The organism is Nitratireductor lacus, from assembly GCF_056431025.1.
The window spans coordinates 169,584-225,409 of the sequence record NZ_JBWKMB010000001.1; the positions used below are offsets into that span (position 1 = coordinate 169,584).

A 55,826-nucleotide genomic window follows, 5' to 3' on the forward strand; every position below is an offset into this window, starting at 1 on the left:
ATCGCATCGAAGAATTCGATTTCGAATCTCAGGATAAGAAACAGCTTCGCGGAAACATCTATCTGGCGCGCGTAACACGCGTTGAACCTTCACTTCAGGCCGCTTTCGTCGAATATGGTGGAAACAGGCATGGCTTTCTCGCATTCAGCGAGATTCATCCCGACTACTACCAGATTCCGGTAGCCGACCGTCAGGCACTCATCGAGGCCGAGGCGGCGGAAGCCAAAGCGGACGAAGACGAGGAAGAAAGCGAGCAGCGCCAGGCGCAGAAGGGTGGGCGCAAGCGCCGCCGTGCCAGCACCCGGAAGAAGTCGGCGAAACAGGACGATGTCGCTGCCGACGAGGAGAATGGCGAAGCCCTCTCCGAAGAGCCCTCCGATGACGAAGACGCTTCCGAAACCGAGGGCGGGGAAAAGTCCGCTGCGATGGCTGCGGATGCAGCCGGCGATGTGGTTTCAGAAGAGCCCCGCGGAAGGCGCTCCCGCCGCAACCGCTCCAGAGACGACAGCAATGGAGATGACGGCAATGGCGACGACGAGGACGACAATGTCGATACCGTTGGAGCCGACGACGCGCTTGAGGAGGCTCAGCCCCCGCGCCGTGCCGCCCGCAAGAACTACAAGATCCAGGAAGTCATCAAGCGCCGCCAGATACTTCTGGTTCAGGTCGTAAAGGAAGAGCGCGGCAACAAGGGCGCAGCACTTACCACCTATCTGTCGCTCGCCGGACGCTATTCGGTCCTGATGCCGAACACGGCACGCGGCGGCGGCATTTCGCGCAAGATCACGAACGTCCAGGACCGCAAGCGCCTCAAGGACGTCGTGAAGCAGCTTGATGTGCCACAGGGCATGGGGGTCATCCTGCGCACCGCGGGTGCAAATCGCACCAAGGCGGAGGTCAAGCGCGATTACGATTATCTGATGCGTCTGTGGGAGAAAGTGCGCTCCCTCACGCTTGAATCGACCGCGCCTGCCCTCGTTTACGAGGAAGGCAGCCTGATCAAGCGATCCGTGCGCGACCTCTACAACAAGGATATCGGCGAAGTCCTTGTGGCAGGCGAGGAAGGCTATCGCGAAGCCAAGGACTTCATGCGCATGCTCATGCCGAGCCACGCAAAGGTCGTGCAGCCCTATCGCGAGGTGACTCCAATCTTTGCCGGCAACGGTATCGAAGCGCAGCTCGACCGGATGCTGCAGCCACAGGTAACGCTGAAATCCGGCGGCTACATCATTATCAACCAGACCGAGGCGCTGGTTGCAATCGACGTCAACTCCGGCCGCTCCACGAAAGAACATTCCATCGAAGACACCGCGCTCCAGACCAATCTGGAAGCGGCAGAAGAGGTTGCGCGCCAGTTGCGCCTGCGCGACCTTGCAGGTCTGATCGTCATCGATTTCATCGACATGGAGGAAAACCGCAACAACCGTGCGGTGGAAAAGCGCCTCAAGGAATGCCTGAAGAACGACCGTGCGCGCATCCAGGTGGGCCGCATTTCGCATTTCGGCCTTCTGGAAATGTCCCGCCAGCGCATTCGCGCAAGCGTTCTTGAAAGCACGATGCAGCCCTGCCCCCATTGCGGCGGCACCGGGCATATCCGCTCGGATTCCTCCGTGGCTCTCTTCGTGGTTCGATCCATCGAGGAATACCTCCTCAAGGATTCCCGCAACAACATCGCCGTGCGGACCCCAACACCCACGGCTCTCTATCTCCTCAACCACAAGCGCGCCAATCTCGTCGAGATGGAGAACCGCTTTGGTGTGAACATCACCGTGGAAGCAGACGACGAGGTCGGTGCGCAGCACTTTGCGATCACCAGGCAGCAGCCTGCCGACAAGTCGGGCATGGAACAGCCCGCCCCCACGGCTCCAGTCGACGTTGCAGAACCGGAAGAAACCGCCGCCCCGTCACACGAAGCCACCAACGGTGAGGATGGCGAGACGCGCAAGCGGCGGCGCAAGCGCAAGCGGCGCGGCGGCCGCAACCGCAACGGTGGCGGCGAGGCAGCAACGGACCAGAATCAGAATGAGAGCACCGAACAGGGCTCCATCGACGCAGATGCCATTGCTGCGAGCGCCGGTGAAGAAACTGTTTCTTCCGAAGAGCCTGCAGAGGCAGCGGCTGCGGAGGGTGGTGAAGGCGAGCGCAGGAAGCGTCACCGCGGCAAACGGGGTGGTCGCAAGAACCGCCGGGAGAACCAGGCGCAGGACGCACAGGCTCCAGAGACCGAAAGCGGGAGTGAAGAATCTCAGGCAGTGAATGCCGACACTTCGGACGAGGTCGAAGCTGCGGCAGAAGACGCTCCGCAACAGGACGCTTCAAGCGATGCTGCACAGGAAACGCCGGCAGACGAGAAGCCGGCAAAGAAGCCGCGCCGCCGCACGCGCAAAACTGCCGCTGCCGCAGCCGACGACAGCCAGAAGACCGAAGCGACCAATGGCGCGACGCCACCCGCAGACGAAGCGCCTGCCGGACAAGATGCCACTGAGGCAGTCGCATCGGAAGAGGCCGCCGCTCCTGCGCCGAAAAAGCGCCGGACCGCCACACGTCGCAGCACGGCGAAAGCCAAGGCTGAGGAAAAGGACGCTCCGGTCGAAGAGAGCGCTGTTGCGGAAGCCGAACCGGTTGTTTCCTCGTCAGAGCCTGCAGAAAGCGACCGGCCGCGCAAAACCGGCTGGTGGCAGCGCAAGAGCTTCTTCTAGCAGCGCTCCTGACGACTTGATCTCGAGAAGCCGGCGTTCTGCGCCGGCTTCTTCTTTGCAGCATGGCGACGCTGGAGATCAAAACTCCATGATCGCACGCGGTTCTGCCTTTCCATCGCCCTCATGCTCGTCTACCACTTTCGCGATGCTTGAGAGAAACACCATGGTTTACACGACTGTCACGCGAACCATTTCGCTTTTCCTCGTTGCGGCCTATCTCACTGTCGCCTCGGCGTCCTCTGCCTTTGCCCAGTCCAGAGTGACCGTCGTGCGCGATGCGGAGATCGAAGCCCTGATCTCGGAATATGCCCAACCGATCCTGAAAGCGGCGGGCCTCTCCCGGTCTGGCATAGACATCGTCCTCGTCAACAATCGCAGCTTCAACGCCTTTGTCGACGGACGCCGGATTTTCATTCACACCGGCGCACTGACGGATGCGGAGACGCCCAACGAGGTCATTGGCGTCCTCGCTCACGAGGCCGGTCATATCGCCGGCGGTCATCAGGAACGTCTGCGCCAGCAGTTGCAGCGCGCACAGACAATGGCAATTGTCTCCGCACTGATCGGCATCGGTGCAGGTGTGGCCGGCGCCGCTTCGGACTCGCGCGGCCTGGCAACGGCTGGCATGGGCATGGCAGCCGGTGGCGCTGAAATGGCCCGGCGCAGCCTGCTCGGCTACCAGCGCTCCGAAGAAGCAACAGCAGACCGCACGGCGATCGACTATCTCAATCGAACGGGCCAGTCGGCCAACGGCATGCTCAAGACCTTCGAGCGCCTTGCCGGCGGCATGGCGCTGGCCGGCGTCAATGTGGATCCCTACCAGATCAGCCATCCGATGCCGCGCGAGCGCATCGCCAATCTGGAAGAGCTCGCCCGCAAGAGCCGCTACTTCGATCGTAAGGATCCCCCGCAGCTACAGCTTCGTCACGACATGATGCGGGCCAAGATCGCCGCCTATATGGAAGGTGGGCAGGCGGTTCAGCGCCTCTTCCGCAGCAACCCGCGCGGCATTCCGGCGCGCTACGGCGATGCCATCGCCACCTATCTCAATGGCAACCCGCGCACCGCACTTCAAAAGGTCGATGCCCTGATCGCGGAAATGCCGCGCAATGCCTATTTGCAGGAGCTGCGCGGTGACATTCTGATCAAGGCCAGCCGTGCCGAAGAAGCTGCCAATGCCTATGCGAGAGCACTCTCTCTTGCACCGGGAACGCCTGGCCTCCTGCAGGTGGGCTATGGGCAGGCCCTTCTTGCGACCGGCAAGCCGGATCTGGTGAAAAAAGCCGCCTCCGAATTGCAGACAGGTCTTTCGCGCGAGCCGGAATTTGCCAATGGCTATCGCTATCTCGCGCAGGCCTATGGCCAGCTCGGAGACATCGCTGCGGCCGAGCTGGCAACGGCGGAAGGCCATTTTCATCTCGGTCGCTATCAGGATGCAAAAATCTTCGCCACCAGAGCACAAAAGCGCTTGAAGCGCGGAACGCCTGGCTGGCTGCGTGCCCAGGACATCATTCAGTACAGGAAACCGGGTTAGCGTGAACCATTGGCGCATCATCGACACCCATGAGCGCACCCGTCCACCAATCAGATGAATCGGAACATGACATGACCTTCACCAGAAATATCCGACTGCTTGCGGCGACGACCGCCCTGCTCACGCCAGTCACATTGTTCGGCACCGCGGCGCAGGCCGAGACTACAGCACCGCTTGGCAAGCCCCAGGTGGAACAGATTGTCCGCGAGTACCTGCTCAACAATCCCGAAATCCTGCTCGAGGTCCAGGACGCGCTGGAGAAGAAGCAGCGTGAAGAGCAGAAACTGGCCCAGCAGGCGGTCATGAAGGACAGACAAGAGCAGCTTTTCAACAGTCCTTACGACGGCGTGGTGGGCAATCCCGACGCAGCCATCACGGTCGTGGAGTTCTTCGATTACAATTGCGGATACTGTAAACGCGCCATGGCGGACATGCAGGCGCTGGTCGAGGAAAACGACGATGTCCGCTTCGTGCTCAAGGAGTTTCCCATCCTCTCCGCCCAGTCGCGTGAAGCGCATGTGGTTTCAATGGCGGTTCATGCGATTGCCCCGGAAAAATACGCCGATTTCCACCAGAATCTTCTGGGCGCGGAAACGCGCGCCGACGGCGAACTGGCCATGAAGATCGCAACCGAAACAGGCATCGACGAAGCCGCACTGCGCAAGGAGATGGAGAATCCGGAGATCCAGAAGGTCTTTGCCGAGACCTACGATCTGGCGAATCAGCTTGCCGTCACGGGAACACCCGCTTATGTGATCGGCGATGAAGTGGTGTTCGGCGCGCTGGGCAAGGACGTTCTTGCCGAGAAGATCGACCAGGCACGCACGCAAAGCAACTGATCGGCGCCTTGAGCGCGCTGTGGACAGACAAAGAAGCCCCTTGCCATCTTTGCGGCACGGTCTAAGCCCTCTATAGAGGAGCGTATTGAGCGTGCCGCGAGGGGTCAGGGGACAATTTCATGGCGAAAACAGTCTTCATATTGAACGGGCCCAACCTGAATGCGCTCGGCAGGCGTGAGCCCGGCATCTATGGCGGCGATACCCTGGAAGGGATCGAAGCATCCTGCCGGGAAAGGGCTGCATCGCTTGGCATGGACATCGAGTTTCGGCAATCCAATCACGAAGGTGACCTCGTTGACTGGATTCATGAGGCCGGTGAAGGTGCCGCAGGGATCGTCATCAATCCAGGCGCCTACGGGCACACGTCGATCGCGCTGCATGATGCAATCCGCGCCGTCAGCCCGCTGCCCGTGATTGAGGTGCATATCTCCAACATTCACGCACGCGAGGCCTTTCGCCACGTTTCGATGATTGCCCCGGCTGCAAAAGGCATGATTTGCGGATTGGGCACAATCGGTTATGTACTCGCGCTGGACGCGCTGGCCGCAAGCCGGCCCGATTGAGAACAAGGCAGGACAAAGAATATGTCGACAAAGAAGACGGGGGTCGATCAGCAACTCATTCGCGAGCTTGCGACGATCTTGAACGACACCAATCTGACGGAGATCGAGGTCGAGCAGGACGACCTGCGAATTCGCGTGGCCAAGCAGGCGGCAGCGGCGGTGCAGACTTACGCCGCGCCCGCACCTGCCCCGGCGCCTGCGCCGGCTGCTCCTGCAGCCTCAGCCAAAGAGGAAGCGCCGGCAACGAGCCCTGCCGATTCCAAGAACGCCGTTCCCTCCCCCATGGTGGGAACCGCCTACGCATCCCCCGCCCCCGGGGCCAGCCCCTTCATCCAGGTCGGTCAGTCCGTGAAGGAAGGCCAAACGCTTCTGATCATCGAAGCAATGAAGACCATGAACCAGATCCCCGCGCCCCGTTCCGGCACCGTGACGGCGATCCTCTTCGAGGATGCGCAGCCGGTTGAGTTCGGCGAGCCGCTGGTTGTGATCGAGTAGTCCGGGGCAGGCGCGCATGTTTCACAAAATCCTCATCGCCAATCGCGGCGAAATCGCCCTGCGCGTGCTGCGCGCCGCCAAGGAGCTCGGCATCCAGACCGTGGCCGTGCATTCAACAGCCGACGCGGACGCGATGCATGTGCGCCTTGCCGACGAAAGCGTGTGCATCGGGCCGCCGCCCTCGCGCGACAGCTATCTGAACATTCATCAGATTCTGGCCGCCTGCGAGATCACCGGCGCCGACGCGGTTCATCCAGGCTATGGCTTCCTTTCCGAGAACGCGAAGTTCTCGGAGATTCTGGCAGCGCACAACCTGACCTTCATCGGTCCTTCAGCCGACCACATCCGCATCATGGGCGACAAGATCACCGCCAAGAAGACGGTGAAGGAACTGGGCATTCCGGTGGTTCCCGGCTCCGATGGCGCCGTCACCGACGATGTGGAAGCCAAGCGGATCGCCGCGGATATCGGTTACCCCGTTCTCATCAAGGCATCGGCCGGCGGCGGCGGGCGTGGCATGAAGGTCGCGAAGACGGAAGCCGACCTTGCCGAAGCGCTCTCCACCGCCCGCGCCGAAGCGGGCGCCGCCTTTGGCGACGATGCGGTCTATATCGAGAAATATCTCGAAAAGCCGCGTCACATCGAAGTGCAGGTCATGGGCGATGGCGCCGGCAAGGCCATTCATCTGGGTGAACGCGACTGCTCGCTCCAGCGCCGTCACCAGAAGGTCTGGGAAGAGGCGAACTCCCCCGCCCTCAACGTCGAACAGCGCAACCGCATCGGCGAGATCGTGTCGAAGGCGATTGCCGATCTTGGCTATTCCGGCGCTGGGACGATCGAGTTCCTCTATGAGAACGGCGAGTTCTACTTCATCGAGATGAACACCCGCCTTCAGGTGGAGCATCCGGTGACGGAAGCGATTACCGGTATCGATCTGGTGCATGAGCAGATCCGCGTTGCCTCGGGCGGCGGTCTTTCCTGCACACAGGATGAAGTGCGCTTCGAAGGCCACGCCATCGAATGCCGCATCAACGCGGAAGACCCGCGCACCTTCACCCCCTCGCCGGGCACGATCACGCATTTCCACACGCCCGGCGGCCTCGGGATCCGCGTCGATTCGGGCGTCTATTCCGGCTATCGCATACCGCCCTATTACGACAGCCTGATCGGCAAGCTGATCGTGCATGGCCGCAACCGGGTGGAATGCATGATGCGCCTGCGCCGTGCCCTGGATGAATTTGTGGTCGACGGCATCAAGACCACGCTGCCGCTGTTCCAGGACCTGGTCGGCAATCCCGACATCGCCAACGGCGATTACGACATTCACTGGCTGGAGAATTACCTGGCGAAGACGAGCTAAGGCTCGCTGCTCCATGTGATTTTCCGGCGATCTCGCCGGTTGGGCACGATGGCACGACCTTTCGCACCAGGATTTCGGATTCCTCCGGATCTTCTCTTGCGCGCTTACGCCACCGGGGTCTTCCCGATGGCCGAAAGCGCCGACGATCCGGAGGTGTTCTGGGTGCGGCCGGAGATGCGCGGCGTCATCCCGCTCGACACGTTTCATGTCCCCAAAAGCCTGGCCAAGACGCTGCGCCGCAATCCTTTCCGGATCGCTTTCGACACGGACTTTGACGGCGTCATCGAAGGCTGTGCAGAGGCACGGCGCGACAGCACCGAAACCTGGATCAATGCACCAATCCGCGAAGCCTACGGGTTTCTGTTCGAGAACGGCCATTGCCACACGGTGGAAGCCTGGACGGATGAGGGATTGGTCGGCGGGCTGTACGGCGTGACGCTGGGCCGCGCCTTCTTCGGCGAGAGCATGTTCTCACGCCGCACCGATGCCTCGAAAATCTGCCTCGTTCATCTCGTGAAACGTCTGCGTGAGCGTGGCTTCACGCTTCTCGACACGCAGTTTACGACACCGCATCTCAAGCAATTCGGCGCAATCGACGTGCCACGGAACCGCTATGAGCAGCTCCTGCAGGAAGCACTGCAAAGCGGCGAGGCACGCTTCAATCCGTAAGAACGGAGAACGAGATCAATTGGTCTCCGGTGGCGGGACGTCGGTGTCTTCCTTGCAGCCTTTCAGCCACACATCGTAGACCGCGTGTTCGACGGCATTCAGACCGGGGCTCTCGGCCAGCATCCAGCCGGTAAAAATACGGCGGATTTCCCGCTCCAGGGTAATCTCGTCCACTTCCACGAAAGCATCCGTGCGTGGCTCTTCGGTCTCTTCCGAGGTGTAGCAGACCCGCGGCGTGACCTGCAGCGCACCGAACTGAACCGTCTCGTCCATATAAACGTCAAAAGAGATGATGCGACCGGTGATCTTGTCGATGCCGGTAAATTCGGCCACCGGGTGCTTGATCCGGGCGGCCTGGACCGGCGCAGTCGCCAGCACGGCCAGCCCCAATGCCACGATCAGCCCGAAACCGGCGTTTTTCTTCTGGCCTGACTTCATATGGCTCGACACCCGTTCTGTTTGCTTGTCACGCTGAGAGAGTCCAACGGAATCGCCCGACCCACGGTAAAGCTTACGACTAATGCGCAATTGTGGCGAGATCAGCAAACAGGTTCAGCCGCCAGGCGTCCACGCATCGTAATCGCCCGTGACACGCGGGCGATCGGCAGCGTTCGCAATCGAGCCCTGCGGACGGTAGGCAGCCGGCGAGCCTGTCAGGTTCGGCTGATGGGGCTTCTGCCATTCGCGCGGCGTGTAATTCTCGTTGACGGGCGCAACGTCAACGCGGTGGTGCAACCAGCCATGCCAGCCGGGCGGCACCAGAGAGGCGTCGGAAATACCGTTATAGATCACCCAGCGGCGCGTGCGCCCCTCGGAATCCTTGCCGCCTTCATAATAGGTATTGCCGAATTCATCTTCACCGACGCGTGTGCCCTTGCGCCATGTGTGGAAGCGCGTGCCCAGCGTCTGGCCGTTCCACCAGGTGAAAAACTGAAGCAAAAACTTCTTCATGGCGTCCTCAAGTCGCTCGCTGTCATCGTCACAGATGGCTCGTGATTGGCGTTATGGCGTCCACCGCGCCGGAAGGCAAGGCCTCCGGACAATGCTCCATAGTCATTTCAGCTTCATCTTGAAACCGACATGGCTTTTTGCGAAGCCAAGCCGCTCATAAAACCCGTGCGCGCGCTCGCGCACAGCGTTTGACATGAGCTGAACCAGACGCGCGTCCGCCGCCTTCGCCTCATCGACGGCGTGCGAGATCATCAGCGCGCCAATCCCCCGGCTGCGCATGTCTTTGCGGGTCTGCACGGCCTCGATCTGGAAGCTCGTCCCGCCACGCCCCGGCATTCCCGGAATAAGCGTCGTCTGAAAGGTGCCCACAACCTCGCCGTCGAGTTCGGCAACGTAAAGCGTGTCGTTCGGGCTCCGGCTGATGCGCTCGAATGCCGCAAGATAGGCACCTGCGGCGTTCGGATCGGTCGTGTCCCCGTGGCCACCCTCCCCGTCCGCAGCGAAGAGCGAGACAATCGCCTCAACATCGCGTCGTTCGGCGATTCGAATCATCGGCCCTTCGGCGCCCGTTTCCATCAAAGCCCCCGGCGATAGATGAGCGCCGGCAGCTCGAAACCCGCACCACCGCAATCGCCGCTTCGCCCAACCAGCTCAAATCCCAGATGGGCGTAAAAGGCTCTCGCCCTGCTGTTCGCCTCTTCAACCTCGAGCGTGATTTCACGCGCTTCAGGAAAACACTGAGCGATCTCGGCGAAAAGCGCCATTCCGATGCCTTTTCCCTGGCATTCAGGATGCACATAGAGTTGATGAAGATGGATTTCCTTGCCGTCTTTCCCGGCCACTGCAAACGCCATACCGCCAATCAACCGCCCATTGTCTGCCAGTACGAATTCTGAATGCGGACGTTTCAGACGCGCCCTTAGCGCATCCAGAGAATGCCAGGTGTCGGTAATTTCCACCACGCGCTCGCGGCCATAGATCGGGTCATAGGTGTCGTGCCACGTCTCCACGAGGAGCGCACGCACGGCGGGCAGGTCGCGCTCGCCGACCGTACGGACGAAAAATTCCTCACCGTCAGGCATCGATCCCGAGCTTTTCCTTCACAAGCGCATTGACGGCCTGCGGATTGGCCTTGCCACCGGTGGCCTTCATCACCTGCCCGACGAACCAGCCGGCAAGCGTCGGCTTGGCCCTGGCCTGTTCGACCTTGTCCGGATTGGCGGCGATGACCTCATCCACGGCCTTTTCGATGGCACCGGTATCGGTGACCTGTTTCATGCCGCGTTCTTCGACGATGACACGCGGATCACCACCTTCTGCAAACACGATCTCGAACAGATCCTTGGCAATCTTGCCGGATATCGTTCCGTCCTTGATCAGGTCGATGATCGCACCAAGCTGATCAGGCGTTACTGTGGTGTCTTCGATCCCCTGCCCGGCCCTGTTCAAGGCGCCGAGAAGATCATTGATCACCCAGTTGGCGGCAGCCTTGCCGTCGCGGCCTTCGGCAACCTTTTCGAAAAAGTCAGCCGTGGCCTTTTCCGCAATCAGCACGGATGCGTCGTATTCCGAGAGGCCAAACGTTTCGATGAAGCGCGCCTTCTTCTCATCGGGAAGTTCCGTCAGATCGGCAGCGAGCGCATCCACATAAGCCTGATCGAACTCCAGCGGCACCAGATCCGGATCGGGGAAATAGCGGTAGTCATGCGCCTCTTCCTTGGAACGCATGGAACGCGTTTCGCCCTTCGCGGGATCGAACAGACGGGTTTCCTGATCGATCGACCCGCCATCCTCCAGAATGGCGATCTGACGACGCGCTTCCGATTCGATGGCCTGACCGACGAAACGCACCGAGTTCACATTCTTGATCTCGCAGCGCGTGCCGAATTCGCCACCGGGCCGACGTACGGAAACATTCACGTCGGCGCGCATGGAGCCTTCGTCCATATTGCCGTCACAGGTGCCCAGATAGCGCAGGATCGTGCGCAGCTTGGTCAGAAACGCCTTGGCCTCATCAGCCGAACGGATATCAGGTTTGGAGACAATCTCCATGAGCGCGACACCGGAGCGGTTGAGGTCCACGTAGGACATGGTGGGATGCTGGTCATGCATCGACTTGCCGGCATCCTGCTCCAGATGGAGACGCTCGATGCCGACTTCGATCTCCTCGAAGGAACCGTCCTTGGCGGGGCCGACGGACACTGTCACCTTACCCTCGCCCACGATCGGCTGCTTGAATTGTGAAATCTGATAGCCCTGCGGCAGATCCGGGTAAAAGTAGTTCTTGCGGTCAAAAACCGAGCGCAGGTTGATCTGCGCCTTGAGACCCAGACCTGTGCGGATTGCCTGCTTTACGCACACTTCGTTGATCACCGGAAGCATGCCGGGCATGGCAGCGTCCACGAGCGAGACATTGGCATTGGGCTCGGCACCGAAGGCCGTCGAAGCGCCGGAGAAGAGCTTTGCTTCAGAGGTAACCTGAGCATGGATCTCCATGCCGACGATGATTTCCCAGTCGCCGGTCGCCCCGGAGATGAAACGCTTGGGATCGGGCGTGCGCGTATCGATGATTGTCATGGGTTCACGGTGCCGTGCAGTCGGATGGTTCTATGATGGATGCGCATTCGCTAGACCAAACACTCCCGCGTGGCAAGCCGAGCGCTTTATTCCGGCCAAAGTTTGCATTATGAAAACCGCGAACCAACGGAGTTTTTATGTCCATCAGCCTTGAGGCCCGGTGAGGCCCCGAACCTGAATTAGCACAGGATCGGGGCGAGAAAACCTTGAAACCCCGTGCCATCGCAAGATGGCGCGGCGATGTTTTGTGGCCATTCGGCCACCGGTTTTTTCCAGGACTTCAAAACATGGACATTTCCCGCGCAGAACAGCGCATCCTGCACATATTGGCGCAGGGCGGTCGCATAGACATTGAGAAAGATGACCGCGGCCAGATCATCGAACTGAACTGCGTCACGCGCGATGGCTGGTATTTCCCCGGCCTCGACGTGATCGTCTTCAGAAAAATCAAACGCAAACGCGCAATCCAGTCGCGCAATGGCGGGCCCTACCGCATCACGCGGCGGGGGTTGCAACTGGTTCGCTCACAGGGCGACAACCGCTAAACCAGAAGAGGCTGCCGAAAGGCAGCCTCGCATCTTTCAGGCGGTGGCTATGTAGCTGCGGATGTCCTCCGCCTCTCGCTCGACATCCTCAATCCGCTTTTTCACGACGTCGCCGATGGAGATAATGCCGGCAATCTTGCCGTTTTCCTCGACTGGCAGGTGGCGGAAACGCCCCGTGGTCATGATCTGCATGACCTCGTTGATGGTGTTCTGTTCATGACAGCGCTGCACCTTCGACGTCATCACCCTGGAGATCGGCTGTTCGAGAGCGCTGGCACCATCCCTGCCGATCACGCGCACAATATCGCGCTCCGACAGTATGCCCGCGATCCGGCCATCGGCCTTTGTCACGACGACCGCACCGATACCGCGTTCCGACAAAAGCTGCGCCGCATCCGCAAGCTTCATATCCGGGGCGATGGTGACGACATTGCGCCCTTTGGCGTCCAGAATGGCCTTTACCGTCATCGCAATCTCCTTCTCCTCGCAACAAGCCAATGTTGCGCCGAGCCCGAATGCTTTGCAAGTGGTGGAATGCCGTCTCGCCTGCTCGTCAATTGTCCTGAGGTCATTGCGGCACAGTACGGCCGCGATCAAACGCGCTGATACCGAAAAAGCCCAGAAGAAAACCGCCGATATGCGCTTCCCAGGCGATCTGCGGTTCATTGGCTGTCGTGCCGCTGAATACGCCCGTCACGAGGTTCGCAACCATCCAGACCCCGAGAAAAACCAGGACCGTACGTGACCTCAATACCACCGCTACAGGCAGGACCGCCCCCGTGAACGCCGGTTTCGGTGCGCGGCGATCCACACGGAAGGTAAACCGTGCCGCAGCGCCCATCATTGCCGAAATGGAGCCGGACGCCCCGACCAGGGGAACCACGGACGACGGATAGAGTGCAAAATGAAGCGCGACCGCTGCAAGGGCCCCTGCGATCCAGAAAAGCAGGAAGCGCATGGTGCCGATCCGATTGGCAAGCGGTGAGCCGAAAGCGGCAAGCCAGATCAGGTTGACCAGCAGATGCCCCCAGCTTCCATGCAGGAGGGAGTAGGTGACCGGGCTGATCAGGGCTGAAAAATCAAGCGCAAACGGCCCCGTGTAGCGAATTGGCAGGAAAGCGAAATGCAGCATCAGCCAGAGCTGCTGATCCAGGTTCAGCCAGAAAGCCTCCAGCGCGTAGATGGCAATGCATACAAGGCCGATACCCGCGACCGCCGGCGCCAGATTGAAGACGGGCTCGCGCCCATCATCGCCGCCATGCTCCACCCTGTCGGCTGTCGCCGCCGGAATCGTGTGATCTTCATCTCTGTCCATGATTTTGCTTAGAGCATCGGACCGAAAAGTGGAATCCGGTTTTCGGGCTATTCCGATGCTCCATCAACAGTCTGGATCGTCCTTTGTGCGTCCGGTTGGACGCAGAGCGATCCAGCAGACCCACCGGACAGAAAAAGCCGTCCAGGCAAAACAACCTGAACGGCTTTGTCGAGCCCCCCTGCCGGTTCTTGTTCCGAACTTCGGCCCTGCCCGTCTGTGAATGATTCGGTCTTGCTGACAGCCAGACACTGCCAGCGCCCCGCCGGCCACGCAATTGAAACCCTTTTTTAACCTTAACAAAACGGGCAGGTGAACAACCCCGGCCGCTCTGGCACGCAACCTGCAGCCATCCACATGTCGCTATTGAAAATGCCCACACCTGTCCGCCTATGGGACAGGCCCGGGCCGAAAGTAAGGAGCCAAGAGGCATGAGACACGATGGTTCAGTGACGTTGTTCCAATATTGGAACAGGTTGCGCGGCAACCGTCCGGCCCCCAGGCGCACGGAAGTTGAACCTGCAGAGATCAAGTCCCTGCTGGCCGATACGTTCATCCTTGAAAAAGACGCACGGAGCGAAGCCGTCTTCCGCCTCGCCGGCACCCGGCTGTGTGCCACTTTTGGAAAAGAGCTGAAGGGCCTTTCCTTCGCATCGCTTTGGGCGGGCCGCGATCAGACAGTGGTCGGAAAGCTCGCACGCAGCGTTTTCGACATGAAGTCCGTCGTCGTTCTTACCTTCGACGGAAAAAACAAAGCCGACGACAGGGCGTCGTTCGAGCTCTTGCTCCTGCCTCTGGAAGGTGGGATGGAGAGCCCCCGCGCAATGGGTTCGCTTCTGGCCTGCGAAAAGCCCTTTTGGCTGGGTGCAGAGGCCCTCGTCGACTGCGAAGTGACGTCTCTGCGCCTCATCGATGCGGATCGCGAGCCGGTTCTCCTGAAAAACCGTCCTGCCGTTGAAGTCCCGCCACTGGTGCCCGAACGACGGTCCATTACCGACAGTCTGATCGAGCCCGGTCAGGGCCGTCGCTTCCGGCATCTGGTGGTCTTCGATGGCGGCCGCAACGTATAGTTGCTCTTACCGGTTGTTAACCGATTGGGCGTAGTGTAGCGCTGCCCGACTGGGCATCAGAACCGCCACAGCGAAGAGCGCATACCACCATGTCAGCGGCGATAAACCGGTCCACACTGGATGATGAGCGACGCAGTTTTCAGCGCGTGAAAGTGTCGATCTACGGCCGTTTCATGCTGGAAGACCGCAGCGAACACGCGTGCCGCGTGACCGACATGTCGCCGGGCGATGTCTGCCTGATCGCCCAGCGGTCAGGCCGCCAGGGTGAACGTGTTATCGCCTATCTCGATCATGTTGGCCGCATCGAGGGTGAAATCATCCGGGTCAACCGCGACGGTTTCGCCATGACGGTGGTGGCATCGGAGCGCAAACGCGACAAGCTCGCAGCACAGCTCACCTGGCTCGCCAACAAGCACGAACTGGACCTGCCCGAGGATCGTCGCCACGAGCGCATCGCACCGCGCAATCCGATCAGCGTCCTGCGTCTGCCGGACGGCCGCGAATACCGCTGCCGCATTATCGATCTTTCACTCTCCGGTGCAGCCATTGAGAGCGAAGTCAGGCCTGAACGGGGCACCCAGGTTCATATTGGCACAATGCGTGGCCAGGTGGTCCGCCACTTCGACGACGGAGTGGCCATCGAATTTGCCAGCATTCAGGACCGTCAGGCTCTGGAAGCGGAATTCTCGCTCGCTGCCGAAGTCTGACAACGCCCGAGGTCAGAACCTCGAAGTCCGCTGCAATCACATCCCTGGCCTCGCCGGCCGGCAGGTCGCTTCTGGCACCTTTCACCATGCTCCCATAACCAGGGAACAAAGGTAGTCCTGAGCCCGCACCACGCGCACGGCTCCGGGGTCGCCATTGTGCGCAGCCGCCATGCAGACATCCGTCGGCTTCATACCCGGTGCGTCGAACACCAATGCGCGCAGATTCTTCATTCCGCCTCCGGATCGCTTCTTCAATTTCGCTACAATTTTAAGCAAACTTTATTCAAATAAAAATCAAAACAAGATCGCTTTTTATTCTTATTAATTCAAAATACAGATAGAATTTATCGAGACTTATACTGTGCAATTTTGCCTGGAATAAATTCCCCTCTGCCATTGTCGCGTCAAACGGGGAGACAAGACAATGGGGCTTTCAACAAGCGCACGGCTCATAGCCGCAGCCGCAATCGCAATGGGGGCGTTCACCACGGGGGCGTTCGCCACACCCAATTTCATGAAGATCGGCGGCCTTACCAGTCAGCCTATCGGGCACTATGAGCTGTGTCAGCGTGAACCGGTGGAGTGCCGCCAGACCACGGCGCGTCCGCGCCCGGTGCAGCTCACGCGGAAGCTCTGGCAGGCCATGATCGACGTCAACAACGCTGTGAATTCGACGGTTCTGCCGCGCACCGACATGGAAATGTGGGGTGTTGAGGAATACTGGTCCTACCCGCAGGCCTATGGCGACTGCGAGGACTACGTCCTTGAGAAGCGTCGGCGCCTCATCCGCGCGGGCGTACCGGCCGGCAATCTGCTGATCACGGTCGTGCGCCAGCCCAACGGAGATGGACATGCGGTGCTGACGGTTGTCACCAGCATGGGTGACTATATTCTGGACAATCTGGAAGCACGTGTTTCAGTTTGGACCGATACGGACTACACCTATCTGAAACGCCAGTCGGCGTCTCATTCCGGCAAATGGGTCACCATCAACGATGGGCGGGCCATCGCTGTCGGCAGCGTTGCCTCGAGCCGCTGATACATTCCATACTCATGGGCGCAATGGACGGGACGCGCCCATGACAGGCTGACATCCGACGGACGACACTGCGCTTCTGACCTCCGCGCAGCCGGGTCCGCTCCGGGACACCCGGTCGAGTCCCCACCTCCCCGTCCCCAACGACCGGGTACAGGAGCCGGCCCACCCCATGGGCCGGCTCCGCCTTTTCCGGGCTCCTAGGGTCAGGACCCACTAATATGGCCGCAATGGCGATCGATAGACCAAGAGATGCAAGGAGAAGCCCGCAGAGCGGGGTCCTCCCCCCGGTCAAGGGGTTTGACGCAGCAGGTCGCCGGTCTATCGAACGTCCTTCGGATCGGCCTGATTTGCACGGCCTACTTTGTCGCAAGACCTTGAAAGACATGAAGTCTTCCTGCGGCCTTGCTTCGCGTATCCGCACAAATCAGGCCGACCATTGCGGCCATATTAATGGGTCCTGACCCTAGAGCGTCTTCAGTTCATTCAGAAAGCGGTTGCCGTTTTCCACGTAGTGAGCTGACGACCACTGAAGAGCGCGCACGGCCTCGTCGTCCAGTTCCCGCACAACCTTTGCCGGTGAGCCGACGACGAGCGAATTGTCGGGGATTTTCTTGTTCTCTGTTACGAGTGCACCCGCGCCTATGACGCAGTTCCTGCCGATCTCGGCTCCATTGAGAACAATCGCGCCCATGCCGATCAGGCTGTTTTCGCCGATTGTGCAGCCATGCAGGATCGCCCGGTGGCCAATCGTGCATCCGCGCCCGATGCGCAGCGGGAAGCCCATATCCGTATGCAGCACCGAGTGCTCCTGGATATTGGTGTTTTCTCCGATCTCGATGGGCTCATTGTCACCACGCAAGACGGCACCGAACCAGATACCGGCGTTGCGACCTAGCCGCACCCGTCCGATAATCGAGGCATCCGGTGCGATCCAGTTGGTTTCCCTGTCTTCGAAAACGGGGCTTTCGCCCGCCAGTGCGTAAATCGGCATAGTCCACTCCAGTTCGAACAAGTCGTACTCTGCAGCATCCCGCTCCAAAGCAGAATAGCGGCTTCAGGAAAACGCTCCCGGTCTCCATTTTTCAGGAAGCTCCTGCGGCAGGGATTTACTGTCCCTTTACCATGTAGAGCCAAGGTTTCATTGATATTCAGAAACTTGATGATGATTCTCCCACCCGCGGGAGGCGTGCACGAGGGGATGACACTGGTAACCGGCGAAACCACGGGTGATTCCGGCGCGGAGCCGGCTTCGCGGAGACATCGCCTTGCGACCCGCGTGCTCCAGTTCTGCCTCGCTCTCCTTGTCCTGTCTCTCGGCATCTTCTTTTTCGGGCGCTGGTATGGGGCCACCCTGTCGAATGCCGGCCACACCGAATCGGTCAGGCTTCGGGAAATCGTGATCCGGAACAATGTTCTGACGGTTCCTGAAAATGCGATCCGCTTCAAGAGTGCGCGCATGGATGGCGTCACGCTGCGTCTGGATCTCTATCTGTCATGGCCCGAGCTTGAGGGATACACGCCCGAGCGGCGCAACGACTTCAATCATGTCGACGGAGCGCGGAACATCATATTCCTCACGTTCGAGGAACAGGTGATGTCGCGCGATATGAGCAACAGGCTGGAGCCGGTTTACCGACAGATCATCGAGACGCGCTCAGTGGCCGGCCCCGGGAACATTCGGTTCCATCGTTTCAAGAGGGATTCGGGATATGCGGGGGAGGTTTTGGCCATCGCAGAGAATACGGGCACAGCTCAGCCATTTGTTGCCCGTTGCCTGACAGGCACAGCAGCCCGCGAAGCGCTAGCACCTTGCGAGCGGGACATTAACGTCGGAAACCGCCTGAGCATGACATACCGCTTCCCTGCTTCGCTTCTGGGGCACTGGCAGGCTCTGGACAGCGCGATAAAGCAGAAGGTTGCGCGCCTTCTCAATGCACCTGGCTAACAGGACACGCGCCTACGCCCGGAGAACTCAATTATAAAGCCCGCAGGCAACCGTGTTGCATGCGGGCTTGCCAAAAAGATGATCTGGCAGAACCTCTCAGAGATCAATGTCTAGAATGGCCATCGAGAAATTATAGGAAAGCTCTCCTTCATCTTCATCCTTGAAGATGATTCCGAGAAACTCATCTCCCAGATAGAGCTCGCAGGAATCGTCCTTGCGCGGGCGCGCCTTCACACTCAAGGCAGGATTGTTGAAGGTGCGTTTGAAATACGCTTCCAGCTTTCTGATTTCCTCGGGATTCAAGAAACATCTCCAGTGCATCGCGCGTCGCCAGGGTCAAACATTTTCGGCAACCCTTATGCGCAGCTTCAGATTTCGTACAGAACCGACAAATCACGCGGACGGCTGATTGGCGGCACTGCTGTGGTGGCGCGCTTCTGGCATGAGCCCAGCGCTACTGTAAACCCTGAAACCGGGATTTCAGCCGTAAAGCTTCCGTAGGTCAACAGGCGTTTCCGATCCGCCGGGAACGCTCCAGCCGCCATCGCAACGCAAAATGACAATGTTGAGGCTGCCGAAGCTCTCTCAGGTTTCGCTGTGAAGTGTCTGGTCCATCGAACGCGATGGTTCGCTGCATCCGGACTCTCCGACAACCCGCGCCGGCACGCCCGCAACTGTCTTGGCGGACGGCACATCATTCAGTACGACCGATCCCGCAGCGACCCGGGCGCAGTGACCGACCTCGATATTGCCGAGGATCTTCGCGCCGGCGCCAATCAGAACGCCATGGCGAATCTTTGGATGTCGATCGCCGGTTTCCTTGCCTGTACCGCCGAGGGTCACGGCATGAAGGAGTGAAACGTCGTCTTCCACGACTGCAGTTTCACCGATCACGACCCCGGTCGCATGGTCAATGAAGATTCCCTTGCCCATCCGTGCTGCCGGATTGATGTCCGTCTGGAAAACAGCGGAGGAGCGGCTCTGCAGATACAGGGCGAAGTCCCGTCGTCCCTCATTCCAGAGCCAGTGGGCCAGCCGGTGGGTCTGGATCGCGTGGAATCCCTTGAAATAAAGCACCGGCATCAGAAAACGGTCGCAGGCCGGATCACGGTCGTAATAGGCCTGAATGTCGACACGCACCGTTGTGCGCCATTCCGGGTCGGCATTCAGCATCGCGTGAAATGTCTGTCGGATGAGATCCGCGCCCATGTCCGGATGGTCGAGCCGCTCGGCCACCCGGTGAATTACCGCGCTTTCCAGATCGTCATGATTGAGGATCGTGGCATAGAGAAACGCTGCCAGAAGCGGATCGTTAGCAACCGCGGCCTCTGCCTCTTCGCGCACGGCATACCAGATCGGATCCACCGGTTGCGGCGTGCTTTTGCCGGAACTGCGCTGGCGAATTGCGTTGCGTGCGTTCATTGGATTTCTCCACCCGGGCTCAGGGCCTATGAATATGGCCGCAATGATCGGCCTGGTTTGTGCGGGTGGGCAAAGCGCCACCGCAGAAAGACTTCATGGTTTTCAGGGTTTTGCGACACATTACCCCGTGCAAGTCACGCCGGTCCGAAGGACGCTCCATACCTCAGTTATCCACGCCCATGCAAACGTCAGGTGATTCCACCTGCCCGCATAATGCTCTAGATCGCCGTGCGTCCATCCGGACGCACAAAGGACGATCTAAACTATAAATGGAGCATCGGAACAATCCGAAAACCGGATCCCACTTTTCGGTCCGATGCTCCAAGGCGTAAACTTGCCTTGCATGGCAACATACGTCAGAAGCCTTGGTAGTTGAACCGCAAAAAACCGTGACCATAGTTACAGGAAAATTGATGCATGACAGTGCCAGCCCATCACAGTGAGCCAGCCCTCCGCGTTTCCTGCATCGATGGTGTTGCCACAATTCTCCTCTCGCGTCCGGGGAAGATGAACGCTGTCTCGCAGTCAATGTGGCGCGAGCTCATTGCCGCAATTGAAAAACTTGACGCCGACGACACGGCGCGCGTGATGATCCTGCGCGGAGCGGGCGACAATTTCTGCGCGGGGGCCGACATCTCCGAATTCGAGACCGTACGCCGGGATGCGGAAACGGCGCGGGTCTATGAAGCGCTGAATGCAGAGGCATTCGCCGCCATCCGCAAGACGCGCCTGCCCACGGTCGCCGCCATTTCCGGCGTCTGCTTCGGCGGTGGTTTCGGTCTGGCGGCGGCATGCGATCTGCGGATTTCAACACCGGATGCGCTCTTTGCAGTTCCCGCCGCCCGGCTCGGCCTTGCCTATCCGGTCGAGGCTATGGGCGACATTGTCGCCACGGCGGGTGCGCAGATGGCGCGCTATCTCACATTCACCGGCGCCCGGATCGACGCAGCACGCGCCAGGGAGTGCGGGTTCCTTCTTGAAATCGTGCCCACCGACGTTCTGGCCAGCCGGGCACAGGAGATAGCGACAATGCTCGCCGCTAACGCGCCCCTGTCAATCCGTGCTTCGAAGGCGTCCATCGCAGCCGCTCTGTCTTGCCGCGCGGGCGACGTCTCGCACGCGCAGAATCTGGGCGACATCACCTTCGAGAGCGCAGACTACGCGGAGGGGCGCCTGGCTTTTCGTGAACGCCGGCCAGCCCGCTTCCAGGGGCGCTGAGCGATCAGGCCGCCTGATCGCGGCCCAGAAACTTCAGGATTTCCGAAGCGAAAACGTCATTTCGGTCGCCGACAACCATGTGCCCCGCGCCGCCAACATCGACGTAGGATGCAGCCGGGGCGAGCGAGACGAACTCCCGCGCGTGAGACTCCTGCACCAGTTCCGACCGCATTCCGCGGACAAGAAGAACGGGAAGGTGCAGTTCCGGCAGACCTGCGATCAGTTCCTGCATTAGCGCTTCCGCGCCGGAATTGATGTTCACCGCGCCCTTGATGAAGGCCGGGTCCCAGTGCCAGCGATAGCGGCCGTCTTCGTCCTGCCGCAGGTTCTTGCGAAGACCTTCGAGGGAGCGGCGCGGTGCGCGGTGCGGGAGATACGCAGCAATGGCATCGGCCGCCTCTTCGAGAGAGGCAAACCCTTCCTCCATCCGCGCGCCCATGAACCCCTGAATCCGGTCCACCCCGGCAGGGTCGAGACGCGGCGTGATGTCGACAAGAACCAGCGCGTTCAGAATCGGGCCAGCCCGCATTTCCGCCGTCAAAGAGGCAAGGCCGCCAAGCGATGCGCCCACAGCCGCGGGCCGCGTGTGAAAGCGCTCGTGCACCTGGCGAAAGATTGCCGCTGCATCCTCGCCATAGTGATGAAAGCCGTAATGCCCGCTTTCCATCCAGGCGCTCTCGCCATGGCCGCGCTGATCGACCGCGATTGCCCGCATGCCGCGCCTGGCCACATCCCGGGCCGTTGCATCCCATGCGCGGCGGGTCTGTCCGCCGCCATGCAGAAAAACGACCGGCTGACCGCCACCATCCCATATGTCACCGATCAGTCGATTGCCTTCGGCCCCGACGAATGAAATCGCCTTACGTTCGATCAAGAGGGTGCTCCTCCAGAAATGCCAGCGCGCGCGCCTTGAATGTCCGGTCGCCCACCGCCAGCATGTGATCCCGTCTCTCAATGGCAAACGCGACGCCATTAGGCAACAGATCGGCAAGGCCTTCGGGCGAACCGGCAATATCGTCGCGCGTTCCCACCGCCACCAGCGTCGGCACGGCTATCCTCGCCGCATCCTGTTCGGTCAAAAGTTCACGCGAGGTCGCGATGCAGGCTGCGAGTGCCCTGCGATCGCTCTTCGTCTGGTCTGCGAACTTGCGAAACATCTGACCACGCTCCGAGGCGATGGTATCGGGGTCGTCGGTCAGCAGGGCCTCGGCGATCTCATCCCATTCGCCAACACCCTCGATCATGCCCAGTCCCAGCCCTCCCAGGATCAGCGTCGCGACTTTCGCGGGATGTTCAAGGGCGAGAAAAGCGGAAATGCGCGCGCCCATGGAATAACCCATCACATGCGCCTTCGGAATGCCCAGATGATCAAACAGCGCTGCCGCATCGCCAGCCATTTTGCGGGGTGTGTAAACCGCCTCGTCATGGCTCTTGGTGGAGCGGCCATGGCCGCGATTGTCGAGTGCGATCACGCGAAAACCCGCATCCCGCAGCGTTTTCACCCAGCCCGGCGCCACCCAATTCACATAGTGGGTGGAAGCGAAGCCGTGGATCAGGAGAATTGGATCGCCCTGCCCTTCATCGATAAAGGAAAGTTCGAACCCGTCATGTTTGAAAGACTGCATGTCTGGATATGCGCCGCTGCTGACTATTGTGCGCCGGCAGTCCCGATGCGCGGATGGCGCAGACGATCACCGACCTCGATACCCATCTTCTGCGCGGTTCCCGCCAGCAGTTCAAGCACGAATTGAGATTCCACATCCGGTGATATGGACGCGGTGGAGAAAGGTGTTCCAGGTGCAATCGCCCGTACCGTGCCGTCGGCACCGACAAACATCAGGTCAAGTGCGAGTGGCGTGTTCTGCATCCAGAAGCCCTGCCGGCTCTCCGCCGGAAAGACGAAGAGCATGCCACGATCTGCGGGCATGGACTGGCGGAACATCAGGCCGCGCTGACGTTCATGCGGCTCGTCGGCGATCTCGATGTCAAACCGGACCTCGCCCGACGATGTGATCGCGACAAGCGGTTCAGGGTCGATCGGCAGCCGCATCGCCGAGCCCTGCGCAAGCGCCCCGGCTGTCGCAACCATCAGGGCGACGACAGCAGACAGGAAACAGCGAGACAGGGAAAACACAAAGCGCGGCATCGCTGGCACTCTCTCAGGTACAGGAGCCGCGCAAGATCAGTGCGCGGCGTTCAACGTGCCAAGATCGGGATAGACTTCGGCGGCCATAAGGCCCTTTTCGCCTCGCCCGAAACGGACCAGAACCACCTGGCCGGGGCGCAGTTCCGTCACACCGTAACGGCGCAGGGTTTCCATATGAACGAAAATGTCCTCGGTCCCCTCACCCCTGGTCAGGAACCCAAACCCCTTGGTGCGGTTGAACCATTTGACAATCGCCCGCTCCAGCCCGCTCTCCGCGACAACGGTAACATGGGTGCGCGGTGCCTGATCCTCACTCGGGTGAACCGCCGTCGAAAGGTCGATCGACACCACCTTGAAGGCCTGCAGCCCCTTTTCGCCCTGCTGGGCGAGGCAAACGACCCGTGCGCCCTCAAGTGCCGTCGGGAACCCATCCTTGCGCAGGCAGGTTACGTGAAGTAGCACATCGCCATGCTCTTCATTGTCCGGGAGGATAAAGCCATAGCCTTTCGCCACGTCGAACCATTTAATGGCGCCGGAAATCTCTACCAGTTCCCCGGTTTCCGCGACGTCATCCGTCTTCGGCGCCTTATCGCCAGCCTCGTACCTCTTGGTTGTCGAGGACTTGTCGTCCATCCCATCAAGCCTTTTCTCAAGTCCGCCCGACTCACTGTGTGTTTCAAAGATAGCATTGGCGCTTTGTGGCATAGCAAGACCCAGTTTCTGATTTTCAACAGCAGGTGAAATCAGCCGGATTTGAGGGATTTCGGCAAAACGGCACAACCGGTTAACGTGCAACATTGCCGAATAGAACGTGTAGAGACCCCGTACCGTATACGTAAACCAGCAAGCGAGAGAGAACATGCGCTACCTGCACACCATGGTCCGTGTAAAAGACATTGATGAATCGCTCGATTTCTACTGCAACAAGCTCGGACTGACCGAGGTTCGCCGCTCTGAGAACGAGAAGGGACGTTTCACCCTGATCTTCCTTTCGGCCCCCGCAGATCAAGCGCGCGCGAGCCAGGAACAGGCACCGCTGATCGAGCTCACATACAACTGGGACCCGGAGAACTATGACGGGGGCCGCAATTTTGGACACCTCGCCTACGAGGTTGACGATATCTACGCTCTTTGCGACCGGCTGATGAAGGCAGGCGTCACCATAAACCGCCCGCCCCGCGACGGCCGCATGGCCTTTGTTCGTTCGCCTGACGGGATCTCGATCGAACTCCTCCAGAAAGGCGGCGCAAGGGAGCCGGCCGAGCCCTGGGCCTCCATGGAAAACACCGGCAGCTGGTAAATTCTGCAAACGCGCCGTGCGTTATCTGGAACGCACGGCGTATTTTCCTGCCGCTGCCGCCATGCTAACAGCAGAAGGCCGTTGATTGCCTTTGGGGGAGACAAGCATGAAAGAGGTTCTTCTCGAGCTGGAACGTCGCCGCGCTGCCGCGCGCGAGGGTGGAGGCCAGCGGCGGATCGACGCCCAGCACGCCAAGGGCAAGTTGACCGCGCGTGAACGCATCGAGACGTTCCTCGATGAAGGCACGTTCGAAGAGTTCGACATGTTCGTCGAGCATCGATCCACCGATTTCGGCATGGAGAAAACCCGCATTTCCGGCGACGGCGTTGTGACGGGATGGGGCACGGTCAACGGGCGCACCGTCTTCGTTTTTGCCAAGGATTTCACCGTGTTCGGCGGCTCTCTTTCCGAGGCGCATGCGGAAAAGGTGGTCAAGGTCCAGGAGATGGCGCTGAAGAACCGCGCGCCCATCATCGGCTTCTACGATGCGGGCGGCGCGCGCATTCAGGAGGGCGTGGCGGCACTCGGTGGCTACGCCGAGATATTCCAGCGCAACGTCCTCGCCTCCGGAGTCATCCCGCAGATTTCCGTCATCATGGGCCCCTGCGCGGGCGGTGACGTCTACTCCCCGGCCATGACCGATTTTATCTTCATGGTGCGCGACACCTCCTACATGTTCGTCACCGGGCCGGATGTGGTCAAAACCGTAACCAACGAAACGGTAACGGCCGAAGAACTCGGCGGCGCCTCCGTTCACACCGTCAAATCCTCCATCGCCGATGGCGCCTACGACAACGATGTGGAAGCGCTCCTGCAGATGCGCCGCCTTATCGATTTCTTGCCAACGTCCAACACGGGCGACCTGCCGGAAGTGGAGTGTTTCCAGCCCGTCTCCGACCCCGATTACTCTCTTGACCGGCTGGTGCCTGACAATGCCAACAAACCCTACGACATCCGTGAGCTGATCCTGAAAACCTGCGACGAAGCGGATTTTTTCGAAATTCAGGCGTCCTTCGCCAAAAACATCGTGACCGGATTTGGTCGCGTGGAGGGCCGCACGGTGGGTTTCGTCGCCAATCAGCCGATGGTGCTGGCGGGCGTTCTGGATTCGGATGCTTCCCGAAAGGCCGCCCGCTTCGTACGCTTCTGCGATTGCTTCAACATTCCGCTTGTCACCTATGTGGATGTTCCCGGATTCCTGCCGGGCACCGCGCAGGAGTATGGCGGGCTGATCAAGCATGGCGCCAAACTGCTCTTTGCCTACGCGGAGGCAACGGTTCCCAAGATCACCCTCATCACACGCAAGGCATTTGGCGGTGCCTACGACGTCATGGCCTCCAAACATCTGCGTGGTGACATAAATTATGCCTGGCCTTCGGCCCAGATCGCGGTGATGGGTGCCAAGGGCGCGGTGGAAATCATCTTCCGCAAGGACATTGACGATCCGGACAAGATAGCCGCCCACACAAAAATGTATGAGGACCGCTTCCTCTCGCCCTTCGTGGCGGCCGAGCGAGGATATGTGGACGAGGTTATCATGCCGCATTCGACACGGACGCGCATTGCCCGTGCCCTGCGGATGCTGCGCAACAAGGACCTCCAGAATCCCTGGAAAAAGCACGACAACATTCCGCTCTGACACAGCACCTTGCACTGCGCCTCACGGCCTGTCTTCCACCGCGTCAGAAGCTGCGTGGCGGCACAAACAGGCAGATGGTGCGGCCATCCATCTTTCCGGCCACGGAGCACCAGTGGAACACGCCATCGGGCGAGTTGCGCACACGTTTGTCCGTATACGGCAACACTTCACCGGTTACCCTGATGACATATCCCTCGGGTCCCTCCGTGACGGCGGCATTCGAGACCTCCCGGCAGTCACGGTCGGAGCAGCAGGCATAGGGATAGCGCCAGCCGCTCTTTGCCTCATGCGCAACAGCCATTGTCCATGAAGGCGCAAATGCGCCCAAAAGAAGAGCCCCACTTAAAGCCAGACGCCGCTTGGAAAAGCCAGAGTAGATCATACTCATCTCCTCGAGACTCCTCCCGGCAGTCAGTGTCCGCCTCATCTGTTAACGAAGCTTTAACCATCCGCCGCGCAATTGTCTCAAAGCTGGCGAAAGTCAGGTTCAGAGCCTGTTGAAGATGGCAATTTCAATGTGCGTTCCCCCTTGCATCGCAAGGTTTGACGCCGGCGGTCGTTGACAATCGTGGCCTGCCGGTGTGGTCTGCCGGACGAACGCCGCGAACCGGTGGACTACACTCGCAGGAAACGCACATCATGCCAAAAACCGATATCGCGCGCCGCGTCTACAATCACGCCTGGAAGCTCGACCCCATCTGCCGCAGCCTGCTGGACACGGACTTCTACAAGCTTCTGATGCTGCAGATGATCTGGGGGCTGTATCCGAATGTCGATGCGACCTTCTCTCTCATAAACCGCAACAAGTCAGTCCTCCTTGCCGACGAGATCGATGAAGGAGAGCTGCGTGAGCAACTGGATCACGCCCGTGCGATCCGCTTCACCAAAAAGGAAATGATCTGGCTCGCCGGTAATACGTTTTATGGACGCAAGCAGATTTTCCAGCCGGAGTTCCTCAACTGGCTCGCGGATTTCCGGTTACCCGAATACGAGCTCACCCGCCGTGGCGGCCAGTACGAACTCAACTTCCATGGCAAGTGGATGGAAACCACGATGTGGGAGATTCCCGCCCTTGCGATCATCAACGAGCTGCGATCGCGGGCTGCCATGCGTTCGCTCGGCCCCTTCGCGCTCGATGTTCTCTATGCTCGCGCCAAGGCCAAGGTCTGGACCAAGGTCGAACGCCTGAAAAAACTGCCGGACATCAAGATTTCCGATTTTGGCACCAGGCGGCGACATTCTTTCCTCTGGCAGCGCTGGTGCGTGGAAGCGCTTAAAGAAGGCATCGGCGACTCCTTTACCGGCACCTCCAACGTGCTTCTCGCCATGGACACGGACCTGGAAGCGCTTGGCACAAACGCTCACGAGCTGCCGATGGTGCTGGCAGCGCTGGCCAGAACTGATGAGGAGCTTCTCGAAGCCCCATATCGCGTTCTCGAAGACTGGCAGAGCTACTACGGCGGCAACCTGCTGATCGTGCTTCCCGATGCATTCGGAACGGAATCCTTTCTGCGTGACGCCCCGCCATGGGTCGCGGACTGGACGGGCTTCCGCCCCGACAGTGCGCCTCCCATCGAAGGCGGGGAACGCATCATGGAGTTCTGGCGCAAGCATGGCAAAGATCCGCGTGACAAGCTGCTGATTTTCTCCGACGGCCTCGATGTAGACACGATCGAAGCGGCCTACCGCCATTTCGAGGGAAAGGTGCGCATGGCCTTTGGCTGGGGCACCAACCTCACCAATGATTTCGAGAACTGCGCGCCGACGGAAGTGAATGGTCTGAAGGCGATCTCCGTCGTCTGCAAGGTGAGCAGCGCAAATGGCCAACCGGCAGTCAAGCTCTCCGACAACCCGGAAAAGGCAACAGGCGACCCAGCCGAAATCGAGCGCTACATAAAGCTGTTTGGAACGCAGAACCGCGTTCGCCGCACAGTTTCAGTCTGACAGTCCAGCTTTATGGGCACCGCATCGGCGCGTTTTTTTCTGCAAATGGCGAGAAGTCTGAAACGATCAGGCTTCTTCCAGCATTTCCTTAACAACCGTTGCAAGCTGCTTTAGAGAGAAAGGCTTCGGCAGGAAGCCGAACTGCGCATCCTCCGGCAGGTTCTTTGCAAAGGCATCCTCCGCATAACCGGACACAAAGATGAACTTGATGTCGGGCTGCGCCTTGCGCAGCTCGCCAAGCAGTGTCGGGCCGTCCATTTCCGGCATCACAACGTCGGAAACGACGATGTCGACCTTGCCATCCAACTCGTTGAATATCTCGAGCGCCTCGACGCCGGAACTGGCCTCATGCACTTCATACCCCCGTGAGGAGAGTGCGCGCACACTGCCCATCCGGACCGCATCCTCATCTTCTACGAGGAGCACGCGTGCGGAGCCTGAAAGGTCGCGATTCTCTTCTTTCGCCTTCGCAGCGTCGTTCCCCCGCGCAGCGGCCTCGTCAGCAGTTTTCTCCGCTTCGGTCGGAACGTGACGCGGCAGGAAAATGCGGAACGTGGTGCCCTCACCCAACTCGGAATCGCAGAAGATGAAGCCGCCCGTCTGCTTGACGATGCCGTAAACCATGGAAAGGCCAAGACCAGTTCCCTTGCCCACCTCCTTGGTGGTGAAGAATGGCTCGAATATCTTCTTTATGGTCTCAGGATCGATGCCGGTACCCGTATCGCTCACTTCCACTGCGACATAGTCGGCCGCTGTCATTTCGCGATATGGAAACTGGGCGCACTCTTCAGCCGAAACGTTACGGGTCCGTACAGCGAGCTTGCCGCCTTCCGGCATCGCATCGCGTGCGTTGACGGTCAGGTTCACGACAACCTGCTCAAACTGACCGATATCGGCCTTGACCGGCCAAAGATCGCGGCCATGCTCGATGGAAAGCGTGATCTCGCTGCCGACGAGGCGCGCAAGCAGCATCCTCAGATCCGCCAGAACATCCGTAAGATTGAGCACTTCCGGACGCAGGGTCTGCCTGCGCGAGAACGCCAGGAGCTGACGCACCAGTGACGCGGCGCGATTGGCATTCTGCTTGATGTTCATGATGTCCGGGAAAGACGGATCGGACGGACGGTGGTTCGTCAAAAGCAGGTCGGAGGCCATGATAATGGCCGTCAGGACGTTATTGAAATCGTGCGCGATGCCACCGGCAAGCTGTCCCACGGCCTGCATCTTCTGGCTCTGCGCCATCTGCGCTTCTAGCGCTTTCTGCTCCGTCGTTTCCACGGCATAAACGATAGCGGCTTCCTCGGCACCCTCTCCGCCATCGTGGTCGACCACGGGATTTACATAAAAGCGCACGTGCCGCTCTGCATCGTCCGGCAGCATTGTGTCGATGGGCGCGATCTCCGCCTGGCGTTGCTTTGCCCTTTCGAGCGCCGCGGCAAACGCCTCGCGGTCATTCTCGTGAATGACCGCATCCAGCCGGATATTCCGCTCCACTGCACCGCTGTCGACGACACGCGAGAACAACGAAAGGAACGGCGCATTTGTGCGCAGGATCCGCCCTTCATGATCCACCGAAGCAATCGCCATCGGCGTGGAATTGAAAAAACGGGTAAATCGCACTTCGGACGCACGCAGGTCAGCCGATGCGTCCTCGCCCAGTTGGCGGTTCAGGACGATGGTTCGGGTTGCCCCGGGGGTTCCCTCGCGGCTTGCAGCCACGCGATGCATGAACCGCACCGGAAGCACTTCGCCACCCATTGTAGAGAGGTCGAGATCAATCACCGCATTGCGTGCTGTGCCCGGATCAGCCTTCACCGCGTTGATCAGCGCCATCCCGTCACCGGCAACGATCTGTGGCAGGCGCACGGCTCCGGGCACGAAATTGGCAAGATCGATGCCCAGCCATTCCGCCAGCGTTGCGTTGATATAGGTCACACGTCCGTCGGGATCGGCCGCGAAAAAGCCCGCCGGTGCATGATCCAGATGATCAATCGCCTTTTGAAGATCGAGGAAGAAGCGTTCCTGCTCGGCGCGCTCTTCCGAAATATCGGCAATCTGCCAGGCGGACACCGGCTGACGATAACCCGGCAGCTTGAAGATGCGCGCCCAGGTTCTGTACCAGCGGGCGCCAAGCGCACCGCCGGGGCGGATGGAGCGCGACAGCCGGAACTCTCCGTCACCTGCACGTCCGTCGCGCAGACCGGCCGAAAGCTTCTCCACCACCGGTGCGGCTTCCGGATTGTCTGCCAGAAGTCCGTCGACGGTCTTCACATCGGCCACCGATGTTGCACCCGTCATTTGTGCATAAGCATTGTTTGCATAAAGGATGCGGCCCTTGGTGTCCGCAACCACAAGGCCCTCCTCCATGGAATCGACAAAGGCCCTGGAGAGTTCACTTCCCGCCGAACGCGGTGCGACCTGCACGAATCCGATGGCTGTTGCGAACAGAAACCCCACACCGATCATCGCCAGAATACCAAGGAGTCCGAGCAGGAACGGATCGCCGAGCCGTTCGCGGAACACGGAAAATGCAACCGCAGAAAGGGTCAGTATGACGATGAATATGATCAGGCGCGTGATGGCACCGGGTCGAGAACTCTGGTCGACAATCGGTGCTGCGTGGATTTCTCCCCCGGTCTGCTTGGCCATGCGTTTCCCGTCTGTCGCGCCCAATTCCTGCCAGGCTCCACGCGAACCCGGCCTCTCCGGGATATATCAGGGCTCCCGGCATCTGCAAGCGTACACATGTAATCGAAACGCAAATCGCCTTTCTTTGCGCGAATTTTGCTGCTGAAAACCATGGGGGCAGGCTCTGTCGGCGCAGCCGCGGGTTGCCGCGTCCCTGCGAGACGCATAGTTTGGCTGATCAGATTGAGAGTGGAGTAGACGAATGCGCGACTGGCTCGTGGGAATTTTTGGAGAGGCTTACGCGACCGCGGCCTTCTGGACGATCATTCTCATTGCCGTCGCCGTTGTCCTTCTGGTGTTTCTCCGGGTGAACCGCCGGTTCACCGCCGGGACTTTCATCTCCGGCGCACGCGGCAGGCAGCCGCGCCTGGCTGTGACGGACGCCACCCCTGTGGACAACCACAGACGTCTCGTACTGGTACGCCGTGATGACGTGGAACACCTCATTCTGATCGGCGGACCAGGCGATCTCGTGATCGAAACCAATATCGGGGGGCCCCGTGCCACGGCTGCCGAGCCTGTGACGCAGCCGGTCGAAGAACCGGGCGCACCAGTCGAACCACGCGCCTCCGGCATGCAGGAAGCGGATATCGAGAGAGAAGAGCGCCGCACCGCCCCCTCTTCCCCGGAACCGGAAATGCCCGAGCCAGAACGTCGCGCATCACCACCAGAACCGGCGATCCAGATAGCCAGTCGGCCGGCACCGGCCCCCGCGCCGGCACCCCGCCGTTATCCGGCAGAAACAGTGACAGAAGCTCCACAGCCAATGCGAGAACCCGTGTCGTCGCCCGCTCCGCGGCGCGCCGTTACAGCGGCATCGATCGGTTCGCTTGCAACCGTGGCGCCGGCTGCCCCAAAACGTGTGTCGAGGATCGAAGACACCGGGGAACACCGATCGCCAGAACCCGGCACCGAGTTGCGACACACAGACGAGGCTCCTGACGTTGATTTTGAAGTCTCACGCGCAGAGCAATCCGGCACACAGACTCAGGCCGGCGAACACACGCTCGAAGATGAGATGAGCCGACTGCTTGAAGAGCTTTCAGAACAGAAACACTGACGGCCCGGTTTCAAAGCTCCACCAGACGGTGGACAAGAAAAAAGCGCCAACCCTGAGGGGTGGCGCGCACAAAACAAAACAAGCACGGATCAAAAGCGTGCTTAAAGTAAAAAAAAATCAATCGTCGCGATAGACTTTCTCGCGGCGTTCATGACGTTCCTGTGCCTCGATCGACAAAGTCGCAATCGGGCGTGCATCAAGCCGCTTCAGTGAAATCGGCTCACCCGTTTCTTCACAATAACCGTAGGTCCCCTCCTCGATGCGCTGCAGGGCGGCATCGATCTTGGAGATCAGCTTGCGCTGGCGGTCCCGCGCTCGCAGTTCGATTGCGCGATCCGTTTCGGACGACGCACGGTCGGCGAGGTCCGGGTGATTTGCACTTTCTTGTTGCAGTACCTCGAGGGTCTCACGCGCTTCCTTGAGAATGTCGCTTTTCCAACGCAGCAGTTTCGCACGGAAATATGAGCGTTGGCGCTCATTCATGAAGGGTTCGTCCTCGGTGGGCACGTATTCGGCATTTCTGAGCTCATTCATCGAGTCACCCTGAGATGTTTTGACGCCCGCGCCTATATATTCACGCACCCCCGCAACCACAAGCACAAAGGCCGCATGCTTCACGCTTTTGTTAATTACGGCGGTAAAAGTGGATATCTCCTACTCCAAACGCGGGATGCGTATAAACTCCCCGGGGAGATCAACGGATTCCACGGAGGGGAAATGATGGAAAAACCGCGCAGTTTTGGTTCAAACCAGCAGATTTTTGGCGCGTTTCCTTCGTTTTTTCCCGGATTTCGATAATGTCCCGCCTTCTCCTGCTTCGCCACGCAAAGGCCGGCTGGGCGGCACCTGGTACGTCGGATTTCGACAGAACCCTTACCCAGTCGGGCCAATCCGATGCAAAGGCGCTTGGAATGCGCATGCGCTCAATCGGCCTCATTCCCGATCTGATCCTGTGTTCTCCAGCCAGGCGCGCCGTCGAAACACTTGAATTCGTTGCTTCAACACTCTTCGACAGCCCCCCAAAAACGGAACTTGTCCCGGAATTGTACAATTCCGATGCAACGGACTATCTGCACGCCGTGCGGGAAGCGCCGACGGCTGAGACATTGCTGCTGGTGGGGCACAATCCGATGATGGAGGATCTGGCGTTCGAACTTCCATCCGCAGGAGACCAGCAGGCAATGCGCGGAACCGCCTCCGGCTTTCCCACATGCGGCCTTGCAGTCATCAGCTTTTCCGGACCGCTGGCGGATATAAGACGCAATGGCGGGCGGCTCGAAGCCTTCCTGAAGCCGGACCTCTGACGGTACGCTGCGCCATCGGTCTTCAATCACGGCTTTGGGTTCCTATATGCAAGGTCTTGCGATTTTTGAGGATTTCGCCTTTTGGCTTCATTGACCACATATACGGACGAAGCGCGGATTGTTCTCGACACGCTGGCCGGACGGGCCGCCGGGCTCGTTTCGCCCTCACTGCGGATCGGCGTTACCGGGCTTTCACGCGCAGGCAAGACCGTTTTCATCACCGCTTTCGTGCACAATCTTCTGCACGGTGGACGGCTACCGCTGTTCGACGCGCAGAGTTCGGGGCGTATTTCCAGGGCCTATCTGGAACACCAGCCGGACGATGCGGTCCCCCGCTTCCAGTATGAAGATCACATCGCCGCGCTTGTCGAAAGCCGTGTCTGGCCCGAATCCACGCGCGCCATCTCCGAGTTGCGCCTGACGGTCGAATTCGAATCCGCATCAGCATGGAACCGTCTCCTGTCACGCGGGAAACTATCCTTCGATATCGTTGATTATCCTGGCGAATGGCTGCTCGACCTACCGCTTCTTTCGAAGGACTACGAAACCTTCTGCCGTGAGGCGCTGGAGATGGCAGCCCTGCCAGCCCGCGCCGATCTTTCGGCTGAATGGCGCGCCCTGACGCATGAGGTCGACCCGAACGAACCGGCAGATGAAATGGCCGCCCGCAGGCTTTTCGAGGCATTTTCATCCTATTTGCGTGCATGCAAGGCCGATCACCGGGCGCTTTCAACGCTGCCACCCGGCCGCTTCCTGATGCCGGGTGATCTGGAGGGTTCCCCGGCATTGACCTTCGCCCCGCTGGGTGTGGAGCCCGGCGCCCGGGGCAAGCCCGGCTCGCTGCATGCCATGATGGAGCGGCGCTATGAGGCATACAAGACGCATGTCGTTCGTCCGTTTTTCCGCGAACACATCGCCCGGCTCGACCGACAGATCGTGCTGATCGATGCAATGCAGGCCATGAACGCGGGCGCCGAGGCCGTTACCGACCTCGAACGGGCGCTGACCGAGATCCTCTCGTGCTTCCGCCAGGGGCGCGGCAATCTCCTGACCGGGCTTTTTTCGCACCGCATCGACCGGATTCTCGTCGCGGCAACCAAGGCGGACCACATCCACCACGAAAGCCATGACCGGTTGCAGGCAATCGTGCGCCGGCTCGCCGATCGTGCCATTGCACGGGCCGGTTTTTCCGGCGCCGCGGTCGACGTGCTCGCCATGGCCGCCGTACGGGCGACGCGCGAGGGAACCGTAAGACAGGGCAAGGAGACACTGCCCGTCATCATCGGCACCCCGCTGGAGGGCGAAACCATCGCCGGTGAGACGTTCGACGGCGAAACCGAAACGGCAATCTTCCCAGGCGACCTGCCCGAAAAGCCCGGTTTGATCTTTCAACAGCCGGGAGCGGACGAAGAAAACGCCGGCTCCGCTCCCGAGAACCCGCTCCGTTTCGTGCGGTTTCGCCCGCCGCGGCTCGAGCGAACCGCCGAAGGCCTCACCCTCTCCCTCCCGCATATCAGACTTGACCGGGCCCTTCAGTTTCTTGTCGGAGACCATCTCGCATGAAGAGAGCGCCCGCATCGTTTCGCATAGATCCGCCGAGACCCGAAAAGGTCGAAGAGCCGGCAGCCAAACGAAAGCCCCAGGCAGTGAGCCCCGGCAAGGCTGTAGCGGTGGTCGCCGAAAGCGACGATTATTTCGCCGAGCCGGACTTGGCTCTCACCACCCCGCCGCCGGTTCCGCCCCGCCGCCGCTCCATACTGGGCCGCGTCTTCTTCACCGCCTTCGGTATCCTCGTTTCGCTGGCAATTGGTCTCTGGACCGACCGGTTGATCCGCGACCTCTTCAACCGTGCCGACTGGCTGGGCTGGCTGGCGCTCGGCGTGGCCGCGACAGCGCTGCTGGCGTTCGTGGCAATCCTTGTTCGTGAAGCACTCGGCATCATGCGGCTCGCTTCCATCGAGGCGATGCGCCGGGATGCAACGGACGCGATCCTTCGCAATGACACCGCAGAAGCCAGGAAAACGGTGGATCACCTAATGGGTCTGCTGGCGCGCAAGCCCGAGACGGCCGCCGGCCGCGAAACGCTTCTGGGCCTCAAAGACGATGTGATCGACGGTGCGGACCTGCTTGCGGTTGCCGAGAAGGAACTGCTCGCGCCCCTCGACGCCATGGCACGAACCCAGGTCTTGAATGCGGCCAAGCGTGTGTCGGTGGTGACCGCGGTATCGCCCCGGGCGCTGGTCGACATCGCCTATGTGCTCTTCGAGGCTGCGCGGCTGACACGGCGTATTGCCGATCTCTATGGCGGGCGGCCCGGATTCCTCGGATTCATGCGCCTTGTGCGCAGCATTTTCACGCATCTTGCCATCACCGGCTCCATGGCCGCCGGCGAAACGCTGGTTCAACAGGTCGTGGGCCACGGGCTTGCTGCGCGCCTTTCAGCGAAACTCGGCGAAGGCGTGGTCAACGGCATGATGACGGCGCGCATCGGCATCGCCGCCATGGACGCAGCCCGCCCGCTCCCCTTCAACGCCGTTCAGCGCCCGGGCATCGGCGACTTTCTGAAAGCACTGACGAGTTTTGCGTCGAGCGAGAAAACCGGCAAGGATAGCCCGAAAACATAGCGCCAGTTTCTCTGACCTCGTCGGCGGTTCGGGTGAGTCTCAAAAGACACACCCGCGAACTATCACAACCGGACCCCCGGGTTTGATACACTCGGCGGCTGCACCGAATCAGGTCGGTATGGTAGACAAAGCCTTAACCAATCTGCGGCAGGATTCCCGCTAGATTTCTTTTTCAACCTGATCTGGTTCTTTAGCTCATGCTGAAATTCGCGCTCAAGCTCGCTCTTCTGGCCGCTGCTGCAGCCCCGATTTCCGGTTTTGCCGGCACGGCGGAAGCTTCGGAAAAGGAGCGGCGTTTTTTCCAGTCTGTCGAAGGAAGCTGGTCTGGTCCCGGCGAGATTGTCGCCGGCAAATACAAGGGTACGAAGTTCGTCTGTAATTTCGACGGTGGCACGCCCGACAAGAAGATTGGCATGGCGCTCGACGGAAGCTGTCGTGTCGGGGTCTTCACACAGCCCATGAAGGCCAGTGTGGTACGTGGAAAGGGCGGCTATATCGGAACCTTTCTCGATGGCGCGGCCGGCAAGGGTCTCGATGTCACCGGCGGCAAGGTAATCGGAAACGATGTGGTGTTCGCTCTTCACCGCTCCTCGCTCAGCGGTGCGATGCGCGCGCGCATCAGCGACAAAAACACGATGCACATCACCATTTCCGTGCAGGTGAACGACGATATGGTTCCGGTGATCGGAATGAAACTGAAGCGCACGGATTCCGGCGGCATCGAAGCCATCGCCCGGCAGTAATCGCTGATGCCTTGTGGGCGCCATGTCGATCATGCCGCCAGGTTTTTCGGGAAGAAAAAGCGGCTTTCAGCCGCTTTTTTTGTCTCCATCGACGCGCCACCACATTCCGTCGGGCGTAATTCGCTCCATACCGCTCTGATCCAGCGTTTCAAGGAGCGCTCTGGCGCATTTTCCGTCAATCTCCCGCTCCGGCGCAATCTCGGCCAGTGGCGCCAGGACGAATGCACGCTCGGCCATGCGCGGATGCGGTATCGTCAGCCCGGCATCGTCCACAGTACGGTCACCGTAAAACAGGATGTCAACGTCGATGGGGCGCGGCCCCCAGCGCTCCGCCCGTATGCGCTTGAGCGCCCGTTCGATCGTCAGGCACTGCTCGAGGAACGCATGCGGATCAAGGCTGGTTCGCACCATGGCAACGGCATTGAGAAAATCCGGCTGATCGAGCTTGCCCCACGGAGGCGTGCGATAGAGCGACGAGACGGCGAGAACCTCTGTATCGCGCCGGGCATCGAGCGCCGCCAAAACCATCTGCATCGCCCGGCGCGGGTCTCCGATATTGCCCCCCAGACCCAGATAAACGTCCTGCATTCTACTGCGGCCAGACCACGGAAACCTCGACATAGTCCAGAACTCCAGGAACAGGAGCGTTGGGCTTGCGTATCGTGATTTCAGAACGCGCAATCTGCGGGAAGCGGGCAGCAAGTGCCTTCGCCACTTCCAGCGCCAAAGCCTCAATCAGAAACCGGCGCTTGCCGGCGACGATCTCTTCAATGACCTTGAAGGCCGCGCCGTAGTCGACCGTTCCCTCCAGAGAATCATCGCTAAGCGCACGGCCAGGTTCCACGGTCAGCACCGCATCCACATAGAAGCGCTGGCCCAGGCGCTCTTCTTCGTCGTGCACGCCGTGACGCGCGAAGAAAGCGCAGTTCTTCATCCGGATTACATACATCATCGCCTCACCGGCCTATCTCTGCGCTGCAAGCATAGCATCTGCTACCTTCAGCGAATCCCTGTTGATTGCGACATCGTGCACCCGAAAAACGGCTGCGCCCTTCATTCTAAGCAGCGCACTGGTCGCGGCCGTTCCCATATCCCGATCTTCTGCACTCTCGCGGCCCGTGACCGCCCCCACGAAGCGCTTGCGCGATGTACCGACAAGCAGGGGGAATGCAAGGCCGGCCAGTTCTTCGAAACGAGCCATGATCTCGATGTTCTCCTGCGTGTTCTTGGCAAAGCCGAAACCCGGGTCAAGCATGACCTGTTCGTCCCGAACGCCGGCATGGCGGGCGATTTCCAGCGAGCGGCGCAGAAACGAGAACTGATCGGCGATCACATCGGAAAGCTTCTCGCGCTCGCGGCCGGTGTGCATGATGACGAGCCCTGCCCCGCTTTGCGATGCGACCTCTGCAATGCCCGGCTCGCGCTGAAGCCCCCAGACATCGTTGACGATATGGGCTCCCGCAGCGACGGCGAGCCGTGCCGTATCGGCCCGGTAGGTATCGACGGAAAGAAGGACGTCATCGCGCCTCGCGAGCGCCTCGAACACAGGCAGTATCCGATCCTGCTCTTCGGCAGCGGATACCGGCGCGCCGCCGGGGCGGGTCGATTCGCCGCCGATATCGACAATGCACGCCCCCTCGCCGATCAGTCTGTCTGCCTGGCGGAGCGCGGATTCGATGCCGACAAAGGCACCGCCATCGGAAAAACTGTCCGGCGTAACGTTCAGAATGCCCATGATGATCGCGTCCGGGCCGAGCACGAGTTCGCGCCCATGCGCAAGTTTCCAGACAGGAAAAGTCATCGGGCTTGTAGCCTCCGGATCGCAATCAGGCGTTTTTGCGGCTCATTGCCGCCAAAATCAACCGCAATGTGTTTGACGGGCCGACTCGGAAACCGGAAGTGCCGGGCTTGTCATCGCGCAACCGACGTCGCAGGGTGAAGATCGGAGACATCATGAGACGCATCACGCTGACACTCGCCCTGCTGGCACTCGGTACCTTTCCCACCGCAAGCGCCGACATTTCACGCACCTACAGCTATTTCTCCATCGGCGGCAAGACGCTGAGCGAAATTGAAGAACAGCTCCGCTCGCGTGGGCCGCATGTGCAGAGCACCGGGCAGAGACACCCCGGCGCAACACGCATGGAGTTCAAGACCAGGATAACCTACGAGGAAGAAAACCGGCGCTGCCGCATCGCCGACGTCAAGGTTTCGGTCAAGGCGCGGGTCTTCCTGCCCCGCTGGCGCAACCGAAGGACCGCGGGACCGGAAACCGCCCTCATCTGGGATACGCTGTCAAAAGACATCAAACGCCATGAAGAAAGCCATCTGGGAATTGCCAAACGCTACGCGCGCAGCATCGAAAGCGGGATTGGCGACCTTGCACCGCGCTCTTCCTGTGAAGCCCTGCAGGCGCGCGCCGAACAGGTGACGCAGAAGAAACTCGAAGAACACGATGCGGCACAGGCAAAATTCGATCGCATCGAAAGCGGCAATTTCGAGTGGCGCCTGATGCGCCTGCTCAACTACCGGCTGGAACAGCTCGAAAAGGGACGAAACCCCGGTTAGCGCACTTCACCGCGCAGATGCGGCCGTCGGACATCTCCAACTGACTGCAAACTCTTTTGCTCAGGCCTGACGCTCGGGAATGCGCACCACAAGACCATCGAGATCATCACGCACGATGATCTGGCAGGACAGGCGCGAGGTGGGCTGAACCTCGTAGGCGAAGTCCAGCATGTCTTCTTCCATCGCCTCAGGCTGGCCGACCGTATCGGACCACTGCTCGTCCACATAAACATGGCAGGTCGCACAGGCACAGGCTCCGCCACACTCGGCTTCAATGCCCGGCACGGCATTGCGGATGGCGTTCTCCATGACCGTGGAGCCGTTTTCGGCATCCACCTCAAAGCGCGTGCCATCGGGAACGATATAGGTGATCTTCGGCATGCGGATACTCGGCAGTTTTTTGGATTTGATGCGGGTGCGTGGAGATGGAGCGCGCAACTTCGGCGCGGCCTGTTGCGCTCCAAGTTTCGCGCATCACTTATGGTTTTTGGAGACGAAAGGCAATCCATGTACCGGGACGCGACATCGCATCAGCTTAATTCAGAAATGAATTCATTGGCTTCATGGATCAGGCTTACCAGGCGCATTATGCTCTCCTCGTCTGCCGGTTCTTTTTCGATACCAGCAGCACAGGCCGCAATTTCCATCGCGCCGACCCCTCGTGCCGATCCGACGAGTGCATGCGCCATCTCGCGCCTCGATTGAAGATCAGTAGTGCGGATGCGCTCACCGAGTCCTTCCGTCTGCCTGCGGAACATGCCGAGGACTTCAAGGGCCAGAGCCTGATCGCCCATGGTCTGACGCGAGAGGTGTTTTAGATCGACCGGTGTCGGGCCAGCGGACACGCACTCCTCCTCAAAAAGCTCTGCCTGATTTGATCCACGCATCGGTCCCCGGCTTCCTCTACGGCACCCTTCACACACTATTAATGCCGGATGGACAACGGGTTAACGGCTTCGCTTCAAAGCGACTCTTTCACCAAAAACGTCGTTAACCTTATGTTTAAACTTTTACACATCGGACCGATTGCATGTTTTCAACAGGCTCTTGTCCCATTACGATACGATTGGCTCAATTTGGGCATAGTGTCGGAGTACGAGGTTCCTCAAGTTTGCGTATGAGGCTCCGGCTGAGAGTAGCTGAGGTTTGGCGGTATGGCGCGTACAGTAGCAAAGAAAAATCAACCCAAGCGCGATTTTGCGAAGGAACTCGAGGATGCCCTCGATCTGGAGCTTGCAGACGGTCTGGAGAATGGCGACCTGGATATCGCCGCCTCTATGGAGGACCTGGAAGCGCAGATTTCTGCAGCGGCCGAGGAACTCGCGCGCGAAAACCGCGACAAGAACGGGGACGGCAAGGTCACCGTGAGCGAAAAGAAAAACACCTCGCCGTCCGCCAAGGAAACGGCTGGAAACGCCCCGGGTGCCAAGCCGACCACTCCGGCTTCCGGCGTTGCTGCGCCAGAGAAGGCAAGCCACCCCGTTTCCAAGCCTGCTAAAACCGAAGAAGCGCCTCTCGACCGCAAGAACCTCACACCGGTCGATCCGGCGCCCGAAAACACCGCTTCCCAGCCTTTCGCCCCCGCCAATGACGACCGGGCCGGGGATTTCAGTGCGGTCATGCGCAAATTCAACCGCCGCGCACCCAACACAGCCTATTGGCTGGTTGCGGCCCTCTCCGCCCTTTGGATTGGCGGCGGTCTTCTTCTCGGCCAGATGCTCTACGGCTCCGCGCTCTGGCAGATTCGCTCGACCGGTGCCCTTATGGCGGCACCGCACGCAATTGCGCTGCTCGTCGGCATTGTCGTCCCGGTGATCCTGTTCTGGGGGTTTGCCGTCATGGTGCGCCGCGCGCAGGAAATGCGTCTTGCCGCGCAATCGATGGCGGAAGCTGCCTTCCGTCTTGCCGAGCCTGAAAACCTCGCCCATGAGCGCATCATGACCGTTGGTCAGGCCGTGCGCCGTGAAGTGCAGGCCATGGGTGACGGCATGGACCGCACCCTCACCCGCGCCGTCGAGCTCGAATCCCTGGTCCACACCGAGGTGAGTGAACTGGAGCGCGCCTATTCGGAGAACGAATCGCGCATTCGCCACCTGGTGGACGGGCTTGGCTCGGAACGTGAAGGCATTGTCGGCCACGCTGAACGCGTACGCGCATCCATCGCCGGCGCACATGAAATCCTGAAGGACGAGCTGGACACTGCCGGCGAGCGCATCCGTGCGACCATCGCCGATGCTTCCAAGCAGCTTGCAGCCTCCGTCAACGCATCAAGTGAGGCGCTCCTGAAGCAGCTCGAAGGCACTGGCGGCACCCTGCACAAGGGCATCGACGATCGCATCCAGAGCCTTTCGGAACGCATCACCACCTCCGGTGACGCTGTCGCAAGCCTGCTCGACACGCGCATCGCGTCCCTGACCAGGGGCACGGAGGATGCAACACAGAACCTCGCCACGCTGTTCGACACGCGGATGGCTACGCTGGCGGAGCGGACCGACGAGGCGACTCAAAAGATCGGCGGCCTGCTCGATTCGCGCGTCTCGGCTCTGGCCGATGGCGCCGAAGAAGCCGCGACCAAGCTTGGCAACGTTCTTGATTCGCGTATCTCGGTGTTCAGCCAGAACACACAGGATGCGGAACAGACCCTGACGAAGGTTCTCGATTCGCGCCTCGGCACCCTCACCAAGGAGACCCAGGACGCGGCCCAGACGCTGGGCAATCTGTTCGATGAACGCATGGCAACCCTTGCCGAGCGTACCGACCAGACGACCCGGTCGCTCAACACGCTGTTCGAGACCCGCAGCTCGGCGCTGCTCTCCTCGCTGGGTGAGGCGACCGACTCCATGTCGAGCGAATTCGACACCCGTCTTGGCCAGCTCGAGAATGCCGTCACCGAACGTGGCCGGGCACTCATTGCCGAGTTCACCACCCGCGCCGAAGCGCTCGACGCAGGCACACAGAAGCTCAATTCGGCCCTGGAAGCGCGTGCGCGCAGCATCAATGAAACCCTCGTCGAGCGCACCCGGGAGATCGCCAACACCTTCGCACATGGCAAAGACGAGGTTTCGGCAGCCGTCGAAGCAGGCAAATCTGCGCTCGGCAGCGAGCTCTCCGACCTCGTGGCATCGACCAGCATCATGCTGGAGAACACCGCCGGCGAATTCGGCAAGCGTCTCGACCAGAACTGGTCGCAGATGGCCGCGCATTTCGATGAAGGCATTGAGCGTATCGACGCCACCCAGTCGCGCATGAGTGAGGCTGCACAGCGTCAAATCCAGGCCTTTGAAGAAACGCACCAGCGGCTTTCCGGTGCGCTCACCGAGGATATGGAGAAGCTCGATCTGGCACGTGCAACCTTCGAGGCCGGGATCGGAGAGCAGGTTCAGCAGCTTGCCAGGACACGCGACGGCTTTGGTCAGGCGCTCGACGCGAATATCGCCAAGATCGATGAGCACCGCTCGGCCCTCAATGCCGTGATCGAAGACGAGGCCCTGCGCGTCAATGAGATCTTCACCAAACAGACGGGGATCATCGAAGAGCGCACGCAGACCATGGAAAAAGCGCTTTCCATTGGCGTGGAGAATGTGCGCAGCACGCTCGAGAGCAGCGCCATCGTCGTCGCCGGAGCCCTGCGCGACAAGGTGATCGAGGCAACCTCGATGCTGAACGAGGAAGCTTCCAAGGTCTTTGAGGACGCCGACCAGCGCATCGCGGCGCGTGCCGAACAGACCGCGTCGACCCTTGGCGCACGTATCGAGGACATCGATCGCACCTTCGACGACGCCTCCGCGCGCTTCACCGAACGTGCCGGCGTGTTCGCACAGACATTTGCCGAAGTTGACGGCCGCATTGCAGCGCGTCTTGAATCGACCGCGGAAACACTGTCGCAGCACACAAGGGCGATTACCGACACGTTTGATGCCGCGGATCGCAGGCTCGTCAGCCGTGTCGACCAGACCACCGAGCAACTGGCGGCCCGCACCGAGGATCTGTCGAAAACCTTCGAGGATTTCGATCAGCGCATCATCGCCCGCACACATCAGACTTCGGCCGAGCTGGACGCACGCGCCAGTGCCATGGGCACTTCCCTTTCCAGCCTGCAGGAGCGCCTCTCGAACAGCGCCAGCATGATTGCGAGCGCGATTTCCGGCGGCATCAACGATGCAGACGCCCGCCTGCGCGAAAGCGCGGAATCGGTCGCCCAGCATGTCAACCAGCAGCTCTCGACGACGCAGGCGCGCCTTGTCTCCACAGCTGATACGATTGCCCAGACCTTCGCTTCGGTCGACGAGCACATTGGCAAGCGCACGAACGAGACCGTCTCAAACCTGGAAGAGCGGACCCGTGAGCTCAATGCGATCCTCGCCGGGCGCACCTCCGAGATGTCGCGCATTCTGGACGAGACGGCAAAACCGCTCGTGGAGCGTTTCGCAGCCAGCGGCGGGGAACTGCGCGAAAGCATCGAAGCGATCACGACGGAAACCACGCAGCGTCTGCAGTCCGAGAACGCGGCACTTCTCAACGCGCTCACCAACCGCACGAATGAAGCGCTTTCGGCCTTCGAACACGTGCAGTCGAGCCTCAGCGGTCATATCGATGAGCTTCTGCAGAAGCTTGGCGTTTCGGGTCAGCGTCTGGGCGCCTTGATCTCCACCGCTTCGAAAAATCTCTCCGAGGTCGACGAGCGGCTCAGCACCACTGCCACGAACTTCGCTGAAAATGCGGAGAAGGCAGCGGAGACCTTCTCCAATTCCGCAAGCCTCATCAATGCGAACTCGGGCCGCCTGGCCGATTTCTCCGACAGGACGCTGCGTGAGATTTCTGCCATCGCCAGCCGCTTCGAAGATCACAGCAAGGTGCTGGAAACGGCATCCGAGCTGCTCGAACGCGCGCAGTCCGGTTTGAGCGGCAATCTCGAAGACCGCCAGAAGGCTCTCGAAGCCCTCGCCTCCGGCCTGGCCGAGAAATCGGAGCACATCGAGCGGACGATGAATGCGTTCGAAGACTTTGTCGGGCGCACACTCACCTCCGCCGAGGGCCGCACGCAGCAATCGGTCGAGGGCATCCGCCAGTCGATCGCCGAGGTCGTTGAAGCGGCCACCAGCCGCTTCAGCGGGGCCACGGATGAAATCCGCCGCACGGCTGCTGAAATCCGCAACGAACTGGAACAGACCCGAAGCGACGTGAAGCGCGGCATCGCAGAACTGCCGGCTGAGGCCAAGCAGTCCACCTCGGCGATGCGCAACGCCATCACCGAACAGGTGAACGCGCTGAAGGAGCTTTCCGACATCGTGTCGAAATCCGGCCGGATGCATGGGCTCGACCAGCAAAGCGAAAGCCGCCTCGCAGCCGAGCCGGCTCCGCTGCGTCAGCCTTCGCCCACACCGGCACCGCGTGTATCTCAACCGGCCCCTGCCGCCGCGCAGCAGCCGGTGATCGAACGACCGCGCCAGTCGGCGCCAGCTTCACCGCGCCCGGCCGAGACCGCACGTGCCCCCCAGCAGGCAAATCAGCCCGCGGCGGGCGGCGGCTGGATCCGTGATCTTTTGCGCAGTGCTTCAAATGAGGAAAGTGGCGGCGAGCGTGACCGCCCGGCGCCTTCCGTTCAGAAGGAAGACCGTTCAGCCCTGCATGTCGTGGAATCGCTGAATTCGCTTTCCGTGGACATCGCCCGTGCAATCGACCATGAAGCATCGATCGACCTGTGGGACCGCTACCGCCGTGGGGAGCGCAATGTCTTCACGCGCCGGCTCTATACGCTGAAGGGCCAGCAGACTTTTGACGAAATCCAGAACAAGTATCGTTCCGATCCCGAGTTCCATTCGGCGGTCGATCTGTACTGCCGCGATTTCGAGAAACTTCTGCGCGACGTGTCGCGCTCGGATCGAGACAACATGATGACCCAGACCTATCTGACCTCGGACACGGGCAAGGTCTACACGATGCTGGCACACGCGAGTGGCCGTCTTCGCTAACACGAAACAGCATACAAGCTGAACGAACCGGACGGGCCCCTCGCGGGCCCGTTTCCTTTTGGATGGCAATCCGCAAACCGTTGTCTGGGCGCACGGCTCATGCTGGAACAACAAAAAGCCTTTGACAACGAAAGACACCGGAACTCCGATAGGATCTCACGCTCACGTTTCAGGCTCGGAGATGTCAATGAAGGCCGTGCTCTTTGAACGCTTCGCACAGGCGCCGCAGATCGCCACGCTGCCTGACCCCTCACCGGCCGAGCACGGGGTCGTCATCAAGGTTGAGGCCACGGGCGTTTGCCGAAGCGACTGGCATGGCTGGATGGGGCACGACCCTGATATCGAACTGCCACATGTTCCCGGCCACGAACTGGCCGGTACGGTGGAGGCGGTCGGCAAAGACGTTCAGCGGTGGAAGGTGGGCGACCGCGTTACTGTTCCCTTTGTCGGAGGCTGCGGTTCATGCCCCGAATGCCATGCCGGGCAGCAGCAGGTTTGCCACAACCAGTTTCAGCCGGGCTTCACGCACTGGGGTTCCTTCGCCGAATTCGTTGCAATTCACCAGGCCGATCTCAATCTCGTGGCATTGCCTGAAACCATGGATTTCGTGACCGCGGCCAGCCTTGGCTGCCGCTTCGCCACATCGTTTCGCGCGGTTGTGGATCAGGGCCGGGTTTCTGCCGGTCAATGGGTCTGCGTACACGGCTGCGGCGGCGTCGGGCTTTCCGCCATCATGATAGCCAGCGCCCTCGGTGCAAATGTGGTGGCAGTGGACATTGCAGAGGACAAGCTGGCCCTCGCCCGCGAACTCGGCGCAACCGCAACTGTTAACGCAGGAACGGTGACCAATGTTGCCGAAGCGGTCTTCGACATCACGAATGGCGGTGCCCATCTCTCCCTCGATGCGCTGGGCCATCCCGAAACCTGCTTCAACTCGATCCAGAATTTGCGCCGGCGTGGCAGGCATGTGCAGATCGGTCTGATGCTGGCTGAACACAGCGCGCCGCAGATTCCCATGGCGCGGGTCATCGCCCACGAACTGGAGATTCTGGGGAGCCACGGCATGCAGGCGCACCGCTATGACGCGATGCTGGCCATGATCCAGGCAGGCAAGCTCAGCCCTGAGCGGCTGGTGGGACAACAGATCAGCCTTGAAGAATCGATTGAAGCACTGATGGCGATGGACCGGTTCCAGTCTGTCGGTGCAACGGTGATCAACCGCTTCTGAAGAGCAGCGTTTGCGGGGATTCAGGTATTGGAGACAGTCCAGTCCACGAGATCCGCCATGGCCGTGCCGAAGGCGCGGTCAAGTGCCGTGGCGAACGCCTGCCCGCCGCTGCCGTTCACGGGGGTCGATGCGGTGAAGACGCGCGAAGCCCGTACGGTTCCGTTTCGGTCGTTCAGTATGCGAACGAAGATCTCGACCTCGGCGCGATCCTGTCCGTCGACACGCACATTGAAAGCACGCAGGTCTGCCAGAATCTGGTAGTCGATCGCCAGTCCCTCGCCCGGCATGCCGACGCCGCCGAAGCGGCCCGAACGCTGGTAGAGATCGGCCATGCGTGTCTGAACGATCCTCGGCAGCCGGTCGGCCCATCGGACGCCGCCCAGATACTGAATAGCGCCACTCGACGTCTTGACCACAATGTCCTGCCCGTCGAGCATCTTGATGGCCGTGGGCTCTGTGACAAGGATCTGTTTCCGGCTGACGCGGCGTCCGTCCTGCGAGACGGGGGGCGTGGTGAGATCGAAGGCATCCACGGGCGCAGGTCCGCCGCCCGGCAAGGCAGCACAGCCAGCCAGAACGCCCCCCAACGCCAGCAGCGCGATAATCCTCGCCCTCGTCCTCAAAAACCGCTCCTCAATCCGAACGCCGGAGAATCCGGCGGGATTCGCCCCTGAAACTTCTCAAAAAGCAAAAGACCCTGTCCCGAATTGTTTGGGATGATGTGGCTCGAATGTCAACGTCGGACCCGCCCGTCATAACGGCGAATCGTCCCATCGCCGCCAGTGATGATGCGTTGCGGGTTCTGCTCGAAATCCGTCACCGCGCTCTCAATCCGGTTGATCGAACGGCGAGCATCGCGCACCAGAGACTCGACCTCACGCAATCCACCTCCCGAGAAACGCTCCAGATTGCCTGAAATCGCATCCACACGGACGGTCAGCGTTTCGGCCATCTTGCGGAAAGACCTGAGTGTTTCGCGTGCATCGGCCATCAGACCGTCGCCATCACCGGATTCAAGCATACCGTCGAGCTTGGCGAGCACGGAATCGAGCCGCACCGACGATTTGTTCAGCTGGCTCGCCAGTTCGCTGGCATTGGTGATGAACTGGTCGATGTCGTCCTTGCGCTTGTCCACAGTTTCGCTGACATCGGCGATGCTTTTTGCAGCACGGTTCACGGTCGCGCTTGCCTGCTCGAAATTACCGACGGCGGATTTGACCGTAGCAGGATCGACGCTATCAAGAACGCCGTCGAGCTTGGCGAGTGTCTGGTTGGCATTGGTCGAGAAAGTGCCGATCGAACGCACGGTCTCATCGACGCTGGTCATGACCGTGTCGATGTTGCGGCTCGCCTTCTCCAGACGCCCCGAAAACTCGTCGAAATTGCCAACCATCGACGCAATCTTGTCACGGTCGACCGACGTAATCAGCTCCTCGGCGGCCTTCAGGGTGCTGTCGAGCTGCCCGGACACTTTTGAGATCGTTTCCGAGAGCGAACTCACATTGGCGAGGAATGTGTCGATGCCGGACGCATTGCGCTCCAGTGCCTCGGAAAAGCGCTGGACGTTCTTGACCGTATCCGTAAGCGGCTGCCGGGCGTCTTTCGTGAACCCTTCAAGCTGGGACACAACGGAATCAGCCCGCGTCAGAAGGCTTTGGGCCGTCTGCAGCAGATTGGTCACCGCCGAAGGGCTTGCCTGAATCTCCGCGACCGTGTCCCGCTCCTCGGCCAGGTCAAACAGATTGGGCTCGTTGAGATCACCGCCCGTCAGCTCGATGTTTGCCGTTCCGGTGAGGCCCGCAAGCCCGACATCCGCCTTTGTGGATTGCGTGATCGGGGTCAGACGGTCCACTTCCGCGTCGGCGATCGCGACACTCGGGTTGGAAAGATCCAGATAGACGCGGCGCACATCCCCCACCTTCACGCCGTTGAAGAGCACCGCGCTGCCACGCGAGAGGCCGGATGCGGAACCGGGAATGCGAAACCGCAGAACCGCGGTCTCGCCCCGGTCGCCGATATTGGCGGTCCAGTAAACGAAACCGAACGCAGCCAGGATGACCAGAACGGTGAAGAAGCCGACAAGAACGTAGTTGGCTCTGGTTTCCATGATAACCTGCTAACCTCTCGCGGAACGGTCGATCTGCCGGGCCCGCTTTCCCCTGAAATAGGCTTTCACCCAAGGATCATCGCATGCGAGCATGTCCTCGACCGTGCCTTCGACGAGAACACGTTTGCCACCGAGAACAGCGATGCGGTCGCATGCCGTCAAGAGACTGTCGAGATCGTGGGTGACCATATAGACCGTCAGCCCCATCGTGTCGCGCAGTTTCCCGACCAGCTCATCGAACTCAGCCGCACCGATCGGGTCAAGGCCGGATGTCGGCTCGTCCAGAAAAACGATATCCGGATCAAGTGCGAGGGCGCGCGCAAGAGCAGCCCGCTTGATCATGCCGCCCGAGAGTTCGGATGGGTATTTCGTTGCTGCATTGCGTGGCAGACCGACAAGTTCAAGCTTCAGATAAGCCAGCTCATCCATCAGCGCGCGCGGCAGGTCGAGATATTCACGCATCGGCACCTGGATGTTCTCGAGCACCGTCAGCGCTGAAAACAGCGCGCCGTGCTGAAAGAGAACCCCCTGATGCATATCGACCCTCAGGCGTTCCTCATCCGTCGCAGCGTCAAGGTCCTGTCCAAGCAGGTGGATCGTGCCCGAGCGTTTTCGCACGAGACCGAGGATCGTGCGCAAAAGCACCGATTTTCCAGCTCCCGACGCACCGACAAAGCCAAGAATTTCGCCCCGATAGACGTCGAGCGAAAGACCGTCGAGCACCAGCGTATCACCGAAACCGACAGTGACGTCGCGTACGGAAAGAACCACATCCCGCGACTGCGCCACCTGCTCTTCCTGCCGTTCCTCGATCACCACCATGCCGCCACCTAGAAATCGATTGCTGCGTAGAAAATGGCGAACATCCCATCAACGACGATCACGACGAAAATCGCCTTGACCACGGACGCAGTGACGTGACCGCCGAGGGACTCGGCACTGCCTCCCACCTTCATCCCCTCGATGGAGGCAATAATACCGACGATCAGCGCCATGAAGGGCGCCTTGATCAAACCGGCAAAGATTGTTGAAAGATCGATCGAATCCCTGAGGCGATCAATGAAGGCCTCGGGCGGGATACCTGAATAAAGCCAGGCAATGAGCATCGCGCCGCCGAGTGCCGCGAAATTTGCAACGATGGTGAGACAGGGCACCCCGACCATCAGGGCGACCAGACGCGGAAAGACCAGAACGCCGACCGGGTTGAGGCCGATGACCGTCAGCGCATCCACTTCCTCGCGCATCTTCATGGAGCCGATTTCGGCGGTGATGGCGCTGCCGGAGCGACCGGCAATCATGATCGCCGTCATCAACACGCCAAGCTCGCGCAGGATCAGGATTCCGACAAGATCGACCACGAAGATCTCGGCACCGAAATAGCGCAACTGAAAGGCACCCTGCTGGGCAATGATGGCGCCGACGATGGCAGACATCAGAACGATGATCGGCACTGCGCCCACGCCCATCCGGTCGATCTGGTTGACAATGGCGGCAGGGTTGATCGCGTGCGCGCGGCCAAGCTTCATCTGGGCGCCACCGATGGTAGCGCCAAGAATATGCGCACCATAGACGATATCGTCCCGCGCCTCATACATGGCGCGGCCGATCCGCTCCAGGAGGCTGACAAGCAGCGAACTCTTTTGGCGCGGCCTGCTCTCGCCGTCCTGCTCGACCGCATCGCGCACCGCAGGCAGGAGTATCTTGGCAGCTTCGCTCTCGCCGGTGACGGTCACATCGGCACCGCGCGTCTGATGCGCATGGACGAGGCGCTCGATGATCCAGGCGCCAGCCGTATCGAGGTTGGTGATACCGGAAAGGTCCACGGAAACGCGCTGCAAACCGTCCTGCGCCTCCAGCGTGCGCATGCGGGCATCGACCCTGGCGACAGTCCGCGTGTTCCAGGCCCCCGAAAGGCGGCAGGAGAGCGCGCCGCCCTTCGTGTCCGTCTCGAGACGGGGCTCGCCATTCTGGCCGGCTGGACGCCCTGCGTCGCTTGCGTCGTCAACGGAATTGGTCAACATGGCACCATCATTAGTGTGGAGCAGGTCCAAAGGGAACCGGTTGCCGGTCCGCAGAAGGGCCATATAAGGCATGTTCCTCCGATAATTGTGATTTTTGCGAGAAGAAGGGTGGAAATGACACGCGAACTGGCCACAAACACCGAAGGTTTTCCCATTGCAGGTGTCTTCACAATCTCCAGAGGCTCGCGCACCGAGGCGCGAGTCGTCACCTGCACGGTGAGCGAAAACGGCGTTCGCGGCCAGGGGGAATGCGTGCCTTACCCGCGTTACGGCGAATCGGAGGACAGCGTAATCGCTCAGATTGAGTCAGCGCGCGAGGACATTGCCAACGGCATCAGCCGCGCCGACCTCGTCACCTCCATGCCAGCCGGTGCTGCCCGCAACGCCGTCGATTGCGCTCTTTGGGATCTCGAAGCGAAGCTTTCGGGCAGGCGCGCTTCCGCGACGGCCTGCACCATTCCGCCACGCCCGTTGCAGACGGCCTATACGATTTCGCTCGCCGCACCTGAGGAAATGGCAGCACAGGCGCGCGCGCATGCAACGCGTCCTCTCCTGAAGGTGAAGCTCGGCGGTGAAAACGATGCGGCACGCATTCATGCCGTGGCGGGTGCTGCCCCCGACAGCCGCCTGATCGTCGATGCCAATGAAGGCTGGACCGAAGGAAACATCCGCGAAAACATGCTGGCGGCAGCAGAATTCCACGTTGCCCTGATCGAACAGCCGCTACCCGCCGGAAAGGACGGGATTCTGCGCGACATCCCGCACCCGGTGCCAATCTGCGCGGATGAGAGCGTGCACACCGCCGACAGCCTCCCCGAACTTGCCGGGCTCTACGATTTCGTCAACATCAAGCTCGACAAGACCGGCGGCCTCACAGCGGCGCTGGACCTGCGCGACCGCGCTCGTGAAATGGGGTTTGGCGTGATGGTGGGATGCATGGTGGGCACGTCGCTCGCCATGGCACCGGCGGTGCTGCTGGCCCAGGGCGCCGATTTCGTGGACCTGGACGGCCCGCTGCTTCTGGCGAAGGACCGTCCGCACGGACTGAGCTATTCCGGCTCACTAGTCTCGCCCCCTTCGCCGCAGCTCTGGGGCTGAAGGCGCTTTGGCGATCAGGGCCGCTCAGGCGGCCTTGATCCGCTCCCCCTGAAATGCAGCAACGATGGCGCGCTCCTTCGAAGCCGCAGCCGCAGACTCGACATCGAGAATCTGCGCCCACGTGATAATCTCGAAGCTGCCGTCGAAATTCTCGGCAAGCGCCGTGCAGCTTTCGACCCAGTCGCCCGTGTTCATGTAGCTTATGCCGCGAATGTCTTCCATCGCGGCATGATGGATGTGTCCGCAGATAACGCCGTCAACCTCGGAGCGCTGGGCTTCCTGGGCAAGCACGTCCTGGAACGAGCTTATGAACTTGACCGCCTTCTTGACCTTGATCTTTGCCCAGGAAGAAAACGACCAGTATGGACGTCGAAGAAACCGCCGCACGCGCGCGATGACACGGTTGATGACAATGGCGAGGTCGTAGGCCTTGTCGCCCAGATAGGCAAGCCAGCGCACATTATGCACGACCTGGTCGAACTGATCGCCGTGGATGACGAGAAATCTGCGCCCGTCTGCGGCCTCGTGGATCACGCGGTCAGCAACGACGATGCCGCCGAAGTGGACGCCCTGAAACGAGCGAAGAAACTCATCGTGGTTGCCCGCGATGTAGGTGATCTCGGCTCCCTTGCGCGCCTTGCGCAGGAGCTTTTGCACCACATCATTGTGCGCCGCCGGCCAGTGCCACGAGCGCTTGAGACGCCAACCGTCGACAATGTCTCCGACCAGATAAATCTGCTCCGCATCGTGATAGCGCAGAAAATCGATCAGAAACTCGGCCTTCGCCGGCTTCGAGCCGAGGTGGATGTCGGAGATGAAGAGTGCGCGAAATTTGCGGTGTTCAGCGCCGGTCATTGTCCCGCCTGAGCCTTGTTAAGTCGCGCATTCTATGGCCCGATTCATGTCACAGACATATGACGACTACCGTTTCGATACGGAAAAATGGCGTTGAAGAACGGCAAAACGCCGCGCCGGGCACGATTCCGGCGTATGAAACTGCTTCTCGACATTCAGCGCTGGAAAAAGCGCCGGCGAGCGCCTAAGCACATGAGACGATTCATACCGTTTGAGCGCCGCGACCTTTCAGGTTCCGATGACGCCCGAACACCGTGCCGCAAGCCAAACGGCCACGCCGCCAGAGCCATGATGTGGAGCCGCTGATGTCAACCAAGAACAAGAAACCACAGAGATCAGAATTCGACGAAGCCGCGCTCTTCTTTCACCGCCATCCCACTCCCGGAAAGCTGGAAATTCAGGCCACCAAGCCACTGGGTAACCAGCGTGACCTGGCGCTTGCCTATTCGCCCGGCGTCGCCGCCCCCTGCATGGCCATCCATGACGATCCGAAAAGTGCTGCGGACTATACGGCACGGGCCAATCTCGTGGCCGTGGTCTCCAATGGTTCAGCCGTGCTCGGGCTCGGCAATATCGGCCCGCTCGCTTCCAAGCCGGTGATGGAGGGCAAGGCGGTTCTGTTCAAAAAGTTTGCCGGCATAGACGTGTTCGACATCGAGATCGACGCGCCGGAAATCGACCGCATGGTGGAGACGGTCGCGGCACTCGAACCGACCTTCGGCGGCATCAATCTGGAGGACATCAAGGCACCCGAATGCTTCGAGGTCGAGGAACAGTTGAAAGCCCGCATGGGCATTCCGGTGTTCCATGACGACCAGCACGGCACAGCCATCATTGTGGCCGCGGCCGTTCTGAACGGCCTCGAACTGGCCGGCAAGGACATCGCCTCGGCAAAGATAGTTTCTTCGGGCGCGGGAGCGGCCGCGCTTGCCTGTCTCAACCTGCTCGTTTCGCTTGGTGCGAAGACCGAAAACATCTGGCTTACGGATCGGCACGGCGTCGTCTATGAGGGCCGCAGGGAAGAGATGGACCGCTGGAAAGCGCCCTATGTGAAAGACACGGACGCCCGCAAGCTGGCCGAAGTGATCGGCGGAGCGGATGTGTTCCTCGGGCTCTCGGCGGCTGGAGTGCTGAAGCCGGAAATGCTGGCGGACATGGCCGAAAAACCGCTGATCCTGGCGCTCGCCAATCCTGTGCCCGAGATCATGCCGGACGTGGCACGCGAAGCGCGGCCTGACGCCATGATCTGCACCGGGCGCTCGGACTTCCCGAACCAGGTGAACAACGTTCTGTGCTTCCCCTACATCTTCCGCGGGGCGCTCGACGTGGGTGCGACCGCGATCAACGAGGAGATGAAGCGCGCTGCCGTCAAGGCAATCGCGGGCCTCGCCCGCGAAGAACCATCCGATGTCGCAGCACGCGCCTATTCGGGCGAGACACCAATCTTCGGCCCGGACTTTCTGATCCCCTCACCCTTCGATCCGCGTCTCATCCTGCGCATCGCACCGGCTGTTGCCGAAGCGGCCATGAAGAGCGGTGTCGCGGCGCGCCCCATCGAGGACATGGACCAGTATCTCGACCGGCTGAACCGCTTCGTGTTCCGCTCCGGCCTGGTGATGAAACCCGTCTTCTCGGCAGCCAAGGGCGCGGGCACCAAGCGTGTGATCTATGCAGACGGAGAGGACGAACGGGTGCTGCGCGCAGCCCAGGTCGTGATCGAAGAAGGCATAGCCGAACCCATCATCATCGGCCGCCCGCACGTGGTGGAAACGCGCCTGAAGCGCTATGGCCTGCGTATTCGTCCCGGCGAGGATTTTTCGATCATCAACCCGGAAGACGATCCGCGCTATCGCGACTATGTTGATCTTCTGGTGCAACTGGCCGGCCGGCGCGGCGTGACGCCCGAAGCCGCGCGCACCCTTGTACGCACGAACACCACCGTGATTGCAGCCATCGCCATGATGCGCGACGAGGCAGACGCCATGATCTGCGGTCTTGAAGGCCGGTTTGAGAAGCACCTGCGCTACGTAGACATGATCATCGGCAAGCGTGAAGGCGTTTGCGACCTCTCCACGCTCTCCATGCTGATCTCGCAGTTCGGTGTAACATTCTTTACGGACACTTATGTCACGCTTTGTCCCTCGGCCTCGGAAATCGTCGAGACGACGATTCTTGCAGCGGAGGAGATCCGTCGTTTCGGCATAGAGCCCAAAGCGGCGCTTTTGTCGCACTCCAACTTCGGCTCGCGCGATTCTGAGAGCTCGATCAAGATGCGCGAGGCAGCATCGATGTTGAAACGTGTTGCCCCCGATCTCGTGTCCGACGGTGAAATGCACGGTGATTCCGCACTTTCGGAAGTGCTGCGCCAGCGCGTGTATCCACAGGCATCGCTCTCCGGCGAAGCAAATCTTCTCGTGTTCCCAAGTCTGGATGCAGCAAACATAACGCTGACCACATTGAAGATCATGACCGATGCGCTGCATGTCGGCCCGATCCTGCTCGGAACGGCCATGCCCGCCCACATTCTGACACCCTCCGTCACCTCGCGCGGCGTCGTGAACATGACCGCACTTGCGGCCGTCGAAGCCCTGCAAAAGAGCAAGGCCGTTATGACGAGCTGAAACTTCCAGAAAAAATTAGGTTGCTATCAGACCCTCAATACGCGATAAGGTTGCATTTCTAACTGTAACTTAACCTGATTGGCCTATCTTTCGCCAAGTGACTGACAGTTCCCGTGATACCGGAACGAGCGTGTCTGCGCGTCAGTCGGTGTTGGGCAGGCGGGGCGGGAAATGCATCTGGGTGGCAAGTATCTATTGCGTTTTGTTTTTCTGGCCGTCACTGCCGCGCTAGGTTTGACGGCAACAGTCGTAGACGCCAATGCGAAATCGCGAACCTGCAGAAATCTCGAAATGCAGCTTGCAGCCGCCTCGCCGCGCTCGTCGGCAAAGGCCGGAGGCTACGACCGCGCGATAGCGAAGCAGCAGCACCAGCTTGGTATTGTGCGTTCACGCCTGAGGCAGTCGCGGTGCGGTCTCGGTATCTTCAAGAACCGCAGCAGCCAATGCACTGACTTAAGAAAATCGGAAGCCCGCATGGCGAAGAACCTCGCCAGTCTGCGTAGTCAGCGAGGGCGAAAAGGCGGCGCTTCGGGCAAAGAACGCGCCCGGCTCCGCACAGCGTTGAAAGACAACAATTGTTACGCAAAAAAGAGTCTGCAACAGGCGGAAAGAAAGAAACCGAAACAGGCCGCCTCATCCGGCAGCGCCAAAAAGCCGAACCGTCCCGGAACTGTCTATCAGACCATGTGCGTGCGCGCATGCGACGGATACTATTTTCCGATCTCATTTTCGGTTGCGAAGGACAAATTTTCCAGAGACCAGAAGACCTGCGAGGCGCGCTGTCCGGGCTCCGAGGTTGCGCTCTACGCGCATGACGTTCTGAACGAAGAAGCCGAAGACATGGTTTCGGTTGCCGATGGCACCCCGTATCGCGCGTTGCCCAAAGCGTTCAGCTACCGCCGAACCGGCGTTTCGCGCGACACCTGCAGCTGCCGAAAGGACAGGCGTTTCACAATCATCGCC

At 60.3% G+C, this 55,826-nt stretch carries 55 protein-coding genes (2 of these 55 cut by a window edge); 27 read left to right on the plus strand and 28 right to left on the minus strand.

The window, feature by feature from the left end:
- The 7 genes from AC07E3_RS00880 to aat all read left to right on the plus strand — a co-directional run.
- A protein-coding gene (locus tag AC07E3_RS00880) for an Rne/Rng family ribonuclease (protein WP_478360015.1) crosses the window boundary here: on the plus strand, positions 1–2,699 show its 3' portion. Its footprint begins 67 nt before the window's first position; 2,699 of the gene's 2,766 nt are visible here — the last part of the coding sequence; its start codon lies beyond the left edge, outside the window; the stop codon is at positions 2,697–2,699.
- 163 nt (positions 2,700–2,862) lie between these two features.
- Complete coding sequence (locus AC07E3_RS00885; RefSeq protein WP_478360016.1) at positions 2,863–4,233, plus strand: M48 family metalloprotease; 1,371 nt, start codon at positions 2,863–2,865, stop codon at positions 4,231–4,233.
- Between the two features lie 71 nt (positions 4,234–4,304).
- Positions 4,305–5,072, plus strand: coding sequence for a DsbA family protein (locus tag AC07E3_RS00890; protein ID WP_478360017.1), 768 nt, complete (start codon positions 4,305–4,307; stop codon positions 5,070–5,072).
- A 119-nt stretch (positions 5,073–5,191) separates the two neighbouring features.
- Positions 5,192–5,635, plus strand: a complete 444-nt coding sequence (gene aroQ / locus AC07E3_RS00895) for a type II 3-dehydroquinate dehydratase (protein ID WP_007008045.1) — start codon at positions 5,192–5,194, stop codon at positions 5,633–5,635.
- 21 nt (positions 5,636–5,656) lie between these two features.
- Complete coding sequence (gene accB / locus AC07E3_RS00900) at positions 5,657–6,130, plus strand: acetyl-CoA carboxylase biotin carboxyl carrier protein (protein WP_478360018.1); 474 nt, start codon at positions 5,657–5,659, stop codon at positions 6,128–6,130.
- 16 nt (positions 6,131–6,146) lie between these two features.
- Positions 6,147–7,490, plus strand: coding sequence for an acetyl-CoA carboxylase biotin carboxylase subunit (accC, locus tag AC07E3_RS00905; protein WP_336071614.1), 1,344 nt, complete (start codon positions 6,147–6,149; stop codon positions 7,488–7,490).
- Between the two features lie 48 nt (positions 7,491–7,538).
- The gene (gene aat / locus AC07E3_RS00910; RefSeq protein WP_336071615.1) at positions 7,539–8,159 is read left to right on the plus strand and encodes a leucyl/phenylalanyl-tRNA--protein transferase; all 621 of its coding nucleotides are present in this window, start codon (positions 7,539–7,541) and stop codon (positions 8,157–8,159) included.
- A 15-nt stretch (positions 8,160–8,174) separates the two neighbouring features.
- Here the strand turns inward: aat and AC07E3_RS00915 are convergent, their stop codons facing one another.
- The 5 genes from AC07E3_RS00915 to gatB form a co-directional block, all read right to left on the minus strand.
- Positions 8,175–8,597: a DUF2155 domain-containing protein gene (locus AC07E3_RS00915; protein ID WP_336071616.1), complete on the minus strand. Its 423-nt coding sequence runs from the start codon at positions 8,595–8,597 to the stop codon at positions 8,175–8,177.
- 114 nt (positions 8,598–8,711) lie between these two features.
- Entirely contained in the window at positions 8,712–9,110 is a 399-nt protein-coding gene (locus tag AC07E3_RS00920; protein ID WP_007008040.1) for an NADH:ubiquinone oxidoreductase subunit NDUFA12, read from the minus strand.
- 102 nt (positions 9,111–9,212) lie between these two features.
- Positions 9,213–9,662 (minus strand): GNAT family N-acetyltransferase, encoded by a 450-nt coding sequence (locus tag AC07E3_RS00925; RefSeq protein WP_088941508.1) that lies wholly within the window; start codon positions 9,660–9,662, stop codon positions 9,213–9,215.
- 23 nt (positions 9,663–9,685) lie between these two features.
- Positions 9,686–10,192: a GNAT family N-acetyltransferase gene (locus AC07E3_RS00930; RefSeq protein ID WP_478360019.1), complete on the minus strand. Its 507-nt coding sequence runs from the start codon at positions 10,190–10,192 to the stop codon at positions 9,686–9,688.
- Positions 10,185–11,687, minus strand: a complete 1,503-nt coding sequence (gene gatB / locus AC07E3_RS00935; RefSeq protein ID WP_478360020.1) for an Asp-tRNA(Asn)/Glu-tRNA(Gln) amidotransferase subunit GatB — start codon at positions 11,685–11,687, stop codon at positions 10,185–10,187. Before gatB ends, AC07E3_RS00930 begins: the two co-directional genes overlap by 8 nt.
- Positions 11,688–11,974: 287 nt before the next feature.
- On the opposite strand from gatB, the gene AC07E3_RS00940 reads away from it, so the two are divergent.
- Positions 11,975–12,232 (plus strand): YjhX family toxin, encoded by a 258-nt coding sequence (locus tag AC07E3_RS00940; RefSeq protein ID WP_065815215.1) that lies wholly within the window; start codon positions 11,975–11,977, stop codon positions 12,230–12,232.
- A 36-nt stretch (positions 12,233–12,268) separates the two neighbouring features.
- Here the strand turns inward: AC07E3_RS00940 and AC07E3_RS00945 are convergent, their stop codons facing one another.
- Together AC07E3_RS00945 and AC07E3_RS00950 are read right to left on the minus strand one after the other, a co-directional pair.
- Positions 12,269–12,700, minus strand: coding sequence for a CBS domain-containing protein (locus AC07E3_RS00945; RefSeq protein WP_065815214.1), 432 nt, complete (start codon positions 12,698–12,700; stop codon positions 12,269–12,271).
- A gap of 100 nt (positions 12,701–12,800) precedes the next feature.
- Positions 12,801–13,547, minus strand: coding sequence for a rhomboid family intramembrane serine protease (locus AC07E3_RS00950; RefSeq protein ID WP_478360021.1), 747 nt, complete (start codon positions 13,545–13,547; stop codon positions 12,801–12,803).
- Positions 13,548–13,975: 428 nt separating this feature from the next.
- Between AC07E3_RS00950 and AC07E3_RS00955 the strand changes: the two genes are divergently transcribed.
- Both AC07E3_RS00955 and AC07E3_RS00960 read left to right on the plus strand, forming a co-directional pair.
- The gene (locus tag AC07E3_RS00955) at positions 13,976–14,614 is read left to right on the plus strand and encodes a PAS domain-containing protein (protein WP_336071627.1); all 639 of its coding nucleotides are present in this window, start codon (positions 13,976–13,978) and stop codon (positions 14,612–14,614) included.
- Positions 14,615–14,703: 89 nt separating this feature from the next.
- Entirely contained in the window at positions 14,704–15,321 is a 618-nt protein-coding gene (locus AC07E3_RS00960; RefSeq protein WP_065815211.1) for a PilZ domain-containing protein, read from the plus strand.
- 81 nt (positions 15,322–15,402) lie between these two features.
- Here AC07E3_RS00960 and AC07E3_RS00965 read toward each other — a convergent pair whose 3' ends face one another.
- Entirely contained in the window at positions 15,403–15,552 is a 150-nt protein-coding gene (locus tag AC07E3_RS00965) for a hypothetical protein (RefSeq protein ID WP_478360022.1), read from the minus strand.
- A gap of 193 nt (positions 15,553–15,745) precedes the next feature.
- Here AC07E3_RS00965 and AC07E3_RS00970 point away from each other — a divergent pair, with 193 nt between their 5' ends.
- Positions 15,746–16,360 carry a transglutaminase-like cysteine peptidase gene (locus tag AC07E3_RS00970; protein ID WP_478360023.1) on the plus strand — a complete coding sequence of 205 codons (615 nt, stop codon included), beginning with the start codon at positions 15,746–15,748 and terminating at the stop codon, positions 16,358–16,360.
- A gap of 463 nt (positions 16,361–16,823) precedes the next feature.
- Here the strand turns inward: AC07E3_RS00970 and AC07E3_RS00975 are convergent, their stop codons facing one another.
- The gene (locus tag AC07E3_RS00975) at positions 16,824–17,351 is read right to left on the minus strand and encodes a gamma carbonic anhydrase family protein (protein WP_478360024.1); all 528 of its coding nucleotides are present in this window, start codon (positions 17,349–17,351) and stop codon (positions 16,824–16,826) included.
- Between the two features lie 207 nt (positions 17,352–17,558).
- Between AC07E3_RS00975 and AC07E3_RS00980 the strand changes: the two genes are divergently transcribed.
- A complete protein-coding gene (locus AC07E3_RS00980) occupies positions 17,559–18,305 on the plus strand; it encodes a hypothetical protein (RefSeq protein ID WP_478360025.1) in 747 nt (248 codons plus the stop codon).
- Between the two features lie 96 nt (positions 18,306–18,401).
- On the opposite strand, the gene AC07E3_RS00985 is transcribed toward AC07E3_RS00980, so the two are convergent.
- The gene (locus AC07E3_RS00985) at positions 18,402–18,608 is read right to left on the minus strand and encodes a DUF3126 family protein (protein ID WP_007008028.1); all 207 of its coding nucleotides are present in this window, start codon (positions 18,606–18,608) and stop codon (positions 18,402–18,404) included.
- A gap of 282 nt (positions 18,609–18,890) precedes the next feature.
- A complete protein-coding gene (gene cysE / locus AC07E3_RS00990; protein ID WP_336068675.1) occupies positions 18,891–19,727 on the minus strand; it encodes a serine O-acetyltransferase in 837 nt (278 codons plus the stop codon).
- A gap of 417 nt (positions 19,728–20,144) precedes the next feature.
- On the opposite strand from cysE, the gene AC07E3_RS00995 reads away from it, so the two are divergent.
- The gene (locus AC07E3_RS00995) at positions 20,145–20,945 is read left to right on the plus strand and encodes an enoyl-CoA hydratase/isomerase family protein (RefSeq protein ID WP_478360026.1); all 801 of its coding nucleotides are present in this window, start codon (positions 20,145–20,147) and stop codon (positions 20,943–20,945) included.
- Between the two features lie 4 nt (positions 20,946–20,949).
- Here the strand turns inward: AC07E3_RS00995 and AC07E3_RS01000 are convergent, their stop codons facing one another.
- The 4 genes from AC07E3_RS01000 to AC07E3_RS01015 are packed head-to-tail and all read right to left on the minus strand — an operon-like array spanning position 20,950 to position 23,724.
- Entirely contained in the window at positions 20,950–21,819 is an 870-nt protein-coding gene (locus AC07E3_RS01000; protein WP_478360027.1) for an alpha/beta fold hydrolase, read from the minus strand.
- On the minus strand, positions 21,806–22,570 hold the full coding sequence (locus tag AC07E3_RS01005; RefSeq protein WP_478360028.1) for an alpha/beta fold hydrolase: 765 nt from the start codon (positions 22,568–22,570) through the stop codon (positions 21,806–21,808). The genes AC07E3_RS01000 and AC07E3_RS01005 overlap by 14 nt, the downstream gene beginning before the upstream one ends.
- Before the next feature lie 23 nt (positions 22,571–22,593).
- On the minus strand, positions 22,594–23,091 hold the full coding sequence (locus AC07E3_RS01010) for a DUF192 domain-containing protein (RefSeq protein ID WP_478360029.1): 498 nt from the start codon (positions 23,089–23,091) through the stop codon (positions 22,594–22,596).
- 36 nt (positions 23,092–23,127) lie between these two features.
- Complete coding sequence (locus tag AC07E3_RS01015; protein ID WP_336068663.1) at positions 23,128–23,724, minus strand: cold-shock protein; 597 nt, start codon at positions 23,722–23,724, stop codon at positions 23,128–23,130.
- A 226-nt stretch (positions 23,725–23,950) separates the two neighbouring features.
- Between AC07E3_RS01015 and gloA the strand changes: the two genes are divergently transcribed.
- Positions 23,951–24,391 carry a lactoylglutathione lyase gene (gene gloA, locus AC07E3_RS01020; protein ID WP_478360030.1) on the plus strand — a complete coding sequence of 147 codons (441 nt, stop codon included), beginning with the start codon at positions 23,951–23,953 and terminating at the stop codon, positions 24,389–24,391.
- Positions 24,392–24,497: 106 nt separating this feature from the next.
- The gene (locus AC07E3_RS01025; RefSeq protein WP_336068661.1) at positions 24,498–26,030 is read left to right on the plus strand and encodes an acyl-CoA carboxylase subunit beta; all 1,533 of its coding nucleotides are present in this window, start codon (positions 24,498–24,500) and stop codon (positions 26,028–26,030) included.
- 43 nt (positions 26,031–26,073) lie between these two features.
- Here the strand turns inward: AC07E3_RS01025 and AC07E3_RS01030 are convergent, their stop codons facing one another.
- A complete protein-coding gene (locus AC07E3_RS01030; RefSeq protein WP_100213155.1) occupies positions 26,074–26,331 on the minus strand; it encodes a hypothetical protein in 258 nt (85 codons plus the stop codon).
- Positions 26,332–26,669: 338 nt separating this feature from the next.
- On the opposite strand from AC07E3_RS01030, the gene pncB reads away from it, so the two are divergent.
- Positions 26,670–27,974, plus strand: coding sequence for a nicotinate phosphoribosyltransferase (pncB, locus tag AC07E3_RS01035; protein WP_336068660.1), 1,305 nt, complete (start codon positions 26,670–26,672; stop codon positions 27,972–27,974).
- Positions 27,975–28,040: 66 nt separating this feature from the next.
- Here the strand turns inward: pncB and cckA are convergent, their stop codons facing one another.
- Positions 28,041–30,623, minus strand: coding sequence for a cell cycle histidine kinase CckA (cckA, locus tag AC07E3_RS01040; protein WP_478360031.1), 2,583 nt, complete (start codon positions 30,621–30,623; stop codon positions 28,041–28,043).
- Between the two features lie 241 nt (positions 30,624–30,864).
- On the opposite strand from cckA, the gene AC07E3_RS01045 reads away from it, so the two are divergent.
- Positions 30,865–31,722, plus strand: a complete 858-nt coding sequence (locus AC07E3_RS01045; protein WP_478360032.1) for a hypothetical protein — start codon at positions 30,865–30,867, stop codon at positions 31,720–31,722.
- Between the two features lie 117 nt (positions 31,723–31,839).
- On the opposite strand, the gene dksA is transcribed toward AC07E3_RS01045, so the two are convergent.
- Positions 31,840–32,256: an RNA polymerase-binding protein DksA gene (gene dksA / locus AC07E3_RS01050; RefSeq protein WP_007008015.1), complete on the minus strand. Its 417-nt coding sequence runs from the start codon at positions 32,254–32,256 to the stop codon at positions 31,840–31,842.
- 263 nt (positions 32,257–32,519) lie between these two features.
- On the opposite strand from dksA, the gene AC07E3_RS01055 reads away from it, so the two are divergent.
- The 4 genes from AC07E3_RS01055 (at position 32,520) to AC07E3_RS01070 (ending at position 36,393) form a co-directional block, all read left to right on the plus strand.
- A complete protein-coding gene (locus tag AC07E3_RS01055; protein WP_478360033.1) occupies positions 32,520–33,026 on the plus strand; it encodes a SixA phosphatase family protein in 507 nt (168 codons plus the stop codon).
- Positions 33,027–33,107: 81 nt separating this feature from the next.
- A complete protein-coding gene (locus tag AC07E3_RS01060) occupies positions 33,108–34,589 on the plus strand; it encodes a YcjX family GTP-binding protein (protein WP_478360034.1) in 1,482 nt (493 codons plus the stop codon).
- Complete coding sequence (locus AC07E3_RS01065; protein WP_478360035.1) at positions 34,586–35,650, plus strand: YcjF family protein; 1,065 nt, start codon at positions 34,586–34,588, stop codon at positions 35,648–35,650. Before AC07E3_RS01060 ends, AC07E3_RS01065 begins: the two co-directional genes overlap by 4 nt.
- 197 nt (positions 35,651–35,847) lie before the next feature.
- Positions 35,848–36,393, plus strand: coding sequence for a hypothetical protein (locus tag AC07E3_RS01070; protein WP_478360036.1), 546 nt, complete (start codon positions 35,848–35,850; stop codon positions 36,391–36,393).
- Positions 36,394–36,459: 66 nt separating this feature from the next.
- On the opposite strand, the gene folK is transcribed toward AC07E3_RS01070, so the two are convergent.
- Genes folK through folP form a run of 3 tightly spaced genes read right to left on the minus strand, consistent with a single transcriptional unit; the run spans position 36,460 to position 38,194 of the window.
- Positions 36,460–36,981: a 2-amino-4-hydroxy-6-hydroxymethyldihydropteridine diphosphokinase gene (gene folK, locus AC07E3_RS01075; protein WP_478360037.1), complete on the minus strand. Its 522-nt coding sequence runs from the start codon at positions 36,979–36,981 to the stop codon at positions 36,460–36,462.
- Between the two features lies 1 nt (position 36,982).
- Positions 36,983–37,342, minus strand: a complete 360-nt coding sequence (folB, locus tag AC07E3_RS01080) for a dihydroneopterin aldolase (RefSeq protein WP_007007133.1) — start codon at positions 37,340–37,342, stop codon at positions 36,983–36,985.
- 15 nt (positions 37,343–37,357) lie between these two features.
- Positions 37,358–38,194 (minus strand): dihydropteroate synthase, encoded by an 837-nt coding sequence (folP, locus tag AC07E3_RS01085; RefSeq protein WP_478360038.1) that lies wholly within the window; start codon positions 38,192–38,194, stop codon positions 37,358–37,360.
- A 152-nt stretch (positions 38,195–38,346) separates the two neighbouring features.
- Here folP and AC07E3_RS01090 point away from each other — a divergent pair, with 152 nt between their 5' ends.
- On the plus strand, positions 38,347–38,961 hold the full coding sequence (locus tag AC07E3_RS01090) for a DUF922 domain-containing Zn-dependent protease (protein ID WP_336068638.1): 615 nt from the start codon (positions 38,347–38,349) through the stop codon (positions 38,959–38,961).
- A gap of 60 nt (positions 38,962–39,021) precedes the next feature.
- On the opposite strand, the gene AC07E3_RS01095 is transcribed toward AC07E3_RS01090, so the two are convergent.
- Together AC07E3_RS01095 and AC07E3_RS01100 are read right to left on the minus strand one after the other, a co-directional pair.
- Positions 39,022–39,342, minus strand: coding sequence for a 2Fe-2S iron-sulfur cluster-binding protein (locus AC07E3_RS01095; RefSeq protein WP_065815193.1), 321 nt, complete (start codon positions 39,340–39,342; stop codon positions 39,022–39,024).
- A 149-nt stretch (positions 39,343–39,491) separates the two neighbouring features.
- A complete protein-coding gene (locus AC07E3_RS01100) occupies positions 39,492–39,848 on the minus strand; it encodes an Hpt domain-containing protein (RefSeq protein WP_478360039.1) in 357 nt (118 codons plus the stop codon).
- Between the two features lie 267 nt (positions 39,849–40,115).
- Here AC07E3_RS01100 and AC07E3_RS01105 point away from each other — a divergent pair, with 267 nt between their 5' ends.
- Both AC07E3_RS01105 and AC07E3_RS01110 read left to right on the plus strand, forming a co-directional pair.
- Positions 40,116–44,933 carry an apolipoprotein A-IV repeat region-like domain-containing protein gene (locus AC07E3_RS01105; RefSeq protein ID WP_478360040.1) on the plus strand — a complete coding sequence of 1,606 codons (4,818 nt, stop codon included), beginning with the start codon at positions 40,116–40,118 and terminating at the stop codon, positions 44,931–44,933.
- A gap of 187 nt (positions 44,934–45,120) precedes the next feature.
- Positions 45,121–46,161, plus strand: coding sequence for a zinc-dependent alcohol dehydrogenase family protein (locus AC07E3_RS01110; protein WP_478360041.1), 1,041 nt, complete (start codon positions 45,121–45,123; stop codon positions 46,159–46,161).
- Positions 46,162–46,181: 20 nt separating this feature from the next.
- Here the strand turns inward: AC07E3_RS01110 and AC07E3_RS01115 are convergent, their stop codons facing one another.
- The 4 genes from AC07E3_RS01115 to AC07E3_RS01130 all read right to left on the minus strand — a co-directional run bounded on the left by AC07E3_RS01115 (position 46,182) and on the right by AC07E3_RS01130 (position 50,289).
- Entirely contained in the window at positions 46,182–46,784 is a 603-nt protein-coding gene (locus AC07E3_RS01115) for an ABC-type transport auxiliary lipoprotein family protein (protein WP_336068628.1), read from the minus strand.
- Between the two features lie 110 nt (positions 46,785–46,894).
- Positions 46,895–48,268, minus strand: coding sequence for an MlaD family protein (locus AC07E3_RS01120; RefSeq protein ID WP_464580180.1), 1,374 nt, complete (start codon positions 48,266–48,268; stop codon positions 46,895–46,897).
- A gap of 9 nt (positions 48,269–48,277) precedes the next feature.
- Positions 48,278–49,090 carry an ABC transporter ATP-binding protein gene (locus AC07E3_RS01125; protein WP_336068623.1) on the minus strand — a complete coding sequence of 271 codons (813 nt, stop codon included), beginning with the start codon at positions 49,088–49,090 and terminating at the stop codon, positions 48,278–48,280.
- Positions 49,091–49,098: 8 nt separating this feature from the next.
- Positions 49,099–50,289 (minus strand): ABC transporter permease, encoded by a 1,191-nt coding sequence (locus AC07E3_RS01130; protein ID WP_478360042.1) that lies wholly within the window; start codon positions 50,287–50,289, stop codon positions 49,099–49,101.
- Between the two features lie 114 nt (positions 50,290–50,403).
- Here AC07E3_RS01130 and dgcA point away from each other — a divergent pair, with 114 nt between their 5' ends.
- Positions 50,404–51,387: an N-acetyl-D-Glu racemase DgcA gene (gene dgcA / locus AC07E3_RS01135; protein ID WP_478360043.1), complete on the plus strand. Its 984-nt coding sequence runs from the start codon at positions 50,404–50,406 to the stop codon at positions 51,385–51,387.
- 24 nt (positions 51,388–51,411) lie between these two features.
- On the opposite strand, the gene AC07E3_RS01140 is transcribed toward dgcA, so the two are convergent.
- The gene (locus AC07E3_RS01140; protein ID WP_336068614.1) at positions 51,412–52,242 is read right to left on the minus strand and encodes a UDP-2,3-diacylglucosamine diphosphatase; all 831 of its coding nucleotides are present in this window, start codon (positions 52,240–52,242) and stop codon (positions 51,412–51,414) included.
- Positions 52,243–52,547: 305 nt separating this feature from the next.
- Here AC07E3_RS01140 and AC07E3_RS01145 point away from each other — a divergent pair, with 305 nt between their 5' ends.
- Both AC07E3_RS01145 and AC07E3_RS01150 read left to right on the plus strand, forming a co-directional pair.
- Positions 52,548–54,863 (plus strand): NADP-dependent malic enzyme, encoded by a 2,316-nt coding sequence (locus AC07E3_RS01145; RefSeq protein ID WP_336068612.1) that lies wholly within the window; start codon positions 52,548–52,550, stop codon positions 54,861–54,863.
- A 171-nt stretch (positions 54,864–55,034) separates the two neighbouring features.
- Positions 55,035–55,826, plus strand: the 5' portion of a protein-coding gene (locus tag AC07E3_RS01150; RefSeq protein WP_478360044.1) for a DUF2865 domain-containing protein. The gene runs 306 nt beyond the window's last position; 792 of the gene's 1,098 nt are visible here — the first part of the coding sequence; the start codon lies at positions 55,035–55,037; its stop codon lies off the right edge, out of view.

Excerpts from the sequence above, each read along its gene's own strand:
- AC07E3_RS00885 (WP_478360016.1), top strand. The coding sequence starts at position 2,863 with ATGGTTTACACGACTGTCACGCGAACCATTTCGCTTTTCCTCGTTGCG.
- AC07E3_RS00890 (WP_478360017.1), top strand. The coding sequence starts at position 4,305 with ATGACCTTCACCAGAAATATCCGACTGCTTGCGGCGACGACCGCCCTG.
- aroQ (WP_007008045.1), top strand. The coding sequence starts at position 5,192 with ATGGCGAAAACAGTCTTCATATTGAACGGGCCCAACCTGAATGCGCTC.
- accB (WP_478360018.1), top strand. The coding sequence starts at position 5,657 with ATGTCGACAAAGAAGACGGGGGTCGATCAGCAACTCATTCGCGAGCTT.
- accC (WP_336071614.1), top strand. The coding sequence starts at position 6,147 with ATGTTTCACAAAATCCTCATCGCCAATCGCGGCGAAATCGCCCTGCGC.
- aat (WP_336071615.1), top strand. The coding sequence starts at position 7,539 with ATGGCACGACCTTTCGCACCAGGATTTCGGATTCCTCCGGATCTTCTC.
- AC07E3_RS00915 (WP_336071616.1), bottom strand. The coding sequence starts at position 8,597 with ATGAAGTCAGGCCAGAAGAAAAACGCCGGTTTCGGGCTGATCGTGGCA.
- AC07E3_RS00920 (WP_007008040.1), bottom strand. The coding sequence starts at position 9,110 with ATGAAGAAGTTTTTGCTTCAGTTTTTCACCTGGTGGAACGGCCAGACG.
- AC07E3_RS00925 (WP_088941508.1), bottom strand. The coding sequence starts at position 9,662 with ATGATTCGAATCGCCGAACGACGCGATGTTGAGGCGATTGTCTCGCTC.
- AC07E3_RS00930 (WP_478360019.1), bottom strand. The coding sequence starts at position 10,192 with ATGCCTGACGGTGAGGAATTTTTCGTCCGTACGGTCGGCGAGCGCGAC.
- gatB (WP_478360020.1), bottom strand. The coding sequence starts at position 11,687 with ATGACAATCATCGATACGCGCACGCCCGATCCCAAGCGTTTCATCTCC.
- AC07E3_RS00940 (WP_065815215.1), top strand. The coding sequence starts at position 11,975 with ATGGACATTTCCCGCGCAGAACAGCGCATCCTGCACATATTGGCGCAG.
- AC07E3_RS00945 (WP_065815214.1), bottom strand. The coding sequence starts at position 12,700 with ATGACGGTAAAGGCCATTCTGGACGCCAAAGGGCGCAATGTCGTCACC.
- AC07E3_RS00950 (WP_478360021.1), bottom strand. The coding sequence starts at position 13,547 with ATGGACAGAGATGAAGATCACACGATTCCGGCGGCGACAGCCGACAGG.
- AC07E3_RS00955 (WP_336071627.1), top strand. The coding sequence starts at position 13,976 with ATGAGACACGATGGTTCAGTGACGTTGTTCCAATATTGGAACAGGTTG.
- AC07E3_RS00960 (WP_065815211.1), top strand. The coding sequence starts at position 14,704 with ATGTCAGCGGCGATAAACCGGTCCACACTGGATGATGAGCGACGCAGT.
- AC07E3_RS00965 (WP_478360022.1), bottom strand. The coding sequence starts at position 15,552 with ATGAAGAATCTGCGCGCATTGGTGTTCGACGCACCGGGTATGAAGCCG.
- AC07E3_RS00970 (WP_478360023.1), top strand. The coding sequence starts at position 15,746 with ATGGGGCTTTCAACAAGCGCACGGCTCATAGCCGCAGCCGCAATCGCA.
- AC07E3_RS00975 (WP_478360024.1), bottom strand. The coding sequence starts at position 17,351 with ATGCCGATTTACGCACTGGCGGGCGAAAGCCCCGTTTTCGAAGACAGG.
- AC07E3_RS00980 (WP_478360025.1), top strand. The coding sequence starts at position 17,559 with ATGACACTGGTAACCGGCGAAACCACGGGTGATTCCGGCGCGGAGCCG.
- cysE (WP_336068675.1), bottom strand. The coding sequence starts at position 19,727 with ATGAACGCACGCAACGCAATTCGCCAGCGCAGTTCCGGCAAAAGCACG.
- AC07E3_RS00995 (WP_478360026.1), top strand. The coding sequence starts at position 20,145 with ATGACAGTGCCAGCCCATCACAGTGAGCCAGCCCTCCGCGTTTCCTGC.
- AC07E3_RS01005 (WP_478360028.1), bottom strand. The coding sequence starts at position 22,570 with ATGCAGTCTTTCAAACATGACGGGTTCGAACTTTCCTTTATCGATGAA.
- AC07E3_RS01010 (WP_478360029.1), bottom strand. The coding sequence starts at position 23,091 with ATGCCGCGCTTTGTGTTTTCCCTGTCTCGCTGTTTCCTGTCTGCTGTC.
- AC07E3_RS01015 (WP_336068663.1), bottom strand. The coding sequence starts at position 23,724 with ATGGACGACAAGTCCTCGACAACCAAGAGGTACGAGGCTGGCGATAAG.
- gloA (WP_478360030.1), top strand. The coding sequence starts at position 23,951 with ATGCGCTACCTGCACACCATGGTCCGTGTAAAAGACATTGATGAATCG.
- AC07E3_RS01025 (WP_336068661.1), top strand. The coding sequence starts at position 24,498 with ATGAAAGAGGTTCTTCTCGAGCTGGAACGTCGCCGCGCTGCCGCGCGC.
- AC07E3_RS01030 (WP_100213155.1), bottom strand. The coding sequence starts at position 26,331 with ATGGCTGTTGCGCATGAGGCAAAGAGCGGCTGGCGCTATCCCTATGCC.
- pncB (WP_336068660.1), top strand. The coding sequence starts at position 26,670 with ATGCCAAAAACCGATATCGCGCGCCGCGTCTACAATCACGCCTGGAAG.
- cckA (WP_478360031.1), bottom strand. The coding sequence starts at position 30,623 with ATGGCCAAGCAGACCGGGGGAGAAATCCACGCAGCACCGATTGTCGAC.
- AC07E3_RS01045 (WP_478360032.1), top strand. The coding sequence starts at position 30,865 with ATGCGCGACTGGCTCGTGGGAATTTTTGGAGAGGCTTACGCGACCGCG.
- dksA (WP_007008015.1), bottom strand. The coding sequence starts at position 32,256 with ATGAATGAGCTCAGAAATGCCGAATACGTGCCCACCGAGGACGAACCC.
- AC07E3_RS01055 (WP_478360033.1), top strand. The coding sequence starts at position 32,520 with ATGTCCCGCCTTCTCCTGCTTCGCCACGCAAAGGCCGGCTGGGCGGCA.
- AC07E3_RS01065 (WP_478360035.1), top strand. The coding sequence starts at position 34,586 with ATGAAGAGAGCGCCCGCATCGTTTCGCATAGATCCGCCGAGACCCGAA.
- AC07E3_RS01070 (WP_478360036.1), top strand. The coding sequence starts at position 35,848 with ATGCTGAAATTCGCGCTCAAGCTCGCTCTTCTGGCCGCTGCTGCAGCC.
- folK (WP_478360037.1), bottom strand. The coding sequence starts at position 36,981 with ATGCAGGACGTTTATCTGGGTCTGGGGGGCAATATCGGAGACCCGCGC.
- folB (WP_007007133.1), bottom strand. The coding sequence starts at position 37,342 with ATGTATGTAATCCGGATGAAGAACTGCGCTTTCTTCGCGCGTCACGGC.
- folP (WP_478360038.1), bottom strand. The coding sequence starts at position 38,194 with ATGACTTTTCCTGTCTGGAAACTTGCGCATGGGCGCGAACTCGTGCTC.
- AC07E3_RS01090 (WP_336068638.1), top strand. The coding sequence starts at position 38,347 with ATGAGACGCATCACGCTGACACTCGCCCTGCTGGCACTCGGTACCTTT.
- AC07E3_RS01095 (WP_065815193.1), bottom strand. The coding sequence starts at position 39,342 with ATGCCGAAGATCACCTATATCGTTCCCGATGGCACGCGCTTTGAGGTG.
- AC07E3_RS01100 (WP_478360039.1), bottom strand. The coding sequence starts at position 39,848 with ATGCGTGGATCAAATCAGGCAGAGCTTTTTGAGGAGGAGTGCGTGTCC.
- AC07E3_RS01105 (WP_478360040.1), top strand. The coding sequence starts at position 40,116 with ATGGCGCGTACAGTAGCAAAGAAAAATCAACCCAAGCGCGATTTTGCG.
- AC07E3_RS01110 (WP_478360041.1), top strand. The coding sequence starts at position 45,121 with ATGAAGGCCGTGCTCTTTGAACGCTTCGCACAGGCGCCGCAGATCGCC.
- AC07E3_RS01120 (WP_464580180.1), bottom strand. The coding sequence starts at position 48,268 with ATGGAAACCAGAGCCAACTACGTTCTTGTCGGCTTCTTCACCGTTCTG.
- AC07E3_RS01125 (WP_336068623.1), bottom strand. The coding sequence starts at position 49,090 with ATGGTGGTGATCGAGGAACGGCAGGAAGAGCAGGTGGCGCAGTCGCGG.
- AC07E3_RS01130 (WP_478360042.1), bottom strand. The coding sequence starts at position 50,289 with ATGTTGACCAATTCCGTTGACGACGCAAGCGACGCAGGGCGTCCAGCC.
- dgcA (WP_478360043.1), top strand. The coding sequence starts at position 50,404 with ATGACACGCGAACTGGCCACAAACACCGAAGGTTTTCCCATTGCAGGT.
- AC07E3_RS01140 (WP_336068614.1), bottom strand. The coding sequence starts at position 52,242 with ATGACCGGCGCTGAACACCGCAAATTTCGCGCACTCTTCATCTCCGAC.
- AC07E3_RS01145 (WP_336068612.1), top strand. The coding sequence starts at position 52,548 with ATGTCAACCAAGAACAAGAAACCACAGAGATCAGAATTCGACGAAGCC.